Origin of the sequence: Streptomyces spectabilis, from assembly GCF_008704795.1 — a bacterium.
Classification (GTDB): Bacteria; Actinomycetota; Actinomycetes; order Streptomycetales; family Streptomycetaceae; genus Streptomyces; species Streptomyces spectabilis.
In genome coordinates this window covers 4,621,032-4,675,738 of the sequence record NZ_CP023690.1, presented here as the reverse complement: position 1 = coordinate 4,675,738, position 54,707 = coordinate 4,621,032, and the positions used below count along the sequence as shown (strand labels likewise).

The 54,707-nt window shown below is 72.9% G+C and carries 56 protein-coding genes and 1 tRNA gene (2 of these 57 cut by a window edge); 35 read left to right on the top strand and 22 right to left on the bottom strand.

The features are described 5' to 3' along the window. Nucleotides 1-275, bottom strand: partial view of a D-aminoacyl-tRNA deacylase gene (gene dtd, locus CP982_RS20275; protein WP_150511847.1) — the 5' portion only. 151 nt of this gene lie to the left of the window's left edge; 275 of the gene's 426 nt are visible here — the first part of the coding sequence; its start codon is at nt 273-275; its stop codon lies beyond the left edge, outside the window. A 157-nt stretch (nt 276-432) separates the two neighbouring features. Here dtd and CP982_RS20270 point away from each other — a divergent pair, with 157 nt between their 5' ends. From CP982_RS20270 to CP982_RS20260, 3 genes are all read left to right on the top strand, one after another. Next, complete coding sequence (locus CP982_RS20270) at nt 433-1,107, top strand: RsiG family protein (protein WP_260423037.1); 675 nt, start codon at nt 433-435, stop codon at nt 1,105-1,107. A gap of 52 nt (nt 1,108-1,159) precedes the next feature. Beyond that, nucleotides 1,160-2,125: an asparaginase gene (locus CP982_RS20265; protein ID WP_150511846.1), complete on the top strand. Its 966-nt coding sequence runs from the start codon at nt 1,160-1,162 to the stop codon at nt 2,123-2,125. Between the two features lie 414 nt (nt 2,126-2,539). After that, a complete protein-coding gene (locus CP982_RS20260; protein WP_170316651.1) occupies nt 2,540-3,403 on the top strand; it encodes a GntR family transcriptional regulator in 864 nt (287 codons plus the stop codon). Between the two features lie 11 nt (nt 3,404-3,414). Here CP982_RS20260 and CP982_RS20255 read toward each other — a convergent pair whose 3' ends face one another. Next, nucleotides 3,415-3,603, bottom strand: a complete 189-nt coding sequence (locus CP982_RS20255) for a hypothetical protein (RefSeq protein ID WP_150511844.1) — start codon at nt 3,601-3,603, stop codon at nt 3,415-3,417. Nucleotides 3,604-3,728: 125 nt separating this feature from the next. Here CP982_RS20255 and CP982_RS20250 point away from each other — a divergent pair, with 125 nt between their 5' ends. The 4 genes from CP982_RS20250 to CP982_RS20235 all read left to right on the top strand — a co-directional run bounded on the left by CP982_RS20250 (nt 3,729) and on the right by CP982_RS20235 (nt 7,240). Then, entirely contained in the window at nt 3,729-4,634 is a 906-nt protein-coding gene (locus CP982_RS20250) for a winged helix-turn-helix domain-containing protein (protein ID WP_150515595.1), read from the top strand. Beyond that, on the top strand, nt 4,635-5,363 hold the full coding sequence (locus tag CP982_RS20245) for an HAD family hydrolase (RefSeq protein WP_229879528.1): 729 nt from the start codon (nt 4,635-4,637) through the stop codon (nt 5,361-5,363). 160 nt (nt 5,364-5,523) lie between these two features. Then, complete coding sequence (locus tag CP982_RS20240) at nt 5,524-6,651, top strand: phosphotransferase (RefSeq protein ID WP_150511843.1); 1,128 nt, start codon at nt 5,524-5,526, stop codon at nt 6,649-6,651. Nucleotide 6,652: 1 nt separating this feature from the next. Continuing rightward, nucleotides 6,653-7,240, top strand: coding sequence for a hypothetical protein (locus CP982_RS20235; RefSeq protein WP_150511842.1), 588 nt, complete (start codon nt 6,653-6,655; stop codon nt 7,238-7,240). Here the strand turns inward: CP982_RS20235 and CP982_RS20230 are convergent. Further along, entirely contained in the window at nt 7,224-7,859 is a 636-nt protein-coding gene (locus CP982_RS20230) for a TetR/AcrR family transcriptional regulator (protein ID WP_150511841.1), read from the bottom strand. The genes CP982_RS20235 and CP982_RS20230 overlap by 17 nt on opposite strands. A gap of 73 nt (nt 7,860-7,932) precedes the next feature. On the opposite strand from CP982_RS20230, the gene CP982_RS20225 reads away from it, so the two are divergent. Continuing rightward, nucleotides 7,933-10,026: a HelD family protein gene (locus CP982_RS20225; protein ID WP_150511840.1), complete on the top strand. Its 2,094-nt coding sequence runs from the start codon at nt 7,933-7,935 to the stop codon at nt 10,024-10,026. 72 nt (nt 10,027-10,098) lie between these two features. Further along, nucleotides 10,099-10,800: an SRPBCC family protein gene (locus tag CP982_RS20220; protein ID WP_150511839.1), complete on the top strand. Its 702-nt coding sequence runs from the start codon at nt 10,099-10,101 to the stop codon at nt 10,798-10,800. 23 nt (nt 10,801-10,823) lie between these two features. Here CP982_RS20220 and CP982_RS20215 read toward each other — a convergent pair whose 3' ends face one another. Further along, nucleotides 10,824-11,915 (bottom strand): pyridoxal-phosphate dependent enzyme, encoded by a 1,092-nt coding sequence (locus CP982_RS20215; RefSeq protein WP_150511838.1) that lies wholly within the window; start codon nt 11,913-11,915, stop codon nt 10,824-10,826. Between the two features lie 93 nt (nt 11,916-12,008). Between CP982_RS20215 and CP982_RS20210 the strand changes: the two genes are divergently transcribed. From CP982_RS20210 to CP982_RS20195, 4 genes are all read left to right on the top strand, one after another. Beyond that, the gene (locus CP982_RS20210; RefSeq protein ID WP_150511837.1) at nt 12,009-12,929 is read left to right on the top strand and encodes a LysR family transcriptional regulator; all 921 of its coding nucleotides are present in this window, start codon (nt 12,009-12,011) and stop codon (nt 12,927-12,929) included. 271 nt (nt 12,930-13,200) lie between these two features. Next, nucleotides 13,201-14,043 (top strand): DUF4097 family beta strand repeat-containing protein, encoded by an 843-nt coding sequence (locus tag CP982_RS20205; protein ID WP_150511836.1) that lies wholly within the window; start codon nt 13,201-13,203, stop codon nt 14,041-14,043. A 22-nt stretch (nt 14,044-14,065) separates the two neighbouring features. After that, nucleotides 14,066-15,076, top strand: coding sequence for an ATP-binding cassette domain-containing protein (locus CP982_RS20200; protein ID WP_150511835.1), 1,011 nt, complete (start codon nt 14,066-14,068; stop codon nt 15,074-15,076). Next, entirely contained in the window at nt 15,073-15,876 is an 804-nt protein-coding gene (locus CP982_RS20195) for an ABC transporter permease (protein WP_150511834.1), read from the top strand. The genes CP982_RS20200 and CP982_RS20195 overlap by 4 nt, the downstream gene beginning before the upstream one ends. Before the next feature lie 43 nt (nt 15,877-15,919). Here the strand turns inward: CP982_RS20195 and CP982_RS20190 are convergent, their stop codons facing one another. Then, nucleotides 15,920-17,386, bottom strand: coding sequence for an FG-GAP and VCBS repeat-containing protein (locus CP982_RS20190; protein ID WP_150511833.1), 1,467 nt, complete (start codon nt 17,384-17,386; stop codon nt 15,920-15,922). 116 nt (nt 17,387-17,502) lie between these two features. Continuing rightward, the gene (gene yczR / locus CP982_RS20185) at nt 17,503-18,942 is read right to left on the bottom strand and encodes a MocR-like transcription factor YczR (protein WP_150511832.1); all 1,440 of its coding nucleotides are present in this window, start codon (nt 18,940-18,942) and stop codon (nt 17,503-17,505) included. A gap of 141 nt (nt 18,943-19,083) precedes the next feature. Here yczR and yczE point away from each other — a divergent pair, with 141 nt between their 5' ends. The 4 genes from yczE to CP982_RS20165 all read left to right on the top strand — a co-directional run bounded on the left by yczE (nt 19,084) and on the right by CP982_RS20165 (nt 21,673). Then, complete coding sequence (gene yczE, locus CP982_RS20180) at nt 19,084-19,911, top strand: membrane protein YczE (protein ID WP_221515577.1); 828 nt, start codon at nt 19,084-19,086, stop codon at nt 19,909-19,911. A gap of 82 nt (nt 19,912-19,993) precedes the next feature. After that, nucleotides 19,994-20,554, top strand: coding sequence for a helix-turn-helix domain-containing protein (locus CP982_RS20175; protein ID WP_150511831.1), 561 nt, complete (start codon nt 19,994-19,996; stop codon nt 20,552-20,554). Nucleotides 20,555-20,578: 24 nt separating this feature from the next. After that, nucleotides 20,579-21,196: a hypothetical protein gene (locus CP982_RS20170; protein ID WP_150511830.1), complete on the top strand. Its 618-nt coding sequence runs from the start codon at nt 20,579-20,581 to the stop codon at nt 21,194-21,196. Nucleotides 21,197-21,340: 144 nt separating this feature from the next. After that, nucleotides 21,341-21,673 (top strand): DUF2516 family protein, encoded by a 333-nt coding sequence (locus CP982_RS20165; RefSeq protein WP_184925535.1) that lies wholly within the window; start codon nt 21,341-21,343, stop codon nt 21,671-21,673. Between the two features lie 165 nt (nt 21,674-21,838). On the opposite strand, the gene CP982_RS20160 is transcribed toward CP982_RS20165, so the two are convergent. The 3 genes from CP982_RS20160 to CP982_RS20150 all read right to left on the bottom strand — a co-directional run bounded on the left by CP982_RS20160 (nt 21,839) and on the right by CP982_RS20150 (nt 25,817). Further along, nucleotides 21,839-23,182: a PP2C family protein-serine/threonine phosphatase gene (locus CP982_RS20160; RefSeq protein ID WP_170316461.1), complete on the bottom strand. Its 1,344-nt coding sequence runs from the start codon at nt 23,180-23,182 to the stop codon at nt 21,839-21,841. Nucleotides 23,183-23,640: 458 nt separating this feature from the next. Then, the gene (locus CP982_RS20155; protein ID WP_229879530.1) at nt 23,641-24,744 is read right to left on the bottom strand and encodes a C40 family peptidase; all 1,104 of its coding nucleotides are present in this window, start codon (nt 24,742-24,744) and stop codon (nt 23,641-23,643) included. 257 nt (nt 24,745-25,001) lie between these two features. Then, nucleotides 25,002-25,817 carry a class I SAM-dependent methyltransferase gene (locus tag CP982_RS20150; protein WP_150511828.1) on the bottom strand — a complete coding sequence of 272 codons (816 nt, stop codon included), beginning with the start codon at nt 25,815-25,817 and terminating at the stop codon, nt 25,002-25,004. A 201-nt stretch (nt 25,818-26,018) separates the two neighbouring features. On the opposite strand from CP982_RS20150, the gene mshA reads away from it, so the two are divergent. Next, entirely contained in the window at nt 26,019-27,374 is a 1,356-nt protein-coding gene (mshA, locus tag CP982_RS20145) for a D-inositol-3-phosphate glycosyltransferase (protein WP_150511827.1), read from the top strand. After that, nucleotides 27,367-27,885 carry a type III secretion system chaperone family protein gene (locus CP982_RS20140; protein WP_150511826.1) on the top strand — a complete coding sequence of 173 codons (519 nt, stop codon included), beginning with the start codon at nt 27,367-27,369 and terminating at the stop codon, nt 27,883-27,885. The genes mshA and CP982_RS20140 overlap by 8 nt, the downstream gene beginning before the upstream one ends. A 6-nt stretch (nt 27,886-27,891) precedes the next feature. Here the strand turns inward: CP982_RS20140 and CP982_RS20135 are convergent, their stop codons facing one another. Next, entirely contained in the window at nt 27,892-28,362 is a 471-nt protein-coding gene (locus CP982_RS20135) for a hypothetical protein (RefSeq protein WP_150511825.1), read from the bottom strand. 75 nt (nt 28,363-28,437) lie between these two features. Beyond that, nucleotides 28,438-29,199, bottom strand: a complete 762-nt coding sequence (locus tag CP982_RS20130) for a phosphoglyceromutase (RefSeq protein ID WP_030682335.1) — start codon at nt 29,197-29,199, stop codon at nt 28,438-28,440. Nucleotides 29,200-29,373: 174 nt separating this feature from the next. Here CP982_RS20130 and CP982_RS20125 point away from each other — a divergent pair, with 174 nt between their 5' ends. The 3 genes from CP982_RS20125 to CP982_RS20115 all read left to right on the top strand — a co-directional run bounded on the left by CP982_RS20125 (nt 29,374) and on the right by CP982_RS20115 (nt 31,237). After that, entirely contained in the window at nt 29,374-30,657 is a 1,284-nt protein-coding gene (locus CP982_RS20125; protein WP_150511824.1) for an MDR family MFS transporter, read from the top strand. A 74-nt stretch (nt 30,658-30,731) separates the two neighbouring features. Beyond that, a complete protein-coding gene (locus CP982_RS20120; RefSeq protein ID WP_150511823.1) occupies nt 30,732-30,980 on the top strand; it encodes a hypothetical protein in 249 nt (82 codons plus the stop codon). Between the two features lie 65 nt (nt 30,981-31,045). Further along, entirely contained in the window at nt 31,046-31,237 is a 192-nt protein-coding gene (locus CP982_RS20115) for a hypothetical protein (protein ID WP_150515591.1), read from the top strand. A 17-nt stretch (nt 31,238-31,254) separates the two neighbouring features. On the opposite strand, the gene CP982_RS20110 is transcribed toward CP982_RS20115, so the two are convergent. After that, nucleotides 31,255-32,904 (bottom strand): glycosyl hydrolase family 28-related protein, encoded by a 1,650-nt coding sequence (locus tag CP982_RS20110; protein WP_150511822.1) that lies wholly within the window; start codon nt 32,902-32,904, stop codon nt 31,255-31,257. Between the two features lie 324 nt (nt 32,905-33,228). Between CP982_RS20110 and CP982_RS20105 the strand changes: the two genes are divergently transcribed. After that, on the top strand, nt 33,229-33,444 hold the full coding sequence (locus CP982_RS20105; protein ID WP_150511821.1) for a DUF397 domain-containing protein: 216 nt from the start codon (nt 33,229-33,231) through the stop codon (nt 33,442-33,444). A gap of 228 nt (nt 33,445-33,672) precedes the next feature. Here the strand turns inward: CP982_RS20105 and CP982_RS20100 are convergent, their stop codons facing one another. The 4 genes from CP982_RS20100 to phoU form a co-directional block, all read right to left on the bottom strand. Then, complete coding sequence (locus CP982_RS20100; protein WP_150511820.1) at nt 33,673-34,128, bottom strand: hypothetical protein; 456 nt, start codon at nt 34,126-34,128, stop codon at nt 33,673-33,675. A gap of 37 nt (nt 34,129-34,165) precedes the next feature. Further along, nucleotides 34,166-35,020 (bottom strand): helix-turn-helix domain-containing protein, encoded by an 855-nt coding sequence (locus CP982_RS20095; RefSeq protein WP_150511819.1) that lies wholly within the window; start codon nt 35,018-35,020, stop codon nt 34,166-34,168. 296 nt (nt 35,021-35,316) lie between these two features. After that, complete coding sequence (locus CP982_RS20090) at nt 35,317-35,718, bottom strand: hypothetical protein (RefSeq protein WP_150511818.1); 402 nt, start codon at nt 35,716-35,718, stop codon at nt 35,317-35,319. Between the two features lie 1,060 nt (nt 35,719-36,778). Continuing rightward, a complete protein-coding gene (gene phoU / locus CP982_RS20085) occupies nt 36,779-37,459 on the bottom strand; it encodes a phosphate signaling complex protein PhoU (RefSeq protein ID WP_150511817.1) in 681 nt (226 codons plus the stop codon). Between the two features lie 295 nt (nt 37,460-37,754). On the opposite strand from phoU, the gene phoR reads away from it, so the two are divergent. Continuing rightward, nucleotides 37,755-39,020: a two-component system sensor histidine kinase PhoR gene (gene phoR / locus CP982_RS20080; protein WP_150511816.1), complete on the top strand. Its 1,266-nt coding sequence runs from the start codon at nt 37,755-37,757 to the stop codon at nt 39,018-39,020. Further along, on the top strand, nt 39,017-39,697 hold the full coding sequence (gene phoP / locus CP982_RS20075; protein WP_030682312.1) for a two-component system response regulator PhoP: 681 nt from the start codon (nt 39,017-39,019) through the stop codon (nt 39,695-39,697). The genes phoR and phoP overlap by 4 nt, the downstream gene beginning before the upstream one ends. A 146-nt stretch (nt 39,698-39,843) precedes the next feature. Here phoP and CP982_RS20070 read toward each other — a convergent pair whose 3' ends face one another. Continuing rightward, nucleotides 39,844-40,590, bottom strand: a complete 747-nt coding sequence (locus CP982_RS20070) for a copper chaperone PCu(A)C domain-containing protein (protein ID WP_150511815.1) — start codon at nt 40,588-40,590, stop codon at nt 39,844-39,846. Nucleotides 40,591-41,253: 663 nt separating this feature from the next. Between CP982_RS20070 and CP982_RS20060 the strand changes: the two genes are divergently transcribed. The 7 genes from CP982_RS20060 to CP982_RS20030 all read left to right on the top strand — a co-directional run bounded on the left by CP982_RS20060 (nt 41,254) and on the right by CP982_RS20030 (nt 48,169). After that, nucleotides 41,254-41,736, top strand: coding sequence for a CarD family transcriptional regulator (locus CP982_RS20060; RefSeq protein ID WP_003953493.1), 483 nt, complete (start codon nt 41,254-41,256; stop codon nt 41,734-41,736). Nucleotides 41,737-42,081: 345 nt separating this feature from the next. Continuing rightward, the gene (ispD, locus tag CP982_RS20055) at nt 42,082-42,819 is read left to right on the top strand and encodes a 2-C-methyl-D-erythritol 4-phosphate cytidylyltransferase (protein WP_150511814.1); all 738 of its coding nucleotides are present in this window, start codon (nt 42,082-42,084) and stop codon (nt 42,817-42,819) included. Beyond that, nucleotides 42,809-43,309 carry a 2-C-methyl-D-erythritol 2,4-cyclodiphosphate synthase gene (ispF, locus tag CP982_RS20050; protein WP_150511813.1) on the top strand — a complete coding sequence of 167 codons (501 nt, stop codon included), beginning with the start codon at nt 42,809-42,811 and terminating at the stop codon, nt 43,307-43,309. The genes ispD and ispF overlap by 11 nt, the downstream gene beginning before the upstream one ends. 97 nt (nt 43,310-43,406) lie before the next feature. After that, nucleotides 43,407-43,811 (top strand): PPOX class F420-dependent oxidoreductase, encoded by a 405-nt coding sequence (locus CP982_RS20045; RefSeq protein ID WP_150511812.1) that lies wholly within the window; start codon nt 43,407-43,409, stop codon nt 43,809-43,811. A 79-nt stretch (nt 43,812-43,890) separates the two neighbouring features. Then, on the top strand, nt 43,891-45,297 hold the full coding sequence (gene cysS, locus CP982_RS20040) for a cysteine--tRNA ligase (RefSeq protein WP_150511811.1): 1,407 nt from the start codon (nt 43,891-43,893) through the stop codon (nt 45,295-45,297). A gap of 130 nt (nt 45,298-45,427) precedes the next feature. Continuing rightward, on the top strand, nt 45,428-46,369 hold the full coding sequence (gene rlmB, locus CP982_RS20035; RefSeq protein ID WP_150511810.1) for a 23S rRNA (guanosine(2251)-2'-O)-methyltransferase RlmB: 942 nt from the start codon (nt 45,428-45,430) through the stop codon (nt 46,367-46,369). A 105-nt stretch (nt 46,370-46,474) separates the two neighbouring features. Beyond that, the gene (locus CP982_RS20030; protein WP_150515590.1) at nt 46,475-48,169 is read left to right on the top strand and encodes a DoxX family protein; all 1,695 of its coding nucleotides are present in this window, start codon (nt 46,475-46,477) and stop codon (nt 48,167-48,169) included. A gap of 67 nt (nt 48,170-48,236) precedes the next feature. Here CP982_RS20030 and CP982_RS20025 read toward each other — a convergent pair whose 3' ends face one another. The 3 genes from CP982_RS20025 to CP982_RS20015 all read right to left on the bottom strand — a co-directional run bounded on the left by CP982_RS20025 (nt 48,237) and on the right by CP982_RS20015 (nt 50,903). Further along, the gene (locus CP982_RS20025; RefSeq protein WP_150511809.1) at nt 48,237-48,971 is read right to left on the bottom strand and encodes a nucleotidyltransferase family protein; all 735 of its coding nucleotides are present in this window, start codon (nt 48,969-48,971) and stop codon (nt 48,237-48,239) included. Nucleotides 48,972-49,065: 94 nt separating this feature from the next. Then, on the bottom strand, nt 49,066-49,524 hold the full coding sequence (locus tag CP982_RS20020; protein ID WP_150511808.1) for a hypothetical protein: 459 nt from the start codon (nt 49,522-49,524) through the stop codon (nt 49,066-49,068). A 242-nt stretch (nt 49,525-49,766) separates the two neighbouring features. Then, nucleotides 49,767-50,903: an ABC transporter ATP-binding protein gene (locus CP982_RS20015; RefSeq protein ID WP_150511807.1), complete on the bottom strand. Its 1,137-nt coding sequence runs from the start codon at nt 50,901-50,903 to the stop codon at nt 49,767-49,769. A 210-nt stretch (nt 50,904-51,113) separates the two neighbouring features. On the opposite strand from CP982_RS20015, the gene CP982_RS20010 reads away from it, so the two are divergent. Next, nucleotides 51,114-51,190, top strand: a tRNA-Thr gene (locus tag CP982_RS20010). Nucleotides 51,191-51,242: 52 nt separating this feature from the next. Here the strand turns inward: CP982_RS20010 and CP982_RS20005 are convergent. Then, nucleotides 51,243-52,652, bottom strand: a complete 1,410-nt coding sequence (locus CP982_RS20005; protein ID WP_150511806.1) for an NAD(P)/FAD-dependent oxidoreductase — start codon at nt 52,650-52,652, stop codon at nt 51,243-51,245. A 113-nt stretch (nt 52,653-52,765) separates the two neighbouring features. Between CP982_RS20005 and CP982_RS20000 the strand changes: the two genes are divergently transcribed. Together CP982_RS20000 and CP982_RS19995 are read left to right on the top strand one after the other, a co-directional pair. Continuing rightward, nucleotides 52,766-53,554, top strand: a complete 789-nt coding sequence (locus CP982_RS20000; protein ID WP_150511805.1) for a DsbA family protein — start codon at nt 52,766-52,768, stop codon at nt 53,552-53,554. Between the two features lie 64 nt (nt 53,555-53,618). Beyond that, nucleotides 53,619-54,527 carry an aminoglycoside phosphotransferase family protein gene (locus tag CP982_RS19995; protein WP_150511804.1) on the top strand — a complete coding sequence of 303 codons (909 nt, stop codon included), beginning with the start codon at nt 53,619-53,621 and terminating at the stop codon, nt 54,525-54,527. An 18-nt stretch (nt 54,528-54,545) separates the two neighbouring features. On the opposite strand, the gene CP982_RS19990 is transcribed toward CP982_RS19995, so the two are convergent. Further along, nucleotides 54,546-54,707, bottom strand: the 3' portion of a protein-coding gene (locus CP982_RS19990; protein ID WP_150511803.1) for a hypothetical protein. The gene runs 1,410 nt beyond the window's last position; the window shows 162 of its 1,572 coding nt (coding positions 1,411-1,572); its start codon lies off the right edge, out of view; it ends in the stop codon at nt 54,546-54,548.

Here is a 54,707-nt window from a genome sequence, read left to right as displayed (position 1 = left end):
GCCGCGTTCCACGTGGGCCTGCGGCCCTTGCGGGCGTCCCCGTACAGGGTGAACTGGCTGATCACCAGGAGCGGCGCGTCGATGTCCGAGCAGGACTTCTCGTCGTGCAGCACCCGCAGGGACCACAGCTTGCGGGCGAGGCGCGCGGCCTTCTCCTTGGTGTCGTCGTGCGTGACCCCGACGAGCACGCACAGCCCCTCGCCCGAGATCTCGCCGACCGTCTCGCCGTCCACGACGACGCTCGCGCCGTCCACCCTCTGCACCACCGCACGCATGCCGCCATCATGCCCTGCCCGCGCGCGCCGCCCGTGCGCCGGTCCAGAACCCCCCATCCGGGGCTGATCGGGGCCACTCGGTCACAGAGTGGCCACGAGGGGTGGCACCATGCTCACACGCGGTGTACCGCGCCGGCTGAGGGGACGGTAGAGCCACATGAGCACACCCAGTACGCCCAGCGCACCCAGGGCGAGGCAGGCGGGCGGAACAGGCGGGACAGGTGGCGCGGGCTTCGGCGGCACACCCGTGCCGCGCCCGCCCGCACAGCGCACCGACAGCCCCGTCCTGCCCGAGGCGCCCGCCCACGACCTGACCGCGCTGCGCCTGCCGGCCCTGCGCGAGCTGCGCAGGGCCACGCAGCAGGACGAGGCCGATCTGAGCTACGTACGACGGCTGCTCCAGGGGCGCATCGACATCCTGCGCGCCGAGGCCGCGCGCCGCGCGCGGTCCCGGTCCGGGGCGACCCAGGACGGCGGCGCGGACGCCCCGGGCGGGGACCGGGCGGCGGCCCTCGTCGTGGACCGGCTCCCGGAGATCCTCACGGACGGCCCGGCCCGCCGCCGCGCCTCGGCCCGGCACGTGACGCTCGGCACGCCGCACAGCGAGGAGTACCGGCGGCTCGCCGCCGACATGCTCTCCGAGGTCGCGCTCTCCGACCTGGCCGCCCGCACGGACGACGAGCTGCACACGGCCATGGGCCGCCTCGTGCGGTACGAGCAGCAGGTGTCGCGGCGGCGCCAGGAGATGCAGCGGACCACGGACGATTGCAGTGCGGAGATCGCGCGCAGGTACCGTGAAGGCGAAGCACAAGTGGACGACCTGCTCGCGTGACCCCTCCGGGCGCGGCCGGTCAGTCGCACCACCCGCACCCGGAAGGCCGAAGATGACGCCGACGTCCGCCACCCCCCTGATACCGCCGGTCCTCGCCGAAGTCGTACGTTCCGGCTTCGTCGAGGGCCGACACCGGGGCAGCCTCGTGCTGCTCGGGGCGGACGGCGAGGTCGAGCTGGCGCTCGGGGACGTCGCGGCGCCGGTCTTCCCGCGCTCCACGAACAAGCCGATGCAGGCGGCCGCCGTGTTGCGCGCGGGCCTCGACCTGTCCGGCGAGCGGCTGGCGCTGGCTGCCGCGAGCCACTCCGGAGAAACGTTTCACCGGGATCTGGTCCTGAAGATGCTCGCCGAGCACGGGCTGACCGCCGACGAGCTCCAGTGCCCGCCCGACCTGCCGCTCGACCCCGTCGAGGCCGAGACGTACCTGGCGGCGGGCGCCGTGCGGGACCGGGTCACCATGAACTGCTCCGGCAAGCACACCGCGATGCTCGCGGTCTGCGACCTGAACGGCTGGGACAAGGAGACCTACCTGGATCCCGCGCATCCGCTCCAGCGCCTCGTCCACGAGGTGATCGAGGAGGCGGCGGGGGAGCGGGTGGCCGCCGTCGGCACGGACGGGTGCGGGGCGCCGCTGATGGCGATCTCCCTGACGGGGCTGGCCCGCGCCTACCGGCACTTCGTCCTGGCGGCGCCCGGTACGGCCGAGCGGCGCGTGGCCGACGCGATGCGGGCGCACCCCGAGTACGTGGCGGGCACGCGGCGGCCGGACACGTGGCTCATGCGGGAGCTGCCCGGGACGCTGTCCAAGATGGGGGCCGAGGCGGTGCAGGCCGTGGCCCTCGCGGACGGCCGGGCCCTCGCCTTCAAGATCGACGACGGCAGCACGAGGGTGCTCGGGCCCGTCCTGTCCCGAGCCCTCACCCGAGCGGGCGTCGAGACCCCTCTCCTGGCCCGCCTGGCAGAGGCCCCCCTACACGGCGGCGGCGCCCCGGTGGGCGGCATCAGAGCGGCCTTCTGACCGACCACGACGCGCCTGCGGCCGCGCCCAACCGCGCTGTCGCGACATCCTCACTCCTCGCCCGGCAGCGGTGGGAAAGCCCCGTGGGGGTGGGTTGCCGTGGGGGTGGCGGGCCCCATGTGCCGCCGCCCCCACGGCCTGGGGCACCCCCGCCCCGCTCAACGGCTGACCGAACTCCCGGCTCCCCTCCGGATGAGAGCCCGGTCAGCCCGACCTGGGAGTGGAGTCGGCGGCCAACCCTCCCGTGGTTGCGACCAGGTTCGCCCGAGTTGGCCGCCAACTCCACTGGACTTATCTCCGTCCTGGCGCGTCTTATAACCACCTACCGTACAACTCCCCAAAGATGGCGGGAAGTTGTACGGTTTGGTTGTGAGCACGGACCAAGCCTCCGTCAACGATCGCAAAAGGCCGGGCATGCCGCCGCACCGCTCGCACCGGGACGTGGCGGACGAGCTGCGGGCCCGGATCCGCTCCGGTCTGCTGCGGCCGGGGCAGCGCATGCCCACGCAGGCGGAGCTGGCGTCCGAGTTCGGCGTGGAGCGCGGCGCGGTGCGCCAGGCCCTGCGCATCCTGCAGAGCGAACACCTGCTGGCCAATGTGTCGAAGGGCAGCCCGGCCACGGTCGCGACGCCCGCCGCGCCGAGCCGCGACGCGGTGCGTCCGCAGCCCACGATGGTGGGGCTCGCGCCGCGCATCGCCGCCGCGTTCCACGCGCCGCACGTGGAGATCGACGCCCTGTGCCTGACCTCCATCTCCTTGACGATGGCGATCGGCGAACCGCTCCGGCAGATCCACGCCGGGCGGCTGAAACCGGCCAAGGTCCACGTCCGCGTACTGCTGCCGAGCCGCGATATCGACCTCGCCTTCCCGGCGCCGGTGGGGGGCGGCGGCGCGGACGGCCCCGTGCACCGCCGCTGGCTCGACCAGCGGAACGCGCAGGGGCAGGTCCTGCGCCACAATCTGCTCACGCTGCGCGGCACGCACGGCATCGACGTACAAGTGGAGTTCCGCGCCCTGCCGTTCACCCCGCCCGTCAAGCTGTATCTGCTCAACGGCTCCGAGGCCCTCTTCGCGTACTACACCCTCACCAAGCGCGGCGAGGAGATCGGCCAGGAGTATCTGGAGATGTGGGACGCGCAGGGGACGCAGTCGATGCTCTTCCCCTTCCGGCAGGGGGACGGCCTGCGGGACACCACCTTCGTGGAGCAGTCGCACCTGTGGTTCAACGCCCTGTGGAACACGATCAGTCGGGATCTGAGACTGAACCCGGGCCCCTAGCGGGACCCGCCTCACAAGGCGGGCCCCGTCACCATCAGGGCGAGGACGAGCGCGCCCAGGGAGCTGCACGTGGTGTTCCGCGCCTTGACGCCCACGGTCAGCAGGAGCAGTCCGACGATGCCGAGGGTTCCGTACTTCCACTGCACGAGCTGCTCGGCGACGACGGCGAGCACGGCTGCGAGGAGAGCTATGGCGGGCATGGTGGTTCCCCCTTCTGCCATCTCGGGAGAGTTGGCAACCAACTCATTGAAGTTGTCCCCACTTGGCAGGTGTTCATAAACAACTTTGCCCCCAACTCCCAAAAGATGGCGGGCAGTTGTATCGTCTGGCCGTGACCAAGGAGAACGGTGCCGTGACCGGCAGGAGCAAGCCCTCGCCCCAGGACATCGCCGACGCGCTGCGGGACCGCATCCGCACCGGCACCCTCAAACCGGGTGACCGCCTGCCCACCCAGGCCCGTCTCGCCGAGGAGTTCGGCGTGGAGCGCGGCACCGTGCGCCAGGCCCTGCACGGCCTGCACCGCGACGGCCTGATCAACCACGTCACCAAGGGCAGCCCGCCCCGTGTGGCGGCCCCGGCCGAGACGGCCGTCCCCGCGACGCCGGAGCCGCAGCCGTCCATGGTGGCGCTCGCCCCGCGCCTGGTGGAGGCGTTCAGACAGCCCCACGTGCGCGTGGACGCGGTCTCGTTCACGGCGGAGACCCTGATGAACGCCCTCAGCGAGCCGATCCGCCACATCCACGCGGGCCTGCTGCGCCCGAGCTCCATCGACGTACGCATCCTGCTGCCGAGCAGCGACATCGAGCTGGCCTTCCCGGTGCCGGTGGAGGCGGAGGGCGCGGGCCGCGAGCGGCTGCACCGGCGCTGGCTGGCGCAGCGCAACGCGCAGGGGCAGGTGCTGCGCCACAACCTGCTCACGCTGCGCAACGCGCCGCACGGCATCGACGTCCGCGTCACCTTCCGGGCCCTGCCGTTCACCTCGCCGGTGAAGCTCTACGTACTCAACGGCTCCGAGGCGCTCCTCGCGTACTACACGCTGGAGCGCGACCGGGTGGAGCTGGACGCGGACGGCGGCGAGACCCTGGAGCTGTGGGACGCGGGCGGGCTCAAGACGCCGCTGTTCTCCTTCACCGGCGGCACCAACCCGCGTGACACGGGCTTCGTGGAGGAATCTCAGAAGTGGTTCGACGCACTCTGGGAAACGATCACGACGGACCTAACACTCTCTTAGGTGACTTCTGACACGAGTGATCCGACCGAGGGCCTGCGGAAGCTGATCGAGCTCGCCCGTTTCGTGCTCTTCGACTTCGACGGCCCCATCTGCCGCCTGTTCGCCCGGCACTCGGCGGTGGGGGTGGCCCGTGAGCAGGTGCGCTGGCTGGAGGAGCGGGGGCTGCGCGGCCTGCTCACCAACGGGGTGCGCAACGACCCCGATCCGCAGGTCGTGCTGCGCGCCGTCGACCGCCGCAGGCCCGGCAGCGACCTCGTCGTCGACCTGGAGGAGCGGCTCACGCACGAGGAGCTCACGGCGGTCGATTCGGCCTGGCCGACGGAGTACGCCGACGCGCTGATCCGCACCTGGTCGGCCATCGGCACCCGGCTCGCCATCACCACGAACAACTCGCCCCGGGCCGCGATCCGTTATCTCGCCGGGCGCGGCCTGATCGACTGCTTCGCGCCGCACATATACGGGCGCACGCAGGACCTGCGGCTGCTCAAGCCGAACCCGTACTGCGTTAGGCGCGCCCTGAGCGCGATGGGCGCCGACCCGGCGGGCTCGCTGATGATCGGCGACACCCCGTCGGACTTCCACGCCGCCCGCGCCGCCGGGGTGCACTTCCTGGGGTACGCGCGCGACGCCCGCAAGGAGGGGCTGCTGCGGGAGGCCGGTGCCGACCGGGTCGTGACCTCGCTCAAGCCGGTGCTCGACGTGGTGTACGGCCTGGGGGCGCCGGGGTGACCCGCGCCGAGGTGGCGGAAAAACGTTTCAACTCTGGGCAGTTGAGCCGCCGGAGGCCCGGACTCAGGGGGTACTTTTGCTCCGCTCCTCTCGTTCCGTCTTCAACGGACCGGTTTCCCCGTCTGGAAGAACCGGTTTCCCAGCCTTGGAGAAACGTGCCATGCCCTCTGAGTCGACCTCCGCGGCCCGGGCCCGCGCCACCCGCGCGAGCGGCGGCCTGGCCGCGCTCGAAGGGCCGCTCAGGGGCTATCACCACGAGACGTACGTCTTTCCGCTGCCGGACGGTTCGGGGGTGACCTGGCGCTGGAAGTGCCGGGAGCCGCGCCCGGGCCTGCTCTGGTTCGACCGCCGCTGCTTCTGGTCGGAGGAGGAGCTGCTCGTCGGGCTCGCGGGGCGCGTCACGCGCATTCCCGAGGTCATCCAGAAGGACGCGTTCCGGCTCCAGCGGTTCATCGAGGGGCGCACCCTCGGCTCCTGCGCGCGCCCGGAGGACGGGGGCGCCGCGGAGTTCGACGCCGGACCCGGCGCGGGGCGCGGCGCCGACATCCCGGCCGGGGTGATCGACCAGATCGTCGGCCTGTTCGGCGAGCTCGCGGGCGTGGGCCCCGACGACGTGGTGGCCGAGCGGCGGTGCGTCGCCGCGGACCGGCCGCGGGACGGGGACACCGACGGCTTCATCGAGCGCCTCGTCCTCTTCACCGAGGAGCACGTCTACCTGAAGAACGAGGACCGGTTCGGCCCGCTCTTCAAGGAGTTCGGGATCGGCCGGGACTCCTTCGCCGTGCTGCGCGAGCGGGTGGCGGGGCTGACGCGCCGCCCTTTCTGTCTGCTCCACGGCGACCTGCACCGGGAGAACTTCGTCCTCGACCGCTGCGGCCAGCTCTGGACGATCGACTGGGAGCTCGCGATGGTCGGCGACCCCCTGTACGACCTGGCCACGCATCTGCACCTCATGCGGTACGCCCCCGCGCAGGAGCGGGAGGTCGTCCGGCGCTGGTGCGCCGCGGTGTCGGAGGTCAGGCCCGGGAGCTGCGCCGGGTGGCACCGGGACCTGCCGCGGCTGCTCGCCTACAAGCGGGCCCAGTCCGTCTTCACCGACGTCATCCGGGCGGCCCTGATGCTGGAGGCGGAGCCGGCGGCGGAAGGCGGCCTGGAACGGGCGGCCGGGCGGGTGCACACCGCCCTCGGCGCCGCCCGGCACGCCCTGGACCTCGGGCCCACTCCGTCGTACGCCGACACCATGGACGCCCTCAAGCGCTGGTCCTGGTCACAGGAGGAGGGGACGTGACGTGAAGGAATCACTGCGGCCGTCGGGGCGGCAGTACGCGTCGACAGCGGCAGGGGCCGCGGCCGTGCTCGAGCACTGCCTCGACGTGGCCCTCGACCAGGACACCCGTATCGACGCCGTCGCGTTCACCGGCGAGGACGTGGTGCGGGCGCTGGTGTGCTGCCTGGGCAGGCCGGAGCTGACGGCGCGGCCGCACGTCACGCTGCGGGTCATCGTGCCGGACTTCACCCGCCCTGTGCCCCTGCCGGGCCGGAGCGGCGGCGGGGGAGAGGGCGCCGAGGACGACGCGGCTGCGCGGCGGGCGCTGCTGCGCCGCGTGCTCGGGCACGCGCGGGACGTCGCGGCGCTGCGGCGCGCCCTCGCGCGGAGCGAACAGGCCCGGCTCGACGGGGAGTTCCGCGCCCTGCACCTCACGCCGTTCCCCGGCTTCTGTCTGATCGGGCGGGAGCAGCTCGTCGACGGGGGCGGCGATCCGACGCGCTGGCACGCCGGCGCGGGCGCCGTCGCCCGTGAGCGGATCCGGCTCCGGGGCCTGCTCTTCGACACCCTCTGGGGCCTGGCCCGCCCGCTTCCTACGCGTACCGCCTGAGGCCCGAACGCAGCTGCTCGAAGGCCGCGTTCGCGGCCGCCGTCGCGTCCGCGCGGAGGGCGGCCGCGGGCTCGCCCGCGGCGATGCGGCGCCAGTTCTCCAGGGCGAGCACTCGCTGCACGGCCAGGATCTGGGCGGCGGCCAGGCGGGCTTCGAGGGAGGGCTCGCCGGGCCCCGCCGCGTCGTCGAGCGCGTGCGCGAGGGCGCGCTCGGCCCGCTCCTGGTACGCGTACAGGCGGCCGACCAGCGACGGGGTGCCGTAGAGCAGCCGGTGGAAGGCGAGCACGTGGGGGTCGTCGCTGAGGCCGGTCACCGGGTCGTGCCGGTCGAGTCCGGCCCGGAAGTGGTCGCGCAGCGCCGTCAGCGGGGAGCGGGCGCCGCGGCCCGTGACCACGCGCGCCGCCTCGTCCTCGTGGTCGGCGAACCGGTGCAGGACCAGGTCCTCCTTGGCCGGGAAGTACCGGAAGAGCGTCGGTTTGGAGACCTCCGCCGCGGCCGCCACCTCCGCGACCGACACCTTGTCGAAGCCGCGCTCCAGGAAGAGCGCGACCGCCGTGTCGGAGATCGTCTGCCGCGTGCGCCGCTTCTTGAGCTGCCGCAGGCCCGTCGTACCGGTCATGGCACCAGCGTAGCGCAGCATGAGCCTCAGTAATAAATGTAACCGAGTAACGTTTTTTGCTACGCTCGTCGGCATGACACCACTCGACGAAGAGCTCGTACGGGAGCGCGGCTACCACGACACCTGCCGCGCCGCCCTCGCCGCGATGGTGGACGGGGCCCAGGAGCAGGTGATCACCGGCGAGCACGCCTCCGCGTCCGGCGCCGACGCCGAAGTGCTCGGACGCCGGCTGCGCGGCAAGGCCAAGGAGATGCGCGAACTCCCGCAGGCGCCCCTGTACTTCGGACGGCTCGACTTCGACCCCGAGGCGGCCGAGGCGGGCGACCACCGCGGCCAGCGCTACCACATCGGACGGCTGCGCATCACCGAGGACCCGGCCGCGCCGCCGCTGGTCGTCGACTGGCGGGCACCCGTGTCGCGCGCCTTCTACCAGGCGGGCGCCCGCGACCCGCAGGGCGTCGCGGTCCGCCGCCGCTTCGGCTGGGCACCCGGCAGCAAGGGCGAATCCGCCGACCTCACCGGACTCGAGGACGAGCACCTGACGTCCGGCTCCGGCGAGGCCGCGGCGCCGAGCCGCATCGTCGCCGGGGAGATCGAGCGGCCCCGCGTCGGCCCGATGCGCGACATCGCCGCCACCATCCAGCCCGAGCAGGACGACCTCGTCCGGGCCGCGCTCACCACGTCCGTGTGCGTGCAGGGCGCCCCCGGCACCGGCAAGACCGCCGTCGGCCTGCACCGCGCGGCCTACCTCCTCTACACCCACCCGCAGCGCGTCCGCCGCTCCGGCCTGCTGATCCTCGGCCCCAACCGCACCTTTCTGCGGTACATCGCCGAGGTCTTGCCCTCGCTCGGCGAGACCGGGGTGCGCCAGTCCACCGTCCAGGACGAGATCGCCCGGCAGCCCGTCACGGCGTACGACGACGAGCGGGCCGCGGTCGTCAAGCACGACCCCCGGATGGCGGAGGTCCTGCGCCGCGCCCTCTACGCGCGCGTCACGCCCGTCGCGGCCGACCTCGCGCTGCCGGACGGCTCGTACCGCTGGCGGGTCCCCGCCGCCGACCTCGAACGGATCGTCGCCGACGTCCGCGCGGAGGAGCCGCCCTACGACACCGGCCGCGAGCGCGTCCGCAGCCGCGCCGTCCGCCACGTCCAGGACCAGGCCGAGCGGCGCGCGGGCCCGATGAGCAACACCTGGGTGCAGAAGGTCTCCCGGGCGCGGCCCGTCTCCGCCTTCGTCGACGCGGTCTGGCCCAAGGCTCGCCCCGAGGAGGTCCTCTGCGCGCTCCTGGGCGACGCGGACGCGCTGGCGCGGGCCGCCGACGGCCTCCTCGCGCCCGAGGAGCAGCGGGCGATCGTGTGGGCCCGGCCCCCGCGCTCGTACAAGTCCGCGAAGTGGTCGGCCGCCGACCTCGTCCTCCTCGACGAGCTCGCGGGCCTCATGGAGCGGCCCGAGGGCTACGGCCACATCGTGGTCGACGAGGCGCAGGACCTCTCGCCGATGGAGTGCCGCGCGATCGCGCGCCGCGTCGGCTTCGGCTCCGTCACCGTCCTCGGCGACCTCGCGCAGGGCACCACGCCGTGGGCCGCCCGCGCCTGGCCCGCGCTCCTCGCCCACCTCGGCAAGCCGGACGCGGCGGTCACCCCGCTCACCACCGGCTTCCGCGTCCCGCGGGCCATCGTCACGCTGGCCAACGACCTGCTCGCCGGGCTCGACGTCGACGTGCCGCCCGCGCGCTCCCTGCGCCGGGACGGCGACCTCGCGGTCCTGCGGGTGCCGGACGCGGTGGCCGGGGCCGTGGCGGCGGTGCGGGAAGCCCTCGCCCGCGAGGGCTCCATCGGCGTCATCGCGGCCGACGCCGCCACGGAGGCGCTGCGCGCCGCGCTCGCCGGGGCGGGCATCGGGGCGGCGGGCCCGGACGAGCTGGGCGCGCGCGTCACGGTCGTCCCCGCGTCGATGGCCAAGGGCCTGGAGTACGACCACGTGGTGGCGGTCGAACCGGCCGCGATCGCGGAGGCGGAGGAGCGCGGACCGCACCGGCTGTACGTGGTCCTGACACGGGCGGTGTCGAGCCTCGCGGTGGTGCACAGCAGGGAGCTGCCGTGGGCGTGGAAGCCGGGGCGGGCCGGGGTGGGCCGGGGTGTCCCTTCCTGTTCGGGCATTGGATAGATGGTTCTATTTACCGCGGGACATGAAGTCGTCCTGCTCCGCCCTCGGCCCCGCGATGGAGGACGTACCGTCATGAGCCCCCGTGCCGACACCCTGACCACGGCCCCCGACGGGCGGAGCGTGCTGCGGATGGAGCGCCGCATCGGCCACCCGCCCGAGGAGGTCCGGGCGGCCCTCACCCGACCCGGGCACCTGAAGGACCGGCTCCCGGCGGAGGTGCGCGTGGCCCCGGAGGCCGGTGGTTCGCTGCTCACGCTCACGCACACCTTCGACGACCGGTTCGCCGCCCCCAGCTTCGCCGCCGGGTGGCACCTGTGCGTCAGCGCGCTCGGCGAGCACCTGGACGGCGTCGCCGAGCCGGCCCGCGTCCTCGACACGGGCGAGCTGCACGAGGCGTACCTGGAGCAGTTCGACCTCGGCGGCGGCGAGGTCACGGCCGACGGCACCGTCCGCTTCGAGCGCCAGCTGGTGCGGCCCGCCGACGCCGTCTGGGCCGCGCTCACCGAGGGCGACGAGGTCCTGAAGGGCTCCGAGGCACCGGAGGGAATCGTCGCGGACGGCGTCCTGGCCGGGGAGGTCACGGAGGTCCGGGCGCCGGAGACGGTGACGTACGAGGTGGCCGGGGGCGGCGAGGTGAGCATCCGCCTCGGCCGGGGCACGGAGTACGGCGCCCGGCTCGTGCTGACCCACCGCGGTGCCGGGGACCCGGCCGCGGCACGGGCGGCGTGGCACGCCCGGCTCGAGAGGCTGGCGGGGCGGCTGCTCGAGGAGTGAGCCGCGCGGGTGGGGGAGGGGCCTCAGCCGTGCGGGTTGGCCTCCCGGCCCTCCGTGCTGAGAAGCACCACCGTCGTGGTCGGCGTGACCCCGAGCGCGGCCCGGCGTCCGGGCCCGGTGAGGGCGGCCCGGGCGCCCGCGAGGGCGGCGGCGCCGCAGGGGCCGGGCGTGACCCCGAGCGCGGTCAGGTCGCGCAGTGCCGCCGCGGCCGCCGCGTCCGGCACGGCCGTGGCCGCGTCGAGGCCGTCGCGGAGGTGGGGCCAGGCGAGGCTGGAGACGGTGCCGCAGTTCAGGCCCGCCATGGCCGTGGTGCGGGTGGGCACGGTGACGGGCTCGCCGCGGACGAGGCTGGCCAGGGCGGGCGCCGCCGCGGTCGGCTCGACGGCGAGCAGCGCGGTGCCGGTGCCGGGGGCCGGGCGGCCGCGGTAGTGCGTGACGGCGGCCTGCGCGAGGGAGCCCACGCCGACGGGCACCGCGACCAGGCCGGGCGCCCCCGCCCCGGCGGCCGCGAGCTGCTCGTCGACCTCGGCGAACAGCGTGGCGTACCCCTGCACGATCAGCGCGGGCACCTCCTCGTAGCCGGGCCAGGCCGTGTCCTGGACGAGCACCGCGTGCGCGGTGCCGCGCGCCGTCGCGGCGGCCTCGCGCACCGCCCGGTCGTAGTCCCCGTCGACCCGGGTGACGCGCGCCCCCTCGCCCTCGATGGCGGCGGCCGCGCCGGGGTGGACGCCCTGCGAGACGAAGACGTGGGCGCCGTGGCCGAGGCGCCGCGCCTCGCGGGCCACCGCGCGGCCGTGGTTGCCGTCGGTCGCGGTCACGAACTCCACGCGCTCCCCGGCCGGGCGGCCCGCGAGCAGCCGGTGCACGGCCCAGGACGTGCCGAGCACCTTGAACGCCGGCAGCCCGAGCCGCGCCGACTCGTCCTTCACGAAGACCCGGCCCACACCCAACTCGGCTGCCAGGGACGGCAGTTCCGTCAGCGGCGTGGGCGCGTAGCCGGGCAGCGACGCGTGGAAGGCGCGGACGCCGTCCGGGGCGGGCGCACAGGTCCAGGCGCGGGCTTCGGGGTGCGCGAACCACGGCGTCGTACGGGAGGAGGCGGAGGTCTCGGTCATGTGCCCCACCCTGCTGCCGACCCGATCTTTCGGTCCAGCGGATCTTTCCGACCTATATTCGTCGGGAATCCCGAAGGGTTGGAGCGGCCGCACGTGTACGACCTCCGCCGACTGCGTCTGCTGCGCGAGCTGAAGCACCGCGGCACCCTCGCCGCGGTCGCCGCCGCACTCTCGTACAGCCCCTCGTCCGTCTCCCAGCAGCTCGCCCAGCTGGAGGCGGAGGTGGGTGTGCCGCTCCTCGAACCGGTCGGGCGGCGGGTGCGGCTCACCGCGCAGGCCGAGATCCTCGTCGCCCACACCGAGGCGCTCCTGGAGCGCATGGAGCGGGCCGAGGCCGACATCGCCGCCTCGCTCGCCGAACTCACCGGCACCCTGCGTGTCGCCGCCTTCCAGACCGCGGCCCTCGCGCTCGTCCCGGCCGCCCTCGCCGCGCTGCGCGCGGCCCATCCGCGGCTGCGCGTGCACGTCACGCAGCTGGAGCCGGAGGCGGCTCTCCCGGCCCTGCTCGCCCGGGACTTCGACCTGGTCGTCGCGGAGGAGTACCCGGGCGGCGCGGGGCCGCGCTCCGACGTCCTCGAACGGGAGGAGCTGTGCCGGGACCCGCTGCGGCTCGCCGTGCCAGGCCCGGTCGACGACCAGGACCCGCGGTCCCTCGCGGAGCGTCCCTGGGTCATGGAGCCCGAGGGCACGGCCGCGCGGCGCTGGGCGACGACGGTGTGCCGCGAGGCCGGGTTCGAACCGGACGTGCGGTACGAGTCCGCCGACCTGCTCGTCCATCTGCGCCTGGCCGAGCGGGGGCTCGCCGCCGCGTTCCTGCCGGACCTGGTGTGGGGCGCGGGCCCCTTCTCGGCGGCGCCCGCCACGCCGACGGTCGCGCTGCGGGACCTGCCGCCGGGGCTCGGCGCGCGCCGCATCTTCACCGTCGTACGCCGCGGCGGTGGTGGTCGCCCCGCGGTACGGGCCGCCCGGCACGCGCTCCGCGAGGCGGCCGACCGTGGCTCTCTGCTGCCCTGACCGGCACCTCCGTGGCGCACAGGCGGTGCCTGCGTGGCACGCGTGGCGCACCCTGCTTCCGGCGTATCTGCGTAGGTATATCTCCAGGTCAGTGGGTGTTCGGGGGTGCGGGCGCACGCGCTGTGCGGCGTGGATTACGCCCAGTGGCACCACGCTTGCGCCAAGGAGGCTTGCATTGGCGCCATTGTGATGCCATGCTGGCGTCACGGAAGTTCGCAGGACCTCCGCTCGCCGACCGGCGGCCGGACCCATCGATCGGAACAGGACGGCCATGCCTACCTTCGACACCCCCGAACCGCTCTCCGCCCTCGTCGAGTTCGACATGGGCACCGCCCGCTTCACCGCCACCAAGCGTCTGGACACCGTCGTCACGGTGACGCCGACCGACGACCGCGAGAGCGCCGACGTCAAGGCCGCCGAGCAGGTCGAGATCTCCTGCGTCGACGGGCGCCTCGTCGTCAAGGGCCCCAAGCAGCGGTCCGTGTTCGGCAAGAGCGGCTCGGTGGAGGTCGCCGTGGAGCTCCCGTCCGGGTCCGACGTCCGGGGCGTCACCGCCGCCGGGGCCTTCTGGACCCAGGGCCGCCTCGGGGACTGCCGCTTCGAGTCGTCCGCCGGTGACATCCACGTCGCGGAGACCGGCGCGGCCTACCTCAAGACGGGCTTCGGCGCGGTCCGCCTGCAGCGCGCCACCGGCGACGTCGTGGTCGAGGCGGCAGGACAGGTCGACCTCGGCGACATCACCGGCACCGCCACCGTCAGGAACCACAAGAACGACACCAGCATCGGTGAGATCACCGGCGACCTGCGCGCCACCACCGCCAACGGCAACATCTACGTGGGCATCGCGCACGCCGCCGTCGACGCCAAGGCGGACAACGGCAGCATCAAGCTCGGCGACGTGGCCCGCGGCCGGGTCACCATGGAGGCCGCCATCGGCGACCTCGAGGTCGGCATCCGCGACTCCAGCGTCGCCTGGCTGGAGGCCAACTCCCAGTTCGGCGCGGTCCGCAACGCGCTCGGCTCCGCCGCGGGCCCCGCGCCGGGCGCCGAGACCGTCGAGATCTCGGCCCGCACCGGCTACGGCGACATCGTGGTCCGCGCCGCCTCCGTCTGACACGAAGCAAGGAGGCGGCACGATGACTGCCACCACCGGTGAGACCGCACCGCCGAAGGCGATCGCCGCACAGGGGCTGCGCAAGGCGTACGGCGAGAAGGTGGTGCTCGACGGGATCGACCTGAGCGTCGTGCCCGGCACGGTCTTCGCGCTGCTCGGTCCGAACGGTGCGGGCAAGACCACCACCGTGCAGATCCTCTCCACCCTGATCTCCCACGACGGCGGCACGGCCGAGATCGCGGGCCACGACCTGGACCGGCACCCCGACGCCGTCCGCGACTCCATCGGCGTGACGGGGCAGTTCGCGGCGGTCGACGGCCTCCTGACGGCCGAGGAGAACATGCTCCTCATCGCGGACCTGCTGCACCTGGACCGGGCCGAGGGCAAGCGCCGGGCCGCCGAACTCCTGGAGCGCTTCGAGATCGCCGATGTCGCGCGGAAGCCCGCCGCCACCTTCTCCGGCGGCATGCGCCGCAAGCTGGACCTCGCGATGACGCTGGTCGGCCGCCCGAGCGTGATCTTCCTCGACGAGCCGACGACCGGCCTCGACCCGCGCAGCCGCCGCACGATGTGGGACCTCATCCGCGACCTGGTCGCGGGCGGCACCACCATCTTCCTGACCACGCAGTACCTGGAAGAGGCCGACCAACTGGCCGACCGCATAGCGGTGCTCGACGACGGGAGGATCGTCGCCGAGGGCACGGCCGAGGAGCTCAAACGCCGCATCCCCGGCGGCCACATCCGCCTGCGCTTCAACGACATCCACCATCTGAACGCCGCCACCGACCGCCTCGCGCTCAGCACCGTCACGCGCGACGACGACGAGCTCACGCTCCAGGTCCCCAGCGACGGCAGCATCCCCGTCCTGCGCGCCGTCCTCGACGTCCTGGAGGGCTCCGGCATCCAGGCCGAGGCGCTCACCGTGCACACCCCAGATCTGGACGACGTGTTCCTCGCCCTGACCGGCCAGGACCGCAGGACCGTCGCCGTGGGCACCGCCGTGGGCACCGCCGTGAAGGAGGCTCAGCGATGAGCACCACCACCAGCTACGCGCTGCGCGACTCGATGACGATGCTGCGCCGCAACCTCAAGCGCGCGCAGCGGTATCCGTCGCTGACCCTGTCGGTCGTGGTCCTGCCGGTCCTGATGCTGCTGATGTTCGTGTACGTCTTCGGCGCCCCGCTGGGCAACGGCATCGACGTCCCCGGAGTCGGGGGCGGCGGCCGGGAGGAGTACACCAACTACATCACCCCCGGCATCCTGCTGATGGCCATCGCCACCAGCTCGATCGCCACGGCCGTGTCGGTGTGCACCGACATGACCGAGGGCATCATCAACCGCTTCCGGACGATGTCGATCTCCCGGGCCTCGGTCCTCGTCGGGCACGTCCTGGGCAACGTGGTGCAGACCGCGGTCAGCCTGCTGCTCATCGTGTGCGTCGCGCTCGCGGTCGGCTTCCGCTCCAACGCCCACGTCCTGGAGTGGGCGGCGGTCCTCGGCCTGCTGCTGTTCCTGGCGTTCGCCCTCGCCTGGCTCTCGGCGGCGATCGGCCTGGGCTCCGAGAGCGTGGAGACGGCGTCCAACGCGCCGCTGCCGCTGGCGTTCCTGCCGTTCCTCGGCTCCGCCGTGGTGCCCCCGGACTCGATGCCCGAGGGCATCCGCTGGTTCGCGGAGTACCAGCCCTTCACGCCGATCACCGAGACGGTGCGCGGGCTGCTCCTCGGCACCGGGATCGGCAACGACGCCTGGATCTCCCTGGCCTGGCTGACCGCCCTGACCGTGCTCGGCTACGTGTGGGCCAAGGCCTCCTTCAACCGGGTCGCCAACCGCTGAGCGGCCCCGCACGGGCGGCCCCGCCGGAGCGGGGCCGCCAGGGTCAACCGACCATCCGGTAACCGAAGTTGCCGCCGCCCGCCGGGCCGCCCAGGGTGTCGAGCCGGAAGCTGGTGGAGCCGGTGCCGGTGACGCCGCCCGGCCCCGTCGGCAGCCGCCAGACGCGGCCCTTGAAGCCGTCCTCGCCGTTGCCGCCCACGAGCACCTCGGGGCGGCCGCCCGCGCCGGTCACGGCCACCGCCGCGCCGAAGTGGTCGTCGGCCTCCGAAGTGCTGGGCACGCCCTTGGAGTTCTGCGTGAGCGTCCGCGCGCCCTCGGTGGTGATCCCGGAGGGGCCGCCGCGCAACACGGTCACCGCGCCCGCCTTCGCCGTCGCCACCGGGTCGGAGCCCGTCTCGTACGAGGCGCCGACGACGAGGTCCGCGTACCCGTCGGCGTCGGTGTCCCCGACCGCCACCGCCGAGCCGAAGTTGTCGCCCGCCTCGTCGACGCCCGGCACCCCGGCGCTGGCCTGCGAGTACGAGCGCGACTTCAGGGTGGTGCCCGTACCGTTCGGACCGCCGTACGTCACGTACACCTGGTTCCGGTCCGGGTGGCCGGTGACCAGGTCCTGGTAGCCGTCCTTGTTGAGATCGCCGAACGCGGACGGCAGCTCGGTGCCGAGCTTGCGCGGGCCCGTGAAGGGATCGCCCTTGACCAGGCCGTCCTTGGAGCCCTTGAGGACGACACCGCCCGGCTTGCCGTTGCCGAGGACGACACCGCCGCTGGCCACGACGTCGTCGATGCCGTCGCCGGTCAGATCGCCCACGTAGACGGTGCCGATGACGAGCTCGTCGGCCTTCGCGGAGTCGCGGTGCCACACGCCCGCGGGCTTGCCGGTCTCCCGGTTCAGCGGGCCGAGCAGCACGGAGACGCCGTACGAGAGGCCGTTGTTGCCGCGGCTGACGAAGTCGTCGACGCCGTCGCCGTTGACGTCGCCCACGCCGGCGCCGCCGCCCAGCAGCTTCGGGGAGTCGGCCCGGTAGTCGCCGGGCGGCAGGGCCGTGCCCGCGCCGGTGATGCCGTCCTTGCTGCCCCAAAGGACCATGTTCTTCTGGAGCCAGTGCAGGACCAGGTCGTCGTACCCGTCGCCGTCGAGGTCGCCGTAGTCGCTGACCGCGCGCCAGCGCGCGTCCGGCACGGGCTCGCCCGGGACGCCCGGCGTGCCCTGGCCGAGGATGTGCGCGGTGTCGTACGTCAGACCGTGCGCGGAGCCGTAGGCGACGGTGACGGCGCCCGCCCGCTTGACTCCGTCGACGGTCGCGGTGTGCGCGCCGACGGCGAGGTCCGGACGGCCGTCCCCGTTGAAGTCCGGCCCCTCGACGGCCGGACGGGCGCCGCCGGGCGCCTTCTCCGCCGTACCGGCAGAGGTACCGGCAGGCGTACCGGCACTCGCGGTCGGCGCCAGGCCGACGGCCCCCAGGACGACGGCGGCGCACAGGCCCGCCGTGGTGAGCGCTCTGTGGCGCATGGGTTCCCCCCCATTGGTTCGCGGCGGCCCCCCGGCCACCGGAAGATCGAATAGGTGTCCGGATGATACGCGGACGAGCCGGACGTGGCGTGTACGCGAGTACGGGCCCCGCGGCCTCAGACGATCCACCGCGGGCGGTGGGCGGCCGAGGGCAGGGGCCGGTCGTCGGCGAGCGCGGCGGCCAGACGGCGCACGGCCTCGCGCAGCACGTCCGGCGCGGCGGCGAACGGGAGGCGGAGCCGCTGCTCGAACACGCCCGGATCGGCGGCGAAACAGGCGCCGCCCTCGATCCGCACGCCGTAGTCCAGGGCCCGCTCGGCCAGCGCGGCGGCGACAGGGGCGCCCAGGTCCACCCAGAGCGAGAGCCCGCCGGGCGGCTGCCGCCAGGTCCACTCCGGCAGGTGCGCGGCGAGCGCCCCGGTGAGCGCGTCCCGCCGCTCGCGCAGCCGCGCGACCCGCTCCGGCACCTCCGCCTTCTCCAGGAAGTGCAGGGCGAGGAGCTGGTCCACGACCGGGCCGCCCAGGTCGTGCGCGACGCGCTGGGCGGCCAGCTCGGTCACGAGGCGCGCGGGCGCGCGCAGCCAGCCGACGCGGAGCCCGCCCCAGTGGCTCTTGCTCATCGAGCCGACGGTGATGACCTGCGCGGACGCGCCGGGCGCGGCGTGTGCGGCGCAGGGGAGCGGGGCCGGGACGTCCAGGGCGAGGTCGGTGAGCGTCTCGTCGACGACCAGCCAGGTGCCGCAGCGGTGCGCGGCGCGCAGCACCCGGGCCCGGGTGTCGTCCGGCATGAGCAGGCCGGTGGGGTTGTGGAAGTCGGGGATGAGATAGGCCAGTTGGGGCACGGCCTGGCGCAGCGTCGACTCGACGAGCCCCGCGTCCCAGCCGTCGTCGGTCACCGGGGCGGACACCGGGCGGAGCCGGGAGCGGCGCAGCGCCTCCAGGGCGTTCGGGTACGACGGGCTCTCGACCAGGACCCGGTCGCCCGGGGTCGAGAGGAGCCCGAGGACCAGCGTGAGCGCGTGCTGGGCGCCGGAGGTCACCAGGATCTGCTCCGGCACGGTGGCGAGGCCGCGCCGCGTGAACCGCTCGGCGACGGCGGCGCGCAACTCCGGGAGTCCGTACGGGTGGTAGCCCGGGCTCCGCGTGTGCTCGGCGACGTGCGGCGCGACCGCCGCGAGGGCCGCGGTCACGGCCTGCTCCGGCGGGCTCGGCGCCGCCCGTGCCAGGTCGATGGCGGTGTCCGGCGGCGCGAGGGCGCGGGTGACCCCGCTCGGTGCCCGCCCCGCGGGCAGCGCGGTCCAGGTGCCGGAGCCCCGGCGGCTGTGCGCGTAACCGCTGTCGCGCAGGAGGTCGTAGGCGGCGGTGACGGTGGGCCTGCTGACCCCGAGCGCCACGGCCAGCTCCCGCTCCGCGGGCAGCCGCACCCGCAGCGCGATCCGGCCGTCGAGCACCAGGTCGCCGATGGCCCGGGCGAGATGCCGGTAGGCGGGCCTCGCCTCCGCCGCGCCGGGCAGCAGCGCGGCGAGCTGCGGCCCGCCCAGAGTCCGCTCGGCCATACCACTCCCCGAAGATTGGCCATGCTTTCCAGGCCGATGACTGTACAGACTCCTGGCCATTGGCGAAGTGGAGGAGGGCGAGGCGTGGAGCGGGTTTGTGGGGCACCGTGCCCGGGGCCTCGGCGGGCGAAGCCGGGGAGTTTGGAACCCCGCCGCGGTAGCGGCGGAACCACCCACGGGGCGGCAGACGAACGGGAGGAGCGGGGCCCGGTCCCGGGCCGGGAAGCTGGGCGGCGGCGGACGGGGTGGTGGCGGACGGGGTGGTGGCGCCCGGCCAGACGGACCCGGCGATGGCGCCCGGCCAGGCGGACCGGGCAGCGGGGCCCGGCCCAGGGGACGCCGCCCCCGCCCCTCACCTACCTCCCCTTCGCCGAAGGCGCCTCACGGCGCATCCCCCAACTCCTCATCGGCCTCGCCCTGTACGGCTTCAGCATCGCGCTCACGGTCAGGGCCGACCTGGGCGTCAACCCCTGGGCGGTCCTGAACCAGGGCCTGGAGCGCCACACCCCCTTCAGCTTCGGCCTGCTGACCACGCTGGTGGGCGCGGCCGTCCTCGCCCTGTGGATCCCGCTGCGGCAGCGGCCGACCTTCGGCACCTTCGCCAACATCGCCCTCGTGGGCGCCGCGGCGGACGTCGGCCTCTGGCTGGTCCCGCAGTCCGCGGGCCTGCCCGTGCGGATCGCCCTGCTGACGGCGGGCATCCTGCTGAACGGCTTCTCGATCGCCGTCTACGTGGGCGCCCGCTTCGGCCCCGGCCCCCGCGACGGCCTGATGACCGGCCTCACCGCCACCACCGGCCGCTCCCTGCGCACCGTCCGCACCGGCATCGAGATCACCGTCCTCGCCACGGGCTGGCTCCTCGGCGGCTCTGTGGGCGTCGGCACGGTCCTGTACGCCGTGGCGGTGGGCCCGGTGGCGCAGCACTCCGTACCGAAGTGGGCGTACACGCCACGGCACACGACCACATGAGGGCCGCCCGGCCCGCGTGGCGTAGCGCACTATTGCAAGCGGCTGCTTGCAATAGTTAGCAAGCCGGGGCAGTATCGGGGACATGGCATCGCTCAACGTCGGCAATCTCGGTGAGTACCTGCGCGAGCAGCGGCGCAGCGCGCAGCTGTCGCTGCGGCAGCTCGCCGATGCCGCCGGGGTGTCCAATCCGTATCTGAGCCAGATCGAGCGAGGGCTGCGCAAGCCGAGCGCCGAGGTGCTCCAGCAGGTCGCCAAGGCGCTGCGGATCTCCGCCGAGACGCTCTACGTCCGGGCCGGGATCCTCGACGAGAAGGAGCGGGACGAGCTGGAGACGCGCGCCGTCATCCTCGCCGACCCGTCCATCAACGAGCGGCAGAAGCAGGTGCTCCTGCAGATCTACGAGTCGTTCCGCAAGGAGAACGGCTTCGTATCGGCGCCCGTGGAGCCCTCGGATCCCTCGTCGTCCACGGACGCGTACGCCACCTCGTACTCGGAGCGCTCGAACGGTGCCCGTCCCGAGAGCGCCCACGACGGCGCCGGGGACGGCGCACCGGCCCCCACCGCTGACGGACCCCGCACGGCCGACGGCAGTGATGTCCACCCCGAGGGCCGCCGGCCCTCGGACGAACAGCCCCCCAGCTGAAGCCGATCCGGGAGGACCCTCCTCATGCCCATCACCGAAGAGGTGCGCAAGGCCGTCACCAACCCGACCCCCCTCTACTTCGTCGTCGGCAGCGCCGAACTCGCGCTCCAGCAGGCGAAGAAGGTGCCCGGCGCCATCGAGCAGCTCGCCGCCGAGGCCCCCGCCCGCCTGGAGGCGGTGCGCAACACCAACCCCAAGGACGTCCAGGACCGGGCGGCCGCCCGCGCCAAGGAGGCCCGCGAGGTCATCCAGCGCAAGGTCGGCGAGTTCTTCGGCGTCCTCGACACGGACCTGAAGCGCATCGGTGAGAACGCCCAGGACTTCGCCCTGCGCGGTGTCGGCGTCGCCGTCGAGTACACGGTCCAGGCGCGCGAGACGTACGAGAAGGTCGCCGAGCACGGCGAGCAGACCGTGCGGAACCTGCGCGGCGAGGCGGCCGACGAGCTCGTGGAGCTCGCCGACACCGTCGAGCCCGACGCGCCTGAGGCGTCCGCGACGACGGAGACGACGAAGACGTCGGAGACGTCGGAGACGTCCGAAGCCTCCGACACGTCCGAGGGCGCCGCGGCCACCAAGCCCGCCGCGAAGAAGACGACCGCCAAGAAGACGACCGCGAAGAAGACCACGCCGCCCGCCAAGTAGCGGAAGGCGGGGCTGGCGCTCGCACACCCGGCCGGGCACTCTCGGAGTGCCCGGCCCGTTGTGCGGGTAGCGGTACCGTGACTTCGTACGTACGACACGTGCGTCGTGTTGGATTTGCCGAGACTGGTGGTGGACGTTGTGCTGATGCAGGGGTTCGCGAACTTCATGTGGCTGCTGTCGCTTGCCCTGATCCTGTTCAGCGGATTCGCGCTCATCGACGCCGCCGTCCGGCGGGAGGACGCCTATCGGGCGGCCGACAAGAAGACCAAGCCGTTCTGGCTGATCATCCTCGGTCTCGCCTTCGTGGTGAACCTGATCTTCAACATCCTGTCGTTCCTGCCGATCATCGGCCTCGTCGCCACGATCGTGTACATGGTCGACGTACGCCCCGCGCTGCGCCAGGTCATGGGCGGGGGCGGCGGCCGCCGCGGCTCCAGCAGCGACGGTCCGTACGGCCCGTACAACGGCGGGCGGTGACCGGAGGGGCGGCGGCTGAGCGGGCTTGGTGAAGTCCGCTGCGGTTCGGCCGTGCCCCGAAGGGGCGCGGGGCCGTGCACATCTGTGGCTCCGCCGCGCGGGCGCGACCAGCCCTGACGAACCCGCAGGCACCCGACGCGTGGTGCGGCACATCCAGCGGAACGCTCAGCGCTCGCGGCCCGTCTCGCGGTCGAGGAGCAGCACGGCCACGTCGTCCGTCAGTTCGCCGCCGTTGAGCTCCCGCACCTCGGTCACGGCCGCCTCCAGGAGCTCGTCGCCGCGCAGGCCCGCCGCGAGCTTGCGGCGCACCATCTCCACCATCCCGTCCTGGCCGAGCCGCTGGTTGCCCTGGCCGATCCGGCCCTCGATCAGGCCGTCCGTGTAGAGCATCAGGCTCCAGGTCCCGCCGAGCTGCACCTGCTGGCGCGGCCAGCGGGCGCGCGGCAGCAGCCCGAGCGCCGGGCCGCCGTTGTCGTACGGCAGCAGTTCGGCCGGGTGGCCGGGGCGGGCGATCAGCGGCGACGGGTGACCGGCCAGGCACAGGCCCGCCCGGCGGCCGTCCGGCGCGATGTCGACCGTGCACAGGGTCGCGAAGATCTCCTCGTTCGCCCGCTCGTGCTCCAGGACCTTCTGCAGCGTGGACAGCAGCTCGTCGCCGACCAGGCCCGCGAACGTCAGGGCCCGCCAGGCTATGCGCAGCTCCACGCCGAGCGCCGCCTCGTCGGGGCCGTGGCCGCAGACGTCGCCGATCATCACGTGCACCGAGCCGTCCGGGGTGCGCACCGTGTCGTAGAAGTCGCCGCCGAGCAGCGCGCGGGAGCGGCCGGGGCGGTAGCGCGAGGCGAACCGCAGCGGTGACCCTTCGAGCAGCGGCGTCGGCAGCAGGCCCCGCTCCAGGCGGGCGTTCTCCTGTGCGCGCAGGCGGGACTCGGTGAGCTGGCGCTGCGCGGCGTCCGCGCGCTTGCGCTCCACCGCGTACTGGATCGCGCGGCTCAGGAGCCGGCCGTCCAGCTCGTCGCGGAACAGATAGTCCTGGGCGCCGACCCGCACCGCCCGCGCGCCGCGCTCGGCGTCGCCGGACGTGGTCAGGGCGAGGACGGCGTGCCGGGGCGCGAGGCGAAGGACGTGCCGGAGCGGGGTCAGTTCGTCGGCGTCGGCGGGCGTCCGGTCCGTCCCGTGCGCCGCGTCGGGCCCGTCGGGCAGGGCGAGGTCGAGCAGGATGCAGTGCACGTCGTCCGTGAGCAGCCGCTCGACCTCGGTGAGGTTGCGGGCGGTGCGGATGCGTATGGGGCGGCCCGCGGAGTCCACGAGCTCGGGCAGGCTCAGGGAGCCGCCCGGGTCGTCCTCGACGAGCAGCAGGGTGAGCCCGGGGCTTCCGGTGGTGCCGGGGCCGCCCGGGCCGCCGGTGCGGCCGGAGCCGTCCGGGGAGGCGTCGGGCGTCGCCGCCGCCGGGGCCTGACCGCCTTCCGCGGCCGGGATCGCTCTCTGCCGCGGTATGGGTACGGGCATGCGTGGAGTTCCTTCCCTCCCCCCGAGGGCACGGTGGGGCGACGGTCGCACGCCCCACACCAAACGGGGACCATAGCGGTAGCCGAGGCCACGGGGGAATGCGGCGCGGCACCCGGCACGCGGCATATGCCGCCTCCTGGACCGCAATGGGGCACGAACCCGGTTCGACAGGGATGACGAACATCACGCCCGCGGGGTTGAGCGGGGCGGTGCCTCGTGCGGTGGGTCACAGGCGTGCGCGGCACACCGTAGGCGGTGCGCGGTGGGACCCCTCCCGGGCATTGGGGAGGGGTCCCGCAACGGCTCCGCGCGGGGTCCGCACGGCGCCGCACGACTCCGCACGGCGAGGCGTGAGGTCACGCGGAAGGCTTCCGGCCGGTTCGGCCGTCCGGGTCAGCCGTCCGGATCAGCCGTCCGGATCAGCCGTCCGGGTCAGCCGTCCGGGGCAGCTGTCCGGATCAGCTGTCCGGGCGTACGACCCCGAGGATCTCCATCGAGCCCGCGCCCGCGATCGTCACGTTCCGCCCCGGTCGGGGGGCGTGCACGATGGCGCCGTCGCCCACGTACATCCCCACGTGGCTGGCGTCCTTGTGGTAGATGATCAGGTCGCCGGGGCGCATGTTCTTCACGTCGATGTGCGGCAGGCGCTTCCACTGCTCCTGCGAGGTGCGCGGGATGCCGCGGCCCGCGGCCGCCCAGGCCTTGGACGTGAGCCCCGAGCAGTCGTACGACTTCGGGCCCTCGGCGCCCCACACGTACGGCTTGCCGATCTGGGCGGTGGCGAAGGCGACGGCCTTCCTGCCGCGCGCGGTCGCGTCGCCCTTGAGGTCCTTGAGTATCCCGGAGCCGACCCACGCCGACTGCTGCTTGAGGGCGGCCTCCTCCTCAAGGCGGCGCAGCCGCTCGCGCTCCTTCTTCTCCAGGCGCGACTCCAGTTTCTCGGCGGCGGCGATCTTCTGCTTGATCTTCCGCTTCGCCTCGGCCTTGGCCTTGCGGCCCGCCTCCAGCTTGCGCCACTGGGCGGAGGCGTCCTTGGCGTACGTCTTCAGATCGGCCTGGGTCCTGGCCATCTCCGTGAGCAGCGACTTCGTGCCGTGCTGGCCCTGGCGCAGCCGGCCCGCGCCGTCCAGGAACCGCTCGGGGCTGTCGCTCAGCATCAGCCGGGCCTGGTCCGGGATGCCGCCGCTGCGGTACTGCGCGCGGGCGGCGGCGCCGGCCTGGGCCTTGAGCCGGTCCAGCTTCCGCTGGCCCTTGTCGATGTCGCGGGCGAGGCGGACGATCTGCCTGGACTGCTTGTCGGCCTTCTCCTCCGCCGCGTTGTACGCGTCGGTGGCCGTGCCCGCTTCGCGGTAGAGCCGGTCGATCTGCTTGCGGACCTGCTCAAGTGGTGTGTCCCCGGCGGGCGTCGGCGGGCCGGGCGGGGTGGGCTCGGCCGGGCTCGCGAACGCCGTGCCCGGTGCGGCGAGCACCGCCGCCGCGCAGATCAGAGCCATGGCTGTCGCCGTCGAGTACCGCTTGCCGGACACGCTCCACCCCCACCGCAGATCCATCGGTGGATCCATGGGCGGACCCACCGCTCAGAGCTGATTTACCGTCAGTAACTTCGTGACGTGCTCGGGATGGTGCCATGTCCACGCCCCGAACGACAGGGCCGCGTGGCAACTCCCGTTCCCCTCCCGTCTCGTGTGACGAACGGCACGCGGTGATCGTTCCCTTCGGTCGAACGTTCACTCGCGGCGAACCGGCGGCGCCACCTGATGCGTTCGGCCGCCGCGGGGCGCGGTCTGCGCGCCGCCCGGGCGCGGTCCCGCCCCGGCGCTCACGCCCCGCGGGGCGCGAGCGCCTCCCAGCGCACCGTCACTTCGCCCTGCCGCCAGCGCGTGCCGCGGTCCACGACCGGCCAGTCCGCCCGCAGGTCGCGCACCGCCCGGATCCACCGCTGCCGCGCCCCGTACGACGCGTACGGGGCGGCCGCCGCCCACGCCCGGTCGAAGTCGCGCAGGAAGGCGTGCACCGGCTCGCCCGGCACGTTCCGGTGGATCAGCGCCTTGGGCAGCCGCTCGGCCAGGTCGGAGGGGCGCTCCAGGGAGGCGAGCCGGGCCGCGAAGGTCACCGTGCGCGGGCCCTCGGGGCCGAGCGCGACCCACACGTGCCGCCGCCCGATCTCATCGCAGGTCCCCTCGACGAGCAGCCCGTCGGGGGCGAGCCGCGCGCACAGCCGCTCCCAGACGGCGCCGACGTCGCCCTCGTCGTACTGGCGCAGCACGTTCGCGGCGCGGATGAGGACCGGGCGCGCGGGCAGCGGCACTTCGAAGCCGCCGTGCCGGAAGGAGAGCCCTTCGCGCTCGTACGGGCGCGCCGCCGCCACCCGTGCCGGGTCGATCTCGATGCCCACCACGCGCGCGTGCGGGGCGGCGGTGCGCAGCCTCAGGAGCAGCTCGACGGCGGTCCAGGGGGCGGCGCCGTAGCCCAGGTCGACGGCGAGCGGGTCGGCGGCGCGGCGCAGCGCGGCGCCGTGGGCGGCGGCGATCCAGCGGTCCATGCGGCGCAGCCGGTTGGGGTTGGTCGTCCCGCGCGTGACGGTTCCCACGGGGCGAGCCGCGGAAGAGGGGGTGCGAAGTGCGCGGGAGGACATGGGGCAAGCGTATGCAAGGGCTGCGGTGGGGACCCCCAAGGTAATGCTTTGGCAAAGAGGAAATGGAGCAGGAAGTTCCGGTGTTGCCGTCCTCAGAGGACCTCGTACGCCCTCCGCAGCGCTGTGCCCTCGGATGCGAGAGCGCCGTGCCCGCGGTACGAGGACCAGGACGCCGCCGCCAAGGCCAAGGAGGACCGCCACGTGAGCCACTACGTGACCAGGCTCGGGCGTCGTCTCCCAGCGGCCCCTGCGGCACCCGCCCGGCTTCGCCTCCCCGGCTCGCCCCGCCGCCCGCGGCGCGTCGCCATGCTCAGCGTGCACACCTCACCGCTGCACCAGCCCGGCACCGGCGACGCGGGCGGCATGAACGTCTACATCGTGGAGCTCGCCAAGCGCCTCGCCGAGATCAACATCGAGGTCGAGATCTTCACCCGCGCCACCACGGGAGCGCTGCCGCCCACCGTCGAGCTGGCTCCCGGCGTCCTCGTGCGCCACGTGGACGCCGGGCCCTACGAGGGCCTGGCCAAGGAGGAGCTTCCCGCCCAGCTGTGCGCCTTCACGCACGGCGTCATGCTCGCCTGGGCGGGCCAACGCCCCGGCCACTACGACCTCGTCCACTCGCACTACTGGCTCAGCGGCCACGTCGGCTGGCTCGCCGCCGAGCGCTGGGGCACCCCGCTCGTGCACGCCATGCACACCATGGCCAAGGTCAAGAACGCGGCGCTCGCCGCGGGCGACACCCCCGAGCCCTCCGCCCGCGTCATCGGCGAGACCCAGATCGTGCGCGCCGCCGACCGGCTCATCGCCAACACCTCCGAAGAGGCCGACGAACTCGTACGGCACTACGACGCCGAGCCCGGCAACGTCGCCGTGGTCCACCCCGGCGTCAACCTCGACCGCTTCCGGCCCGGCGACGGCCGGGCCGCCGCCCGCCACCGCCTGGGCCTGCCGCAGGACGCCCTCGTCCCGCTCTTCGCGGGCCGCATCCAGCCCCTGAAGGCCCCGGACGTGCTGCTGCGCGCGGTGGCCGTCCTCCTCGACGAGCGCCCCGAGCTGCGCCGCCGCATCGTCGTCCCCATCGTCGGCGGCCCGAGCGGCAGCGGCCTCGCCAAGCCGGAGGGGCTGCAGAAGCTGGCCGCCCGCCTGGGCATCGCGGACGTGGTCCGCTTCCAGCCCCCGGTCGGCCAGGACCAGCTCGCCGACTGGTTCCGCGCGGCGTCCCTGCTCGTCATGCCCTCCTACAGCGAGTCGTTCGGGCTCGTCGCCATCGAGGCGCAGGCCGCGGGCACGCCGGTCCTCGCGGCGGCGGTGGGCGGCCTGCCGGTCGCGGTGCGCGACGGCGTCACCGGCTTCCTGATCCCCGATCACGAACCGGCCCACTACGCGCGCGTGCTGCGCGACTTCGCCGACGCCCCCCACCTCGTCGACCGCATGGGCGCGGCGGCCGCCCGGCACGCCGAGTCCTTCGGCTGGGGCACGGCGGCGTCGGCCACGGCGGACGTGTACACCGCGGCGATGCACGACCACCGCCGTCGCGTACCCTCGCACCATGGGTGACGTTGCTGCCGGTGAGACACCTGGTGCGGTGATCGAGCGGTTCCTGGCCGACGCCGAGCTCGACTGGGAGTCCCCCGAGCCGGGTTCGTACGTGGTCAAGCTCCCCGGCACCCGCAAGCTCTCCACGACGCTCTCCCTGCGCGTGGGCAGGCACTCCCTCTCCCTGAACGCCTTCGTGGTCCGCCACCCCGACGAGAACCACGAGGCGGTCCACCGCTGGCTCCTGGAGCGCAACCTCCGCCTGTACGGCGTGGGCTACGCGATCGACCCCCTGGGCGACGTCTACGTCACCGGCAAGCTCCCGCTCGCCGCCGTCACCCCCGACGAGCTGGACCGCCTCCTCGGCTCCGTCCTGGAAGCGGCGGACGGCTCCTTCAACACCCTCCTGGAACTGGGCTTCGCGACGGCGATCCGCAAGGAGTACGCCTGGCGCGTCGCCCGCGGCGAATCGACCCGCAACCTGGACGCCTTCACCCACCTCACCCAGCCCCGCCCCACCACCGCGGAGTAGCCCCGCTCAGGCCCTGCGGCGTCGTCCCGTCGCCCGACGCGGCAGCACCCGCCACAGCAGGAGCGCGCCGCACGCCAGCCCACCGAGGACGGCGAACTGCGCCCCCGGATGGTCCTCGACCCACATCCGCCCGCCCGGCCCGCGCCCCAAGGAGCCGAGCAGCCGCCCGTCGCGCCCCCGCACCAGACTCACGAGCGCCACGGTCGCGACCCCGCTCACCCCCGCCGCGAGGGCCGCCACGACCCACCGCCCCCGCTTCCGCGCGTCCATGGCCGCCGCCCACCCCACGAGCACCCCGAACCCGCACAGGCCCCCGAAGAGATACCCGCCCACGGCCCACGCCTCCCCGGCGAGCCGCCACAGCCGGTCCCCGAAGGCGACAGCGGCCCCCGCACCTCCGAGGAACACCCCCCACGCCAGTGGCGCGGCCCACCGCTCGGCCACACTCGAAGAACGGCCCTGACTGGCCTTGCGCATAAGGGACACCACCACATAAGAAGAACCCCCGCCCACGGCTTCCCGAGGACAGGGGTCTTCGTTCGTACGGGAGGGCTACTTCTTCTTGCCCTGGTTCTTCACGGCCTCGATCGCGGCCTTCGCGGCCTCCGGGTCGAGGTAGGTGCCGCCCGGGTTCAGCGGCTTGAAGGCGGCGTCCAGGTCGTAGGCGAGCGGGATGCCGGTGGGGATGTTCAGGCCCGCGATGTCGGCGTCGGAGATGCCGTCGAGGTGCTTGACCAGGGCGCGCAGCGAGTTGCCGTGCGCGGCTACCAGGACGGTGCGGCCGGCCAGGAGGTCGGGGACGATGCCGTCGTACCAGTAGGGGAGCATGCGGACGACGACGTCCTTCAGACACTCCGTGCGGGGGCGCAGCTCCGGCGGGATGGAGGCGTAGCGCGGGTCGCCCGACTGGGAGAACTCGGTGCCGTCCTCGAGGGCGGGCGGCGGGGTGTCGTACGAGCGGCGCCAGAGCATGAACTGCTCCTCGCCGAACTCGGCGAGGGTCTGGGCCTTGTCCTTGCCCTGGAGGGCGCCGTAGTGGCGCTCGTTCAGACGCCAGCTGCGGTGGACGGGGATCCAGTGGCGGTCCGCGGACTCCAGCGCGAGCTGGGCCGTGCGGATGGCGCGCTTCTGGAGCGACGTGTGGACGACGTCGGGCAGCAGGCCCGCGTCCTTGAGCAGCTCGCCGCCGCGGACCGCCTCCTTCTCGCCCTTCTCGTTGAGGTTGACGTCCACCCAGCCGGTGAACAGGTTCTTCGCGTTCCATTCGCTCTCGCCGTGGCGGAGGAGGATCAGCTTGTACGGTGCGTCGGCCATGCCCACGAGCGTAATGGAACTCCGGAGGGGGCCGCGTCCCGGAGCGATTGACGCTACCTGTCAAATGAGTAGTCCGGAGGGACCGCGGTTGCGTAAGTTGTGACTGCCGTTCCCGACACTTACATCCCTGGCCGCCCCGGCGGCCGGGCCCGCACCGCCTCGGGGGATCCTCGTATGCCGCTCACCGCCGCAAGACGCGCCGTGAAGGAATCCGTGTCGGGGCTGCCCCCGGCGTTCTGGTGGCTGTGGACCAGCACCCTGGTGAACCGCCTCGGCGCCTTCGTGTCCACGTTCCTGGCGATCTACCTGACCCTGGAACAGGGCTACTCGGCCACGTACGCGGGCCTCGTCGCGGCCCTGCACGGGCTCGGCGGCGTCGTCTCCTCGCTCGGCGCGGGCGTCCTGACCGACCGCCTCGGACGGCGGCCCACGCTGCTCATCGCGCAGACGTCCACGGGTCTGTCCGTGGCGCTGCTCGGCTTCATGACCCACCCGGTGGCCATCGCGGCGGTGGCCTTCCTCGTGGGCATGGCCAGCAACGCCTCGCGCCCCGCCGTGCAGGCGATGATGGCCGACATCGTCCGGCCCGAGGACCGCGTCCGCGCGTTCTCGCTCAACTTCTGGGCCATCAACCTCGGCTTCGCCATCTCCTCGGCGGCCGCGGGCTTCATCGCCTCGTACAGCTACCTCGCGGGCTTCCTCCTGGAGGCCGCGATGACGCTCGCGTGCGCGGCCGTCATCTTCGTGAAGCTGCCGGAGTCGCGGCCCGCGCCCGTCGAGGGGGAGGCGGGCGACGAGCCGGAGGCCGGGCTCGGCACGGTGCTGCGGGACGGGCGCTTCATGGGCGTCGTCGGGCTCTCCTTCCTGGTCGCGCTGATCTTCCAGCAGGCGTACGTGGGACTGCCGGTGGCGATGGGCGAGGCGGGCTTCAAGCCGAGCGACTACGGCATCGCGATCGCCTTCAACGGCGTCATGATCGTGCTGTTGCAGATCCCGGTGACACGATTCATCGAACACCGGGACCCGCAGCGCCTGTTGGTGATCTCCTCGCTCGTGGCGGGCTACGGCTTCGGCCTCACGGCGTTCGCCGGATCGGTCGGCCTCATCACCCTCACGGTGTGCCTGTGGACGCTCGCCGAGATCGTCAACGCCCCCACCCAGACGGGCCTGGTCGTCCGCCTCTCGCCGACGCACGCGCGCGGCCGCTACCAGGGCATGTACACCATGTCCTGGGCGGTGGCGGCGCTCGCGGCCCCGCTGATCTCCGGCTCCGTCATCGACCGCCTGGGCGCGGACTGGCTGTGGGGCTTCTGCGCGGTCGTGGGCACGGTCGCGGCCCTCGGGTACTGGGGCCTGATGCGGAACCTCCCGGAGCCGGTGGCGCACGAGAGCGGGCCGCGGCCCCCGGCCGCCACGGAGAAGGCGGGGCGGTCCGAGAAGGCCGACGCCACCGGCTGAAAGCCCCGGTCCCGGCCGCTACGGTGAGATCAGCGCCGGGACCGTCCAGGGACCCCAGGGAGAGTGACCCGACCATGGCCGAACCACTGAAGACCTTCGTCGGCGGCGAGGAGGTCGAGGTGCCCAACACCATCCCGGACATCCGCGCCGCCCTCCCCGAGGACAGGCGCGCGGACTTCGACCGGGCCATCAACGGAGCGGGCGTCGACGAGATCCACTCGGTGATGCGGCACTGGATGCTGGAGGCCGTGCCCGACCCGGAGGCCGAGGCGGTCCTCGACCGCCTCGCGGCCGACGAGGCCGAGAGGCGGAGCATCGCGTGAGCCGTCACCGGAGCCGGAGCTACCGCATCACCTACGCGCCGCCCGCCGACGACACCCTCGCCAAGATGGGCGACGCCGACCAGTTCCGGGCGGCGATGGAGCGCACCCTCGGCCGCGACCCGTACGGGCACGGTTCGGCGTCCGTGGACCAGGAGCGGGACCGCAGGGAGGCGACGGTCGGCGGCGCGATCGTCCTCTACTACGTGTCGGGTTCGGTCCTGACGGTGACCGTCGTCCGCCTCGTCCCCTTCGGCTGAGCCCCCGCCGGGGCCCGTCAGCGCTCCAGGGCGCGCTGGGCCTCGTACAGATTCCGCGGCCGGACGGCGGCGGGCGAACCGTACGCCTCGATCCGGGAGTTGAGCTCCCCGGAGAAGTCCGGCACGTCGATCTGGTCGAACTCCCGTACGTGGGAGATGCCGACCGTGGCGCTGTACGGCGCGATGCCGTCAATTTTGACCAGTCCGGCGCGCTGGTTGACGACAGTGACGTTCCAGTGGGTGAACCGGGCTCCGTAGAGGGGCCCGGCGCTTGCGTCGCCGCCGTGCCGCCCGTCGTTGGTGACGACGATCTCCGTGCGGACGTTCGCGAACGGCATGCCCCGGTGCGTGTCGAAGGTGCCCGTCTCCATGTGGCCGCGCGACCAGACGTTGTACGAGGACAGACCCTCCACGTTGATGCCGTGCAGCTGCGTCCCCGCGGGGGCGGGCACGGTCCGCCGCTCGATACGGAAGTCCTCGATCAGGTTGTCGTGCGAACCCTCGCGGCAGAAGTACGGGTGGTGCGCGCCGCGCCCGCCGACGGAGGTGCGGCGCAGGGTGCAGGCGGACGCGGCGACGAGCCCGAAGCCGTTGTCCACGTGGCGCACGCGCACGTCGTCGGCCCAGCAGTCGTACGCGCACTGGAAGGTGACGCCGTTGAACCCCTTGTCGAGGAGGTGCGGCGACTGCGGCGTCCGGACGGCCTCCAGGGTGAGCCCTTCGACGCCGGAGCCGGTCAGGGCGGTCACATGGGTGGTGAGGAGCGGCTCCCACTCGGGCCGCACGTCGAGCGGCAGCGGCCGTTCGAGGGCGACCTCGCGCCCCCGCACCCCGGCGACCCGTACGGGCCATTCGTAGGGGACGTACGACGTCAGCTTCGTCTTGTCGTCCCAGACGTACGCCTCCGGGCCCGGGCCACCGCCCGCCATGTGCTCCAGGAGGGTGTGGCCGCGGTCGTCGGAGAGGCGGAGCAGGACGAGGTCGCCGGGGCGCACGCGCGCGGGGTCCGTGACGCGGACGGACCGGTCGCCGCGGCGGGCGGGGGAGACGGCGGTGAGGGCGCGCCACTGGTCCCGCTTGTTCCCGGTCCACCCCTCGAAGGGCCAGTCCTCGGCCCTGATCGCGGCGACGAGGGAGTCCCAACGCTGCTGCGGGCACAGCCAGATGAGCCCGCCGGCCCAGGACCAGCTGGACTTGTCCCCGCCGTAGCGGCTGCCGTAGGGGCCGATCAGCTCGGTGAGGTGGCGGGTGGCGACGAGCGTGGTGCGACCGCTGCCCGCGCCGCGCAGGACGACGCCGTCGTGGGCGATCCGGAGGACGTCGTCGATCCGGTACGCGCCCGGTCCGAGCTGGACCGTGCCCCCGCCGGCCCTTCCGGCGGCGGCGAGGGCGCGATTGATCGCGGGCGCGGCGTCCGCCCCGGCGCCGGGCCGCGCGCCGTAGTGGCGGACGGGGAAGACGGCGCGCGGGCGACGGAAGCGACGGGCGCCACCGCGGTATCCGGCACGCCCCACGTACGGGATCTGCGGGTGCCCGTACGGATTCCCGGCGAACTCCCGCCACAGCTCGGCCGGTCGGGGCGCCGCGGCCGCTGCGGGCCCGGTCGCGACGGCGGCCGCGACGGCGGCGGCTCCCGCCAGGACACCGCGTCTGCTGAGGTCGGCCATAGTCCCCCCGGTTCCCACCGCCGCTCTCGCGGTCTATGTATATGAATGACGTTCATGTCTGCGTTGGGCGGGAGCATGCCATGCGGCTGACGCTGGAGGGAAGACGTCGTACGAGCGTCTGTTTCGGAGCCGTCGGGTGCGTGGTGTGTGCCGTGGCCGGTAGCGGCCTGTTGAAGTGGGCGCCACAGCGGGTAGGACCTGTTACACGTACAGCGCTTCTCGGAACGAGCCTTGCGTTGGCAGGGGCCTGGGGCGCCCAGCGCGGTCTCCCGACGCAGCAGGCTGCCAGGAGAGCGGCACCTTGGTGGGTGAGAGGGGGCGGCATTGGCTGAGGATCGGGGTGCGGTTTCCTGGCGGAGGAGTAGCTACAGCAACAGAGACAACGACCCAAATTGCTGTGAGGTGGCAGTGTGCCCCGGGGTGGTCTTGGTACGTGACTCGACGCGCACGGACGACCCCATGCTCACCTTCACCAGGAGTGCCTGGCTCTTGGCGCTAGCGTTGTTCTCGGACCTGGGGCGATACCAGGCGCGGCGATGAACGACTCGGACACGACCGGATGCGCGATGAGTAGTCAGCGGCGAGAGTCGGCGAAGGGCGGGGAACCCGGGATCTTCGGGTACTGCCTGGTGACCGGCGCGCTCGCCTCGGCTTTCGGCGCGGGTGCGTCCCTGCTGGGCGGAAGCGCGTGGGTGCGGTTGGCCATCTGGCTGGCGGTGCTGGTGGCGGCGGCCGCTGCCGCGGGCTGGTGGTGGACCAAGTCCCCTGCTAGGGCACGTCATTGGGTGGTGGGTCTCTGGGCGCGTCCGGTAGGGAGGGACGCACCGTCTCGAAAAGCTTGATGAACGTTCTGACCAGCATCGGTGCTCCCGTCATGGTGCCGAACCAGCAGATCTCTGGCGGAACGCCCATCCGTATGCCGGCGTAGGCGATCAGGACCGAGACGGCGGAGAAGAAGACGATCGCCACCACGAGGAAGCGGATGACACGCATCATGTCGTCCGTGTGTGCGCGCCTGCGCCGAATCCTGCTGTCGGCCTCCGCCTTCTTCCAACGGAGTAGCCGTGCGCATGTCTCGCGGCCGTTGAGCAGCAGTCCGACGACCGCGGACAGCTCCGCCGGGTCGCGGGGCCCAGGGGCGGCGGGGCGTGTGGTGCTGACGCGCGCGGGATCGGGCCTCAGCTCCGGTCCGCCGCGCTTGGCGCGCCCCTTCTTCATCGTCATGCCTTCCCCTGAGCCCCGCCACCACACTGATGTGGCTTCAGGTGCGCTGGAATTGTTCGATGAGGCCGTCGATCAATGCTGCGGAGTCCTCCTCGGGGAGCGCTTTGCTCCGCAAGTCCTCGAAGCACTCCTGATAGCGGGCCACGATCTCGCGGTCGTCCCGGATCGTGGACACGCCGCCGGGGCCCGCCACGTAGAGGACGTCCTCGTCGTCCTGGAAACCCAGCAGGAAGAAACTGCTGTCCAAGCTGTCGTGAGCACCCGCAGTGAAGGGCAGGACACGCAGGATGGCCCTGCCCTCCGTGATCAGCTCTTTCAGGAAGGCCAGTTGGCGGCGCATGACCGCCGGCCCGCCGACCTGGCGGCGCAACGCCGCCTCGTCCAGGATCATCTCCACTCGGGGGCCGCCCTCTTGGAAGATCCGCTCCTGCCGGGCCAGACGGAGGTCGATGCGCTGCTGGGCTTTGGAGATGGGCTGGCCGACCTCGAAAAGCGCGGTGATGTAGTCCGCGGTCTGCAGGTGTCCGGGGATCAGGCTCGGGTGATAGCCGCGGATGTCCGTCGCCGCGCTCTCATAGCCCAGGTACTGGGTGAACGGCTGGCTGATGACGTCCTTGTAATCCGTCCACCAGGACTGGCCCTTGCTGCCCCGGGCGGCCTCTTCCAGCTCGGCGACGACGCCTGGGTCGTCGACTCCGTACTCGTGGAGCATCGCGCGCAGGTCCGTGACCGAGAGGCTCACCGTGCCCGCTTCGATGCGGATGAGCTTCGACAGCGACCACTCCAGAGTGTCCGCCGCCTCGCGCTGAGTCAGACCGCGTTTGTCACGTGCCGCCTTGAGGGCGAGACGCAGCTTGCGGCGATTGAGGCTCGGGTCCACGACCGTGGGCATGGTGCTCCTTCGACTGTGTGACAGCGGGTCTGCACTTAGGGTGTCGAAACCTACCCATCGTACGGGTTCATTCAGCCGTCATCACTTCGAGGTACTCTAATGGCCCATGCTTGACAGCCGCCGTCGGGGAGCTCATACCCAAAAGACATATGGCTAATCGACCTCGGCTGGAGTAGACCTGAAGGGTGCCGAGCATCACGCGGCACGGGTCCTCCGAGGGCCTGTCGGCGGGCGGCGGCGAGGGCTCTACGTGCGGGGTAGCCCTGCTTCGCGTCAGTCCGTGTGCCCGGCGTCGGTCAGCGGGTGACGTACAGGTGCTGCCAGGCTCCGTGCGTCGTCGAGCTGACGTTGTCGCCCGACGTGCCGTCGGGGTGCAGCTTGAAGCATGTCGCGGCTTCTCCTTGCCAGCGGCCGTCCGCGTAGATCTGGATCTCCAGGCGCTGCTTGCGGCCTGGCGGTACGTCATCTTCATCGCGCGGAGCGGAAACCGTGACGGGGGCGTACGCCGTAGCCTTCGTGTTCGCCGCCTTCGTACGGGAGTCGCCCGCGCCGCACGAGTCGGCCCGGATCTCGGCCATGCGGTCTTGTACGTCTTGCCCAAGCGGGCCGTGAACGCTCACGCCGGAGTCGTAGACCTTGCCGCTCTCGTCCAGGGGGAGCGTCGTCGCGTCGCGGCCGACGTCGACGTAGACAGCCACCCGGGCCGGGCGTTCATGCCGTCACTCGCGTATGCGGGCGAGGGGCTTGCCGCGTTACGTCTTCGCGGGCGCAGCCGACGTCGCTCGGGCAGCGGTCTGCCGGGCTCGAGCAGGGCCGAGTGAGGGGGGCGGGCAGGGTCTCGTCAGAGTCCGCCGCAGCCGTCGCGGCGAGCGCAGCGGAGGCCCCACAGGAAGCACGAAAACGGTCACGGGTCGACTGCCCAGGCTGAGACGCCCCGTTGCACAGCGCAAATCGAGCCATGTCTATGACGAGGGAGGCGGGGGTTGCACGGGAGGCGGCGAGCGGCGCGCTTGGGGCTTGGCGCGCTCGTGTGCGCCGTTGACGCGCCCCGTTGCTCGATGCATGGAATGGATAGCAGGCAGTACGCCTCACGCCTTCGAGGAGGAGACCATGGCCGAATCCCCCGAGCGCGACACCTGTACGAACGGTTGCCAGTGCGGTCCTGGCTGTAGCTGTGGCTGTCAGTCGGGTGGGCCCTGCCAGTGCGGCGGCGGCTGCGGCTGACGCTCCGCTGGGCCAGCCAACGACGGGCGCCGGGCCCTGGCCCTGCGCCCGTCCCCCTGCCCGGCCACGCCCCCCTCCGGGGGCCTCTCCCACCCGCCCACCCGAAACTCCTTGGCTTCGCCGGGCCCAGCCGGGCGCGTGACCTGGTGGGGGCGGGCGGGTGGGACCGCCCCGGCGCTCGGCGCGGAGCCTTGCGTGGCGGCCTAGGGGCCGGTGCGCCGGGTGGGGCCACCCGGCCTCGGTGTGAGGCCTGTCGTCGGTGGATGGGCCTCTGTCCGGGTGGAGGCGGGCGGGTGGGACCGCCCCCGGCGCGCGGAGCGCGGGCACCGGTCAGGACCGACAGCCCCTGCGCCAGCCGAGCCCAGCGCACCGGCGGAGCCCAGTGCACACGGCGGAGCCCAGCGCAAGGAGCCGAGCTCAGCGCAAGAGGCCGAGCCCAGCGCCCCCAGCGGAGTCCAGCGCTCCCGGCCGTGCCCCACGCACAGGGCGGCGCTCAGCCCACCCGGCCGCGCCCCACCCGCCCGCGCCCAGGGATCAGGCCCCCTCCACCGGCGCGTTGCCCGACTGGAGCTCGTCCGCGTGCTCGCCGGTCACCAGGTACACGACCCGGTTCGCCACCGACACCGCGTGGTCCGCGAACCGCTCGTAGTAGCGGCCGAGCAGCGTCACGTCGACCGCGGTCTCGATGCCGTGCTTCCAGCGGTCGTCCATGAGGTGCTGGAAGAGCGTGCGGTGCAGCAGGTCCATCTCGTCGTCGTCCTGCTCCAGCTGGAGCGCCAGGTCGACGTCCTTGGTGATGATGACCTCCGCCGCCTTGGCCATCAGGCGCTGTGCGAGCTGGCCCATCTCCAGGATGGTCGCGTGCAGGTCGCGCGGCACCGGCGACTCCGGGAAGCGCAGCCGCGCGAGCTTCGCCACGTGCTGGGCGAGGTCGCCGGAGCGCTCCAGGTCGGCGCTCATGCGCAGCGAGGTCACGACGATGCGCAGATCGGTGGCGACGGGCTGCTGGCGGGCCAGCAGGGCTATCGCGCGGGCCTCCAGGTCGTGCTGGAGGTCGTCGACCTTCTGGTCGGCGGCGATCACGCTCTCCGCCAGCTTCAGATCCGCATCGAGCATGGCCGTGGTGGCGCGCCCGATCGCCGACCCGACGAGCCGGGCCATCTCGACCAGTCCCTCGCCGATCGAGTCAAGTTCCTCGTGGTACGCGTCACGCATCTGGCTGTCCCTCTCTCGTACGTCACAGGGGCTGGCCCCTACGTCATCAGGGGTTCTCCCCTACGCTCCCACGGTGTGACGCGGACGCGTCCGTTACCGGCATCACAAGTGAATCGCCCCTGTCGTCGAGGTGAACGCTGGGCGACGCCCCCTCCGCGCCGGATTCAGCCGCTCCGCCACCCCGGCCATGCAAAATGAACCATCACTGTCCCCTCGGTGAACTCTGAGCGACGACTGTTCGAGGGGCCACTCGGATGGCTGTGGCTGGTGCTCCGACCCCGCATAACCTGGAGGCATGGACGTGAACGCGGCGGTCGCCGCAGCGGCAGCGATCGCCGGGGTGTGCACCGGTGTCATCGCCATGCTGGCGTTCCGCTGGAGCGAACGCGACCAGAAACGCCCCACCAGGACCTCCCTGCACACAGACGCAGTGCTGCCACCAGGCGTCGACACCGTGCTCTCCGTGCTGCGCTCCTCCGCCGTCGTCCTCGACGAGGCGGACAGCGTGGTCAAGGCCAGCTCGGCCGCGTACGCGCTCGGTCTCGTGCGCGGCGGGAAGCTGGCCGTCGAGCCGATGCTCCAGATGGCCCGGGACACCCGGCGCGACGGCGAGATACGACAGGTCGAGCTGGACCTGCCGCGCCGTGGCACCGGCAGGGGCGACGCCCTCGCGGTCTCCGCGCGCGTGGCCCCGCTCGGCTCCCGGCTCGTACTGCTGCTCGTCGAGGACCTCACCGAGGCCCGTCGCATCGAGGCCGTGCGCCGCGACTTCGTGGCGAACGTGAGCCATGAGCTGAAGACCCCGGTGGGCGCCCTCAGCCTGCTCTCCGAGGCCGTCATGGACGCCGCGGACGACCCCGAGGCCGTCGAGCGCTTCGCGGGCCGCATGCAGAACGAGGCGACCCGCCTGACCAACCTCGTGCAGGAGCTGATCGACCTCTCCCGGGTGCAGAACGACGACCCCCTGGAGGACGCCGAGCCCGTCCGCGTGGACGAGCTCGTCGCCGAGGCCATCGACCGCTGCCGCCACCAGGCGGGCACCAAGCAGATCACGATGGCCGCCGGAGGCACCGCGGAGCTGCACGTCTGGGGCAACCGCGGCCAGCTCGCCGCGGCCCTCGGCAACCTCGTCGAGAACGCCGTGAACTACTCGCCCGCCCGCACGCGCGTGGGGATCGCCGCCCGGCGGGTCAACGCCCCCGGCGGGGACCTCATCGAGGTCGCGGTCACGGACCAGGGCATCGGCATCTCGGACAAGGACAAGGAGCGCATCTTCGAGCGCTTCTACCGCGTCGACCCGGCCCGCTCCCGCGCCACCGGCGGCACGGGACTCGGCCTCGCCATCGTCAAGCACGTGGCGGCCTCGCACGGCGGGGAGGTCACCGTGTGGAGCTCGGAGGGACAGGGCTCCACCTTCACCCTGCGCCTGCCCGAGGCGGGCGCGACCCGCGACCGCGGAGCCGGGCACGGCCCCGGCCGTGAGGGCGCATACCAGGGCGCCAGGCCCGACGACACAACCGCATACGAACCCATTCCTGCCGCCCCGGAGGTCCTTCCGTGACCCGAGTGCTCGTCGTCGAGGACGAGGAATCCTTCAGCGACGCCCTGTCGTACATGCTCCGCAAAGAGGGCTTCGAGGTCGCGATCGCGGCCACCGGCCCGGACGGACTCGACGAATTCGAGCGCAATGGCGCCGACCTCGTCCTGCTCGACCTGATGCTGCCGGGCCTGCCCGGCACGGAGGTCTGCCGCCAGCTGCGCAGCCGCTCCAACGTCCCGGTGATCATGGTCACCGCCAAGGACAGCGAGATCGACAAGGTCGTCGGACTCGAAATAGGAGCCGATGACTACGTCACCAAGCCCTTCTCGTCGCGCGAGCTGGTGGCCCGCATCCGCGCCGTCCTGCGGCGCCGGGGAGAGCCGGAGGAGGTCACCCCGCAGGCCCTGGAGGCGGGCCCGGTTCGCATGGACGTCGACCGGCACGTGGTCACGGTCTCCGGCTCCAAGGTCGACCTGCCCCTCAAGGAGTTCGACCTCCTGGAGATGCTGCTGCGCAACGCGGGCCGCGTCCTGACCCGCATGCAGCTCATCGACCGCGTCTGGGGCGCCGACTACGTGGGCGACACCAAGACGCTCGACGTCCACGTCAAGCGCCTGCGCGCCAAGATCGAGCCGGACCCCGGCGCCCCCCGCTACCTGGTGACGGTACGAGGCCTGGGCTACAAGTTCGAGCCGTAAACCACCCCGAGCAGGAGCGCCCCGAAGGGGCGCGGGGAACTGCGCGCCCAGCCACACACGGCCCGCAGGTCACAGACGGACACAGATACGCGGAAGGGCGGGAACCCCTCGGGGTTCCCGCCCTTCCGCGCGCTACGTGCGAAACCTCAGTGCCCAGCGGCCTCGTGCGAGGCACCGGCCTCCGCGTCCGCCCCGTCGGCAGGCGCCTGCGCCTCGCCGGACTGCTGCGACTCGGGCGAGCCCGACGCGCCGCCCGCCGGAGTGCCCGAGGCCCCCTCGGAAGGCTTGCCCGAGGGCTTGCCGGAGGGCTTGCCGGAAGGGGAGCCGGACGGCTTGGCGTCCGGCGCCTTCGGCAGCTCGGTCGGCCCCCACTTCTCGAAGTAGCTCTCGGCCGGGACGACGAACGTCTTCAGCTTGACGTCACCGGTCTTGCTGAAGCCGAAGGTGACGGGCTGCGCGTTGCCGTCCTCGACGGACTCGCGGCTGCTCGGCAGGACGGCGGACGCGTTGTCCTTACCGCCGATGACGATGGAGCCGCCGGCGGGGACGACCAGGCCGCCGCCCTTGCCCTTCTTGCCGGGGCGGTCGCCCTTGGCGGGGCTCAGGGCGGCCTTCTTGCCGGTGCCGTCGACCGTGACCGACTCCAGGACCTGGTCGGTGCGGCCGTTGTTGAAGACGGTCGCGGCGACCACGGCGGGGCCCGTCGACTCGCGGTCCGGCTGCGTGATGATCATGGCGTTCTGGATCTTGATGTCGCCGACGGCGGTCGCCGCGTTGTCCGGCTTGATCTCGATCGTCTGCGCGTTGTTCCCGGCACCGCACGCGGTGAGCGAGGCGAGCGAGATCGCGAGGGCGGTGGCGGCGAGGGCGCCGCGTCGAAGGCTGCGGCTCACGGCGGCGGCAACTCCTTGAACGTGGGCGATACAGGGCGGGCGGGTTGCCCTAAGGGTGTGTCAGCGCGCTTAGGTTACCGAGCCGTTCCCGCGCCGCCGCACCCGACCCGCCCCTCGGAGTCACGAGCCTCCGGCGGCTCTGGCGCCCCACACTTCCCATTGGCCTCACGTTTCGACATTCGTATAACCGCGTCAGTGGTGTCTCCGGGATTTCCCCTAAGGAATGTGCGGCGGACCGGAAATTGATCAGTGGGTGGATCATCGGGGTAACGGCAAGCGCATCGGAGCGCGGTTCCGGCGCATCGGCGCCCGTGCTTCTTGATCAATTTCAGATTCGCTCCGGCGGGGCCCGCACTTCGCCGCTCACCGGCGGACGTACACGTGTCCCCGGTCACCGAACGGAGTAGCGGAAGTTCACCTGAGGGAACCCGGCAAACCGGGACGTTCGTCCCCTTGGGGCGCTCTCGCGGGGTGTGTAACGTGGGCGTTTCACCGCCGTCGGAGAGCGGCTCCGACCTGCGAATACCCCCTTCCGCACCCGGTCCGCAGCACGTTCCTGTTGCTGTTGTCAAGCCCCGAGATATGCCCTGACCTGCGAAAACGCCATTCAGAAGACGCCGTATCCGTGTTACCCTGGATAGCCACGGAAGGGGTACCTGTCACATGACGTTCAAGGTTGGCGACACCGTGGTCTATCCCCATCACGGGGCCGCGCTGATCGAGGCCATCGAAACTCGTCAGATCAAAGGCGTGGACAAGACCTACTTGGTGCTGAAGGTCGCCCAGGGCGACTTGACGGTACGTGTGCCAGCGGACAACGCGGAGTTCGTCGGTGTGCGTGATGTGGTCGGCCAGGACGGCCTGGACCGGGTCTTCGAAGTACTGCGCGCGCCGTACGCCGAAGAGCCCACGAACTGGTCGCGTCGCTACAAGGCAAATCTCGAGAAGCTCGCCTCCGGCGACGTCATCAAGGTCGCGGAAGTCGTCCGTGACCTGTGGCGCCGGGAGCGTGAGCGCGGACTGTCCGCCGGTGAGAAGCGCATGCTCGCCAAGGCGCGTCAGATCCTGGTGAGCGAGCTCGCCCTCGCGGAGAACACGAACGAGGACAAGGCCGAGGCCCTGCTCGACGAGGTCCTCGCGTCCTGACGACCGAAGCCGTCGCTCCGGCGCGTGCGGATACCGTGCCCCACGTGGGCCCGCGTCCGGAATGAAGGAACTGCCGCAGTGCCCGCCGACCCCTGAGGGGTGTCGCCGGGCACTGCGGCATGTTCGTACCCGAAAGGCGCCCGGGACCCGGGGGTCGCCGCGCCCCGCCGTCCCCCGGACTTCACCGGCGGTTGGTGGGCGAGGAAAGATCCCCCGGTACTTTGGCGTGCCGGGCTCGGGCAGCTGGCTCGACCAGATGTCACGGAAGGGTCCGGTCAAGGCGTCGCGCCCGGCACGGTGTGGCCATACCCATGTCGGCCGAGCGCACAAACCTGAACGGAACCGATGTCTGACGTAACCTCTCGCACCGCGGCCGTGATCCCCGCCGCGGGCCGCGGCGTACGCCTCGGCCCCGGTGCCCCCAAGGCCCTGCGCGCCCTCAGCGGCACGCCGATGCTCATCCACGCCGTACGCGCCATGGCCGCGTCGCGCGCCGTCTCGCTCGTCGTGGTCGTCGCCCCGCCGGACGGCGCCGCCGAGGTCAAGACGCTGCTCGCCGACCACGCGCTGCCCGAGCGCACCGACTTCGTCGTCGTGCCCGGCGGCGCCACCCGGCAGGAGTCGGTGAAGCTCGGCCTCGACGCCCTGCCGGCGGACGTCGGCATCGTCCTCGTGCACGACGCGGCCCGCCCGCTCGTGCCCGTCGACACCGTCGACGGCGTCATCGAGGCCGTCCGCGACGGGGCGCCCGCCGTCGTGCCCGCGCTGCCGGTCGCCGACACCGTCAAGGAGGTCGAGCCCGGTGCGCCGGGGGAGCCCGAGCCGGTCGTCGCCACGCCGGAGCGCGCGCGCCTGCGCGCCGTGCAGACCCCCCAGGGCTTCGACCGCGCCACCCTGGTCCGCGCCCACGGGGCCGCCGTCGTCGGTGAGGGCGCCACGGACGACGCCGGGCTCGTCGAGCGGCTCGGCGAGCCGGTCGTGCTCGTCCCCGGCCACGAGGAGGCGTTCAAGGTGACCCGCCCCCTCGACCTGGTGCTCGCCGAAGCCGTACTCGCCCGGAGGAGGGCCAACGATGGCTTCTGAACCGCCGCCCTACCCTCTGCCGCAGGTCGGCATCGGCACCGACGTCCACGCCTTCGAGGACGGCCGCGAGCTGTGGTGCGCCGGGCTCAAGTGGGAGGGCGAGGGCCCCGGCCTTGCCGGGCACTCCGACGCGGACGTCGTCGCGCACGCGGCGTGCAACGCGCTGTTCTCCGCCGCCGGGCTCGGCGACCTCGGCGCCCACTTCGGCACCGGCAGGCCCGAGTGGGCCGGGGCCTCGGGGCTCACGCTGCTCACCGAGGCCGCGCGGATCGTCCGCGCGGCCGGGTTCACCATCGGCAATGTCTCCGTTCAGGTGATCGGGGACCGGCCGAAGATCGGCAAGCGTCGCGAGGAGGCCCAGAAGGTCCTCTCGGACGCGGTGGGCGCCCCGGTCGCCGTCTCCGGCGCCACCACGGACGGCCTCGGCTTCCCCGGTCGCGGCGACGGCCTCGTCGGCATCGCGACGGCCCTGGTGGTCCGTACGGGCTGAGAGGGGGCCGAAACCAGCCCCGCCCCGTGGTGCGGGGCTGCCGGATCCGATAGGGGTACGACTCGTCCAGCGATCAACCAGGCCGAGGAGTGAAGCCATGTCCGCCGCACTGTCCGAAGACCTCAAGTCCCTGCTCGACACGCCCGTGTTCGTCACCGTCGCCACCATCCAGCCCGACGGCAGCCCCCAGCTCTCACCGGTCTGGGTGACGCGCGACGGCGACGACGTCCTCATCTCCACCACCATCGGGCGGCAGAAGGAGAAGAACCTGCGCCGTGACCCGCGCGTGACGGTGCTGTTCCAGCCCTTCGACGCCCCTTACACGTACGCGGAGATCCGCGGCACCGCCCAGCTGACCACCGAGGGCGGCCAGGAGCTGATCGACGAGCTGTCGCGTAAGTACACGGGCAAGGACTACGCCGACTTCAACCCGGCGTCCAAGGACGACGCGCAGCGCGTGGTCGTCCGCGTGACGCCCCGCAAGGTCGTCGGCCGCATCTGACGAGCCGGAACGTCACGGTTGCGTGCCCCGCGTCCCCCAAGGGAGCGGGGCACTGCCCGGCGCCCACTACCCTGGAGTGGTGACGATTCGCCTGTACGACACCAGCGCCCGGCAGATCCGTGACTTCCAGCCCCTCACCCCGGGCTGTGTCTCGATCTACCTGTGTGGCGCCACGGTGCAGGCTGCCCCGCACATCGGGCACATCCGGTCGGGCCTGAACTTCGACATCATGCGCCGCTGGTTCGACTACCGCGGCTACGACGTGACGTTCATCCGCAACGTCACGGACATCGACGACAAGATCATCTGGAAGTCCGCGGACCAGGGCCGCCCCTGGTGGTCCATCGGCTACGAGAACGAGCGCGCCTTCAACGACGGCTACGACGCCCTCGGCTGCCTCCCGCCCACCTACGAGCCCCGCGCCACCGGCCACGTCACCGAGATGGTCGAGATGATGCGCGGCCTCATCGAGCGCGGCCACGCCTACGAGGCCGACGGCAGCGTCTACTTCGACGTGCGCTCCTGGCCCCGGTACCTGGAGCTGTCGCGCCAGGACCTGGACAAGATGCAGCAGCCCGCCGAGGAGGGCATCACCGGCAAGCGCGACCCGCGCGACTTCGCCATGTGGAAGGCCGTCAAGCCGGGCGAGCCCGCCTGGGACACGCCCTTCGGCCCGGGCCGCCCCGGCTGGCACCTGGAGTGCTCGGCCATGGCGCACAAGTACCTGGGCAGCGCCTTCGACATCCACGGCGGCGGCATCGACCTGATCTTCCCGCACCACGAGAACGAGATCGCCCAGGCCAAGGCCTTCGGCGACGACTTCGCGACGTACTGGGTGCACAACGCCTGGGTCACCATGAGCGGCGAGAAGATGTCCAAGTCGCTCGGCAACTCGGTGCTCGTCTCCGAGATGGTCAAGCGCTGGCGCCCCATCGTCCTGCGCTACTACCTGGGCACCCCGCACTACCGCTCGATGATCGAGTACAGCGAGGAGGCCCTGCGCGAGGCCGAGGCGGCGTTCAGCCGCATCGAGGGCTTCGCGCAGCGCGTGGTGGAGCTGGCCGGGGGCGTCGTGGAGCCCACGGCCGAGGTGCCGCCCGCGTTCGCCGACGCGATGGACGACGACCTGGGCGTCCCGCAGGCGCTCGCGATCGTCCACACCACGGTCCGCCAGGGCAACTCCGCGCTCGCCGCGGACGACAAGGAGGCCGCCGTGGCGCGGCTCGCCGAGGTGCGGGCCATGCTGGGCGTCCTCGGCCTCGACCCGTTCGACCCGCACTGGGCGGCGGCCGGGAGCGAGGGCCCGGGCGACGAGCTGCACGGCGTCGTCGACACCCTCGTCCGGCTCGTGCTCGACCAGCGCGAGGCCGCGCGCGGCCGCAAGGACTGGGCCACCGCCGACGCCATCCGCGACCAGCTCGCCCAGGCGGGCCTCGCCATCGAGGACGGCCCCTCGGGGCCGCGCTGGACGCTCGGGTCGCGCTAGCCGGGACCCGCTGATGTGCCGCCCGGCCCGCTGGGCGGCACACTGCATGTACGACATCAGTACGACTTCGGATTCACGCCGCGTGCGTTCACTCGCGCACGCGGCCACGCTTCACACAGACGGGTAGGTCATGGCCGCTAACAACCGCCGCATGTCCGGCAAGAAGGGCGCGCAGGTCGGCAGCGGCGGAAAGCGGCGCCGGGCCCTCGAAGGCAAGGGGCCGACGCCGCCCGCCGAGATGCGCAAGGGGCACGCCAAGCAGCGCATCGCGCAGGCCCAGGCGCGGCGCGCGCAGGGCCGCCCGCAGCAGCGCCGCGGTGGCCCCAAGGGCACGTCCGAGATGGTCGTCGGGCGCAACCCGGTGTTCGAGGCGCTGCGCGACGGCGTGCCCGCGACCACGCTGTACGTACAGCAGTTCATCGACAACGACGAGCGCGTCCGTGACGCGCTGCGGCTCGCCGGTGAGCGCGGCAACATCCACCTGATGGAGGCCCCGCGGCCCGAGCTGGACCGCATGACCAACGGCCTCAACCACCAGGGCCTCGTGCTCCAGGTGCCGCCGTACGAGTACGCGCACCCGGAGGACCTCGCCGCGGCCGCGTACGACGAGGGCGCGGACCCGCTGATCGTGGCGCTCGACGGCGTGACGGACCCGCGGAACCTGGGCGCCGTGGTGCGGTCCGTGGCCGCCTTCGGCGGCCACGGGGTCGTCGTGCCCGAGCGGCGCGCCGCCGGGATGACGGCGGGCGCGTGGAAGACGTCCGCCGGTACGGCCGCGCGCACGCCGGTGGCGCGGGCCACCAACCTGACGCGGGCCCTGGAGGCGTACCAGAAGGCGGGCATCGTGGTCGTCGGCCTGGCCGCCGACGGGGACCGCGAGATCGGGGACCTCGAAGCCCTCGAAGGCCCTGTCGTCATCGTCATCGGCAGCGAGGGCAAGGGGCTCTCCCGGCTCGTGGGCGAGACCTGCGACTTCCGCGTGCGCATCCCCATGCCGGGCGGGGCCGAGTCCCTGAACGCCGGTGTCGCCGCGGGCGTGGTGCTCTACGAGGCGGCCCGCCGCAGGGGCTGAGCCACGACCCCGCCGGGGGCGGGGAAAGTCGGGGTTTGACGGGGTCCGGACAGATCCGGGCGGTCAAGGCAGTGTCCAAACCTCGCGTCACTCGGTTAGATGAGTGTGGACACCAGAACACCCCGCACACCCACGGGGGGACGCTCGTCAGGGTTCGACGACGCTCCCGCGCTGAGCATGGTGAAGGTGCCCTGCGACCCCGCGCAGGTCATCGTCAATCACGCGAGCTTCCGCGTCCAGCTGCCCCCGGCCGGGCGGACCCAATCGCCGCGCGTCGCCCGCCACTTGAGCGCTGCCGAGGACACCGTGCGCATGCCCGCGGTGGGCGCTTCGAGCGGCGCCGCGCGCCGGCGCGCGCCGGTCGTCTGGAGCGGGAAGTCCGAGCCGGGTGACCCCGGCGCGGGCGGACTGCTGCAGGCCGTGCGCGGCAGCGGGGTGCGCCGTTCGGCGGACGCGGCGGCCGGCGGCGATCCGCACTTCGACGACGCCGGTGCCACGCAGGTCATCCCGCGCGTCGACGTCGGCGATCCGTACGGCGACACCGTGCAGACCCCCGCCGTCGGCATCGGCGCGCGCGGCGGCGACCACGGCCCCACCCGGCTCCTGCCGCAGATGCGGATGCCGGGCAGCGCCGACGACGAGCACCGCGTCGAGGAGCCGTACGACGACGGCTACGGGGACGAGGCCGGGCTCGACGACGCGGCGGAGGAGCGCAGGACCGGCAGGCCGCCGGGCGGGGTGCGCCACGCCTACTACCCGGGGCGCCGCCTCAACCTCGGCGTGGTGCTGCTCCCGCTGCGCGTCTTCCTCGGCTTCATCTCCATCTACGCGGGCATGGGCAAGCTCTGCGACCCCGTCTACTTCGACGGCGGCGAGCGCGGCTCCATGGTCAAGTGGCTGAATTCGCTGCACCCCTGGGCGCTCGCCGAGCCGCTGCGGGACTGGGCGCTCCAGCACCCCGTGGGCGCGGGCCTCGTCATCGCCTTCCTGCAGGTGATCGTGGGCGTGCTCACCGTTCTCGGGCTCTGGCAGCGGGTCGCCGCCGGGGTGGGGATGCTCCTTTCGATCGCGCTCCTCGTGACGGTCAGCTGGAAGACCGTCCCGGCGTACGACGCGCCCGACATCATCTACCTCGCCGCTTGGTCGCCGCTCATCATCGCGGGCGCCCCGGTCTACTCCGTCGACGCCCGGCTCGCCGGGGAGGCCTGGCGCACCCTCGGGCCGCGCGCCGCGCTGTGGGAGCTGCGCCGCCGGGTGCTGCGCAGGGGCGGGCTCGTCGGCACCGTCGTCGTCGGTCTGACGCTGCTCGTCGGCTCGCTGCTCGGCGGCGCGGTGCGGGACGCGGACCGCGTGACCGTGCCCGGGCCCGGCGAGGCGCCCCGCAACGAGCTGCCCGGCTCCCCGCTGCCGGGCGACCCCGACGCCAAGCGCGAGCGCCGCGGCGGCGCGAGCAGCCCCTCGGCGTCCGCGGGCGCGCCGACGCAGGGCAGCACGGCGAGCCCCACGCAGGGCGGCGCCACCGGCACCCCGGACGCGGCCCCCGAGACGGGCAGCGTCAGCGGCACCGGCAGTCAGCCGAGCGCGACGCAGGGCACCGGCGAGCAGGCCCCCGCGCAGCAGCAGCCCGCGCCGACCCAGGAGCGCCCGCCCGCCGCCTCCAGCGGCCCGACCTCCAGCGGCGGTACGACCGGCGGCGGGACCACCGGCGGCACGACCGGCGGTTCGGGCGGCTCGACCGGCGGCAGCAGCTCCGGCGGCAGCGGCGGGCGTCCCGGACTGCTCGGCGGCGTACTGGGCTGAGGCCGTCGCTCGTACGCGAAGGGCCCCGCACACGGCTTGTGTGCGGGGCCCTTCGGCGCGACGACGCTCAGCGGTTCCGCGCCGACAGCTCCTTGGCGGCCTCGGTGAGGTCCTTCGCGGTGTCGATGGCGCGCCAGTACGCGCCCTGCGGCAGCGGGAAGCCCGCCAGGCGCTTCTCGCGGGCCAGGCGCGGGAACGTGGTGCGCTCGTGGTCGCCGAGGTCCGGGAGCAGGGCGGTGAAGGCGGAGGAGAAGACGTACACGCCCGCGTTGATGAGGTACGGGGACGGCGGGGCCTCGATGAAGTCCGTGATGTGGCCGAACGCGTCGGTCTCGACGGCGCCCCAGGGGATGCGGGGGCGGGCGAGGGCGAGCGTGGCGGTGGCGTCGCGCTCGGCGTGGAAGGCCGCCATGTCGCGCAGCGAGAAGCGGGTCCAGATGTCGCCGTTCGTGGCGTACCACGGCTGATCGGGGTGCGGCAGGTGGGCGGCCGCGTACTTCAGGCCGCCGCCGCGGCCCAGGGGCTCCGTCTCGACGACGGTGGTGACCTTCAGCGGCAGGTCGGCGGTGTCCAGCCAGTCCTGGAGCACCTCGGCCAGGTGGCCGCAGGAGACGACCGCGTCCGTCACGCCCTCGGCGGCGAGCCAGGCGAGCTGGTGGCCGATGATCGGGGTGCCCGTGCCGGGGATCTCGACCATGGGCTTGGGGCGGTCATCGGTGTACGGGCGCAGCCGGGAACCCTGGCCGCCGGCCAGGACCACGGCCTGTGTGGGCTGTGCTGTGTGGGTGTCACCGGTGGTCATGACGGAACCCTACGCGTTGGGGCGCGCAGGGTTCCGACGTGGCCGGCGCTGACAGGGGGTGCTAGGGGTGGGGCCGGGGTCGGCCCGGTGCTCCTCAGCTGTTGTGGTGGGCGGCGACGCCCGTGGCGAAGGACGTGTCGCACACGGGGCGGGCGTACGACTGGGCGCGGGTCGGGCCGTAGGCGCGGACGGCGGCGCGGCCGAGGGCGCGGGCGATGGACACGCAGTGCTTGGCGAGCGACGGGTGCCGGTCGACCTCCCGCTGGAGGTGGGTGAGGGCGACGCCCGGGTTCTTCTCCTGGAGCTCCAGGAGGAGGCGGTCGCGCAGCACCTCGTGGGGGCCGCGGGACCTGGCCGGCGCGGAGAGGTCGCCCGCGGACGCGGTGAGGACCGAATCCGATGAGCTGCCGGACCAGTTGACCCGGGTGACCGCGAGCGTGCCGGACAGCACCAGGACGACGGGCAGGACGAGGGCGAGCGTGCGCCCGATGCGGCGGCCGGGGCCGCGGTGGCCTCGGCGCGGCTTCTGGGTGTGGTTGGCGGAGTGCGTCACGCGAGTGAGGGTAGCGCTAGGTGATGATTTGGCGACATTTAGTCACCCGGTCGGGTGAGGGGAAATGTGGTTTGGCGAAATGGATGTTGACGAACAGCGGACGAAATGACTGATGTGCCGGGGTATTTGTCGACAACGCTCGGAGATGTCCGAGAGCGCGCGAAGGGCCCCGTGCCTGAGCACGGGGCCCTTCGGTGCGGTTGACGACGGCGGCCGTCGCCGCTAGGCGCGCTCCGGACGCGTCAGTCGGAGAGGCGCTCGCCGGTGGAGGTGGAGAAGACGTGGGTCTCGCCCGGGCGCGGGACGACGTGGAGCTGGGCGCCCTTCTCGGGCACCTGGCGGCCGTTGACGCGGACCACCAGGTCCTTCTGCTCGCCGCCGACCTCCGCGGTGCCGTAGACGTAGCCGTCGGCGCCGAGCTCCTCGACGACGTTCACGGACACGGCGAGACCGGCCGGGGCGTCCTCGCTCTCCTTGGTGAGGGCCTTCGCGGCGCCGCCGTTCTGCTCGACCACGTCGAAGTGCTCGGGGCGGACGCCGACGGTGACGGTGCGGTCGCCCTTGTCGGCGGCCGCGGCGAGGGCCTCGCGGTTCACCGGCACCACCGAGTTGCCGAACTTCACGCCGCCGTCGGTGATCGGGACCTCGACGAGGTTCATGGCGGGGGAGCCGATGAAGCCCGCGACGAAGAGGTTGTTCGGGCGGTCGTACATGTTGCGCGGCGAGTCGACCTGCTGGAGCAGGCCGTCCTTCAGGACGGCGACGCGGTCGCCCATCGTCATGGCCTCGACCTGGTCGTGGGTGACGTACACCGTGGTGATGCCGAGGCGGCGCTGGAGCGAGGCGATCTGCGTGCGCGTGGAGACGCGCAGCTTGGCGTCGAGGTTCGACAGGGGCTCGTCCATGAGGAAGACCTGCGGCTCGCGGACGATGGCGCGGCCCATCGCGACGCGCTGGCGCTGACCGCCGGAGAGTGCCTTGGGCTTGCGGTCCAGGTACTCGGTGAGGTCGAGGATCTTCGCGGCCTCTTCGACCTTCTGCCGGATCGTGGCCTTGTCGACGCCCGCGATCTTCAGGGCGAAGCCCATGTTCGCGGCGACGGTCATGTGCGGGTACAGCGCGTAGTTCTGGAACACCATGGCGATGTCCCGGTCCTTGGGCGGCAGGTGCGTGACGTCGCGGTCGCCGATGCGGATCGCGCCGCCGTTCACGTCCTCCAGGCCCGCGAGCATGCGCAGCGACGTGGACTTGCCGCAGCCGGACGGGCCGACCAGGACGAGGAACTCGCCGTCCTCGATCTCGATCTCAAGACCGTCCACGGCGGGCTTGGTGGAACCCGGGTAGATCCGGGTCGCCTTGTCGAACGTAACAGTGGCCATGGTGAGGGCCCCCTTCACCGGCAGGAACGTGCCGGACGATCCGAGTAAAGGATGGGTCTAGTCCAGTCATCCGGACTGCCCGTGACGCTACCCCGCTGGTCACCGCTCTGTCAGTAGTCCGGAGAGGATGACCTTCGACGAGATTTTCGACTGCGGTGGGGGTCCCGTTGGTTACACTGCACGGGCACGGCCGCTCAGGGGCCCGTGCAGGCCTCCTTAGCTCAGCTGGTCAGAGCGCCGCTCTTGTAAAGCGAAGGTCGTCGGTTCGAATCCGACAGGGGGCTCCACCACCTTCCTCCCGAACCGTTTCCGCTGCGGCCGGTGGGAGGCGGGACCGGCTCAGCCGCGGCCGGTGAGGCGGTCCGCGAGCCGGGCCAGGCGCGTGGTGCGCGCCGTCGGCCGCGCCAGCTCCCTGCGGTCGGCCGCGCGGTACGCCGCGTACAGGCCGTGCACCCCCAGCCAGCGCAGCGGCTCCGGCTCCCACTTGCGCACCCGGTGGTCCACCCAGGCGAGTCCGGTCAGGTCCGTCGCGCCCGCCTGCCCCGAGTCCCGTCGCACCAGGTCCCGCAGCGTGCGCCCGGCGAGGTTGGCGGTGGCGACGCCGGAGCCGACGTACCCGCCCGCCCAGCCGAGGCCCGTCGACCGGTCCAGGGCGACCGTGGCGCACCAGTCGCGCGGCACGCCGAGGACGCCCGCCCAGGCGTGGTCGATGCCGACGCCGGTGAGCTGCGGGAAGAAGCGGACCAGGAGCGTGCGCAGGGCCTCGACGGTGGCGGCCTGGGTGCGGCCCGGGTCGGCCGCGGTGTCGGTCTTCGAGCCGTAGCGGTAGGGCACGCCCCGGCCGCCGATGGCGATGCGGCCGTCCGCGGTGCGCTGGGCGTACATGTACGCGTGCGCCATGTCGCCGAGGGTCTCGCGGCCCGCCCAGCCGATGGCGTCCCAGGCGTCGTCGGGCAGCGGCTCGGTCACGATCATCGAGGAGTTCATCGGCAGCCAGGTGCGGCGCTGGCCCTTGAGCGACGCTGTGAAGCCCTCGGTGCAGCGCAGCACGTACGGGGCGCGGACCGTGCCGTACGGGGTGACGGCGTGCCCGGGGCGGATGTCCGTGACCGGCGTCGACTCGTGGAGGGTCACGCCGAGCGCCTCGACGGCCGCCGCGAGGCCCTTCACCAGCTTGACCGGGTGCAGCCGGGCGCCGTGCGGCGTCCAGGACGAGCCGACGGCTCCGGCGACGCGCACCCGCTCGGCGGTCTCGCGGGCGCCGCGCAGCACCCGGTCGCCCTCGCCGTACGACAGTTCCGCCGCGTGGAAGGCCTTGAGGCGGGCCAGCTGCGCGGGCGTGTACGCGACTTCGAGGACGCCGCCCTGGTGGATGTCGGCCTCGATCTTCTCCTCGGCGGCGACGCGGACGACCTCGCCGACCGTGTCGTTCATGGCCCGCTGGAGGCGGACGGCGGCCTCGTGGCCGTGCAGCGCGGCGTACCGGTCGCGGCCCGCGATGCCGTTGTAGAGCCAGCCGCCGTTGCGGCCGGAGGCGCCGTAGCCGCAGAACCTCTGCTCCAGGACCGTGACGCGCAGGAAGGGGGCCGCCTTCTTCAGGTAGTACGCGGTCCACAGGCCGGTGTAGCCGCCGCCCACCACGCAGACGTCGGCGCTGGTGTCACCGCCGAGGGGCTCGCGGGGCGCCGGGAGCCCGTCGTCCGCGTACCAGAAGGAGATGCCGCCGTTCACGGTGTCCGCGCTGCTCATGGGGCGGGAGGTTACTGCGCGCACGGAGCTCTGGGCAGGGGTCGGATAGATTTCCGGTACTTCGGGTGCCCTCAGCGGTACGTGGTGATTTCAGGAGTTCTGGAGGGCTTTTCATGGCCGTACGCAAGGCCGGGCGCGTGGCCGCCTCGGTGGCCGCCGTCGCGCTGCTCGGTGCCGTCGTCACCGGGTGCGACTCCGACGACGACGGCGACGGCGACTGGATGGGCGGGGGGAAGAAGTCCCCCTCGGCCTCAGCCGAGCCGTCCGATCCGGCCGGGAAGTCGCCGTCCCAGGACACCGGACCGGCGGCGAAGGTCCCGCCCGCCTCGGTGAACGACCTCGCGAAGGTGCCCACGAAGGTCGAGGGTGGAGTGATCACCGTCGGCGAGCCGTCGGCGAAGCACACCGTGAAGGTGTACGAGGACCCGCGCTGCCCCTTCTGCAAGAAGTTCGAGGAGAACGGCGCGCAGGCGCTCGTCGGGCCGCTGGCCGCGGGTGACGTGAAGGTCGAGTACACGATCGCCTCGTTCCTCGACAACAACTTCGGCGGCGACGGCTCCAAGAACGCCGCGAACGCGCTGCGGGCCGCCGTGGACACGGGCAAGTTCCCGCAGTTCCACTCCGGGCTCTTCGCCAACCAGCCCGAGGAGAGCGACGACGGCTTCACGCCCGGGTTCCTGCTGAAGATCGGTAAGGCCGCGGGGATCAAGGACCCCGCGTTCGAGAAGGCCGTGGCCAGCAATGCGCACCAGGCGTGGGTCGCCACCGCCATGAAGGCCTTCACCGCCGACGGCGTCTCCGGGACGCCCACGGTCGAGATCGACGGCGAGAAGGCGCCCGCCGACTCCCTGTACAGCGAGTCCGACTTCGGGAAGGTCCTGAAGGACGCCGGTATCTCCTGAACAGGTCAGGTGGCCGGAATTAATCGGGCGCGGCCCGCGCGGCACCCTGCGTAGGGTCGCGCCCGTGATCGAGATCCACGTCCCGGACGCCCTGGTCGAATCCCAGCACCTGTACGCGGGCGAGGCGGGCCGCGCCTTCATCGCGGGCCTGCCGGACCTTGCCGCGCGCACCCTGGAGCGCTGGGAGCTGACGCCCGTCGGCGGCTCGATGCACGGCATGGCCGCGCTCGTGCTGCCGGTGGAGCGCGCCGACGGCTCCCCGGCCGTGGTGAAGTTCCAGGTCCTCGACGAGGAGACCGAGGGCGAGCCGGTGGCGCTGCGCGTGTGGGACGGCGACGGCGCGGTGCGGCTGCTCGACCACGACGCCACCACGGGCACGATGCTGCTGGAGCGGGCCGGTGACGGCCAGGAGCTGACCCGGTCCGCCGAGGCCGGCAGGGACGCGGCCCGGCGGGGCGTCGTCGTCCTCGCGGAGCTGCTCGCGCGGCTCACCGCGGGGCCCGCGCCCGCGGGCATGCGCACCCTCGGCGACATCGCCGGGCAGATGCTGGACGACACCCCGGCCGCGCTCAAGGAGATCGCAGACCCGGCGGAGCGGGCGCTCGTCGCGCGGTGCGCGGACGCCGTGCGCGAGGTCGTGGGCGAGCCCGGGGACCGCATGCTGCACTGGGACCTGCACTTCGACAACGTCCTCGCGGCCGAGCGCGAGCCGTGGCTCGCCATCGACCCCAAGCCCCTCGCGGGCGACCCCGGCTTCGATCTGTGGCCCGGTCTGAACAACCTCTTCGACCCGGACGACGTGCGCTGGCGCTTCGACGCGATGACGGAGGTCCTGGGCCTGGAGCGGGGCCGGGCGCTCGCGTGGACGCTGGGGCGGGTGCTGCAGAACGTGTTGTGGGAGGTCGAGGACGGCCGGGCGCTGCCCGCGGAGGACCTGGAGCTGGCGCGGAGGCTGCTCGGGCGTCCGCTCTAGGACCGGCTGCGGCCGACTCTAGGACCGGCTGCGGTCGACGCCGCGCACCGCGGCGCGAAGGCCCGCGTCCCCGGGCATCTCCTGGGCGAAGTACCACCAGAAGGTGCCGCCGACGCTCGACGGATAGCCGAGCGCGGCCGCGTAGTACCGGCGGGCCACCTGCCGCCGGGCCGCCGCCGG

Excerpts from the sequence above, each read along its gene's own strand:
- CP982_RS20270 (WP_260423037.1), top strand. The coding sequence starts at position 433 with ATGAGCACACCCAGTACGCCCAGCGCACCCAGGGCGAGGCAGGCGGGC.
- CP982_RS20265 (WP_150511846.1), top strand. The coding sequence starts at position 1,160 with ATGACGCCGACGTCCGCCACCCCCCTGATACCGCCGGTCCTCGCCGAA.
- CP982_RS20260 (WP_170316651.1), top strand. The coding sequence starts at position 2,540 with ATGCCGCCGCACCGCTCGCACCGGGACGTGGCGGACGAGCTGCGGGCC.
- CP982_RS20255 (WP_150511844.1), bottom strand. The coding sequence starts at position 3,603 with ATGCCCGCCATAGCTCTCCTCGCAGCCGTGCTCGCCGTCGTCGCCGAG.
- CP982_RS20240 (WP_150511843.1), top strand. The coding sequence starts at position 5,524 with ATGCCCTCTGAGTCGACCTCCGCGGCCCGGGCCCGCGCCACCCGCGCG.
- CP982_RS20230 (WP_150511841.1), bottom strand. The coding sequence starts at position 7,859 with ATGACCGGTACGACGGGCCTGCGGCAGCTCAAGAAGCGGCGCACGCGG.
- CP982_RS20225 (WP_150511840.1), top strand. The coding sequence starts at position 7,933 with ATGACACCACTCGACGAAGAGCTCGTACGGGAGCGCGGCTACCACGAC.
- CP982_RS20220 (WP_150511839.1), top strand. The coding sequence starts at position 10,099 with ATGAGCCCCCGTGCCGACACCCTGACCACGGCCCCCGACGGGCGGAGC.
- CP982_RS20215 (WP_150511838.1), bottom strand. The coding sequence starts at position 11,915 with ATGACCGAGACCTCCGCCTCCTCCCGTACGACGCCGTGGTTCGCGCAC.
- CP982_RS20205 (WP_150511836.1), top strand. The coding sequence starts at position 13,201 with ATGCCTACCTTCGACACCCCCGAACCGCTCTCCGCCCTCGTCGAGTTC.
- CP982_RS20200 (WP_150511835.1), top strand. The coding sequence starts at position 14,066 with ATGACTGCCACCACCGGTGAGACCGCACCGCCGAAGGCGATCGCCGCA.
- CP982_RS20195 (WP_150511834.1), top strand. The coding sequence starts at position 15,073 with ATGAGCACCACCACCAGCTACGCGCTGCGCGACTCGATGACGATGCTG.
- CP982_RS20190 (WP_150511833.1), bottom strand. The coding sequence starts at position 17,386 with ATGCGCCACAGAGCGCTCACCACGGCGGGCCTGTGCGCCGCCGTCGTC.
- yczR (WP_150511832.1), bottom strand. The coding sequence starts at position 18,942 with ATGGCCGAGCGGACTCTGGGCGGGCCGCAGCTCGCCGCGCTGCTGCCC.
- CP982_RS20175 (WP_150511831.1), top strand. The coding sequence starts at position 19,994 with ATGGCATCGCTCAACGTCGGCAATCTCGGTGAGTACCTGCGCGAGCAG.
- CP982_RS20170 (WP_150511830.1), top strand. The coding sequence starts at position 20,579 with ATGCCCATCACCGAAGAGGTGCGCAAGGCCGTCACCAACCCGACCCCC.
- CP982_RS20165 (WP_184925535.1), top strand. The coding sequence starts at position 21,341 with ATGCAGGGGTTCGCGAACTTCATGTGGCTGCTGTCGCTTGCCCTGATC.
- CP982_RS20160 (WP_170316461.1), bottom strand. The coding sequence starts at position 23,182 with ATGCCCGTACCCATACCGCGGCAGAGAGCGATCCCGGCCGCGGAAGGC.
- CP982_RS20155 (WP_229879530.1), bottom strand. The coding sequence starts at position 24,744 with ATGGATCCACCGATGGATCTGCGGTGGGGGTGGAGCGTGTCCGGCAAG.
- CP982_RS20150 (WP_150511828.1), bottom strand. The coding sequence starts at position 25,817 with ATGTCCTCCCGCGCACTTCGCACCCCCTCTTCCGCGGCTCGCCCCGTG.
- CP982_RS20140 (WP_150511826.1), top strand. The coding sequence starts at position 27,367 with ATGGGTGACGTTGCTGCCGGTGAGACACCTGGTGCGGTGATCGAGCGG.
- CP982_RS20135 (WP_150511825.1), bottom strand. The coding sequence starts at position 28,362 with ATGCGCAAGGCCAGTCAGGGCCGTTCTTCGAGTGTGGCCGAGCGGTGG.
- CP982_RS20130 (WP_030682335.1), bottom strand. The coding sequence starts at position 29,199 with ATGGCCGACGCACCGTACAAGCTGATCCTCCTCCGCCACGGCGAGAGC.
- CP982_RS20125 (WP_150511824.1), top strand. The coding sequence starts at position 29,374 with ATGCCGCTCACCGCCGCAAGACGCGCCGTGAAGGAATCCGTGTCGGGG.
- CP982_RS20120 (WP_150511823.1), top strand. The coding sequence starts at position 30,732 with ATGGCCGAACCACTGAAGACCTTCGTCGGCGGCGAGGAGGTCGAGGTG.
- CP982_RS20115 (WP_150515591.1), top strand. The coding sequence starts at position 31,046 with ATGGGCGACGCCGACCAGTTCCGGGCGGCGATGGAGCGCACCCTCGGC.
- CP982_RS20110 (WP_150511822.1), bottom strand. The coding sequence starts at position 32,904 with ATGGCCGACCTCAGCAGACGCGGTGTCCTGGCGGGAGCCGCCGCCGTC.
- CP982_RS20100 (WP_150511820.1), bottom strand. The coding sequence starts at position 34,128 with ATGACGATGAAGAAGGGGCGCGCCAAGCGCGGCGGACCGGAGCTGAGG.
- CP982_RS20095 (WP_150511819.1), bottom strand. The coding sequence starts at position 35,020 with ATGCCCACGGTCGTGGACCCGAGCCTCAATCGCCGCAAGCTGCGTCTC.
- phoU (WP_150511817.1), bottom strand. The coding sequence starts at position 37,459 with ATGCGTGACGCGTACCACGAGGAACTTGACTCGATCGGCGAGGGACTG.
- phoR (WP_150511816.1), top strand. The coding sequence starts at position 37,755 with ATGGACGTGAACGCGGCGGTCGCCGCAGCGGCAGCGATCGCCGGGGTG.
- CP982_RS20060 (WP_003953493.1), top strand. The coding sequence starts at position 41,254 with ATGACGTTCAAGGTTGGCGACACCGTGGTCTATCCCCATCACGGGGCC.
- ispD (WP_150511814.1), top strand. The coding sequence starts at position 42,082 with ATGTCTGACGTAACCTCTCGCACCGCGGCCGTGATCCCCGCCGCGGGC.
- ispF (WP_150511813.1), top strand. The coding sequence starts at position 42,809 with ATGGCTTCTGAACCGCCGCCCTACCCTCTGCCGCAGGTCGGCATCGGC.
- CP982_RS20045 (WP_150511812.1), top strand. The coding sequence starts at position 43,407 with ATGTCCGCCGCACTGTCCGAAGACCTCAAGTCCCTGCTCGACACGCCC.
- rlmB (WP_150511810.1), top strand. The coding sequence starts at position 45,428 with ATGGCCGCTAACAACCGCCGCATGTCCGGCAAGAAGGGCGCGCAGGTC.
- CP982_RS20025 (WP_150511809.1), bottom strand. The coding sequence starts at position 48,971 with ATGACCACCGGTGACACCCACACAGCACAGCCCACACAGGCCGTGGTC.
- CP982_RS20015 (WP_150511807.1), bottom strand. The coding sequence starts at position 50,903 with ATGGCCACTGTTACGTTCGACAAGGCGACCCGGATCTACCCGGGTTCC.
- CP982_RS20005 (WP_150511806.1), bottom strand. The coding sequence starts at position 52,652 with ATGAGCAGCGCGGACACCGTGAACGGCGGCATCTCCTTCTGGTACGCG.
- CP982_RS20000 (WP_150511805.1), top strand. The coding sequence starts at position 52,766 with ATGGCCGTACGCAAGGCCGGGCGCGTGGCCGCCTCGGTGGCCGCCGTC.